The sequence below is a fragment of the Streptomyces sp. NPDC026515 genome (assembly GCF_055567595.1).
On sequence record NZ_JBVHQD010000038.1, the window covers coordinates 1 to 50378 of the forward strand.

The 50378-nt window shown below is 68.9% G+C and carries 41 protein-coding genes and 12 pseudogenes; 16 read left to right on the forward strand and 37 right to left on the reverse strand.

Annotation, left to right across the window (positions count from 1 at the left end):
* Positions 1-187: 187 nt before the first annotated feature.
* From ACZ4O3_RS42250 to ACZ4O3_RS42345, 20 genes and pseudogenes are all read right to left on the reverse strand, one after another.
* Positions 188-358: pseudogene (locus tag ACZ4O3_RS42250) on the reverse strand (ATP-binding protein); the annotation flags it as partial.
* A gap of 284 nt (positions 359-642) precedes the next feature.
* On the reverse strand, positions 643-1236 hold the full coding sequence (locus ACZ4O3_RS42255) for a GNAT family N-acetyltransferase (protein WP_362730978.1): 594 nt from the start codon (positions 1234-1236) through the stop codon (positions 643-645).
* A 252-nt stretch (positions 1237-1488) separates the two neighbouring features.
* Positions 1489-1994 (reverse strand): annotated as a pseudogene (locus ACZ4O3_RS42260) (IS110 family transposase); the annotation flags it as partial.
* Positions 1995-2134: 140 nt separating this feature from the next.
* Positions 2135-3238 carry an MSMEG_0565 family glycosyltransferase gene (locus ACZ4O3_RS42265; RefSeq protein ID WP_467727689.1) on the reverse strand — a complete coding sequence of 368 codons (1104 nt, stop codon included), beginning with the start codon at positions 3236-3238 and terminating at the stop codon, positions 2135-2137.
* Positions 3235-4071: a carbon-nitrogen hydrolase family protein gene (locus ACZ4O3_RS42270; RefSeq protein WP_362731802.1), complete on the reverse strand. Its 837-nt coding sequence runs from the start codon at positions 4069-4071 to the stop codon at positions 3235-3237. Before ACZ4O3_RS42270 ends, ACZ4O3_RS42265 begins: the two co-directional genes overlap by 4 nt.
* Positions 4068-4919 (reverse strand): carbon-nitrogen hydrolase family protein, encoded by an 852-nt coding sequence (locus ACZ4O3_RS42275; protein WP_362731804.1) that lies wholly within the window; start codon positions 4917-4919, stop codon positions 4068-4070. The genes ACZ4O3_RS42270 and ACZ4O3_RS42275 overlap by 4 nt, the downstream gene beginning before the upstream one ends.
* Positions 4916-6355: an MSMEG_0567/sll0787 family protein gene (locus ACZ4O3_RS42280; RefSeq protein ID WP_467727691.1), complete on the reverse strand. Its 1440-nt coding sequence runs from the start codon at positions 6353-6355 to the stop codon at positions 4916-4918. The genes ACZ4O3_RS42275 and ACZ4O3_RS42280 overlap by 4 nt, the downstream gene beginning before the upstream one ends.
* On the reverse strand, positions 6352-7443 hold the full coding sequence (locus ACZ4O3_RS42285) for an MSMEG_0568 family radical SAM protein (RefSeq protein ID WP_467727692.1): 1092 nt from the start codon (positions 7441-7443) through the stop codon (positions 6352-6354). The genes ACZ4O3_RS42280 and ACZ4O3_RS42285 overlap by 4 nt, the downstream gene beginning before the upstream one ends.
* Positions 7444-7453: 10 nt before the next feature.
* The gene (locus ACZ4O3_RS42290) at positions 7454-7984 is read right to left on the reverse strand and encodes an MSMEG_0572/Sll0783 family nitrogen starvation response protein (RefSeq protein WP_282703651.1); all 531 of its coding nucleotides are present in this window, start codon (positions 7982-7984) and stop codon (positions 7454-7456) included.
* Between the two features lie 40 nt (positions 7985-8024).
* Positions 8025-8840, reverse strand: coding sequence for an amidohydrolase family protein (locus ACZ4O3_RS42295; RefSeq protein ID WP_362723790.1), 816 nt, complete (start codon positions 8838-8840; stop codon positions 8025-8027).
* A gap of 11 nt (positions 8841-8851) precedes the next feature.
* The gene (locus ACZ4O3_RS42300) at positions 8852-10207 is read right to left on the reverse strand and encodes an MSMEG_0569 family flavin-dependent oxidoreductase (protein WP_467727694.1); all 1356 of its coding nucleotides are present in this window, start codon (positions 10205-10207) and stop codon (positions 8852-8854) included.
* Positions 10204-10509 (reverse strand): MSMEG_0570 family nitrogen starvation response protein, encoded by a 306-nt coding sequence (locus ACZ4O3_RS42305; protein WP_362723784.1) that lies wholly within the window; start codon positions 10507-10509, stop codon positions 10204-10206. The genes ACZ4O3_RS42300 and ACZ4O3_RS42305 overlap by 4 nt, the downstream gene beginning before the upstream one ends.
* Positions 10510-10628: 119 nt before the next feature.
* Positions 10629-11156 (reverse strand): hypothetical protein, encoded by a 528-nt coding sequence (locus ACZ4O3_RS42310; RefSeq protein ID WP_467727696.1) that lies wholly within the window; start codon positions 11154-11156, stop codon positions 10629-10631.
* 448 nt (positions 11157-11604) lie between these two features.
* A pseudogene (locus tag ACZ4O3_RS42315) lies at positions 11605-11743 on the reverse strand (LexA family protein); the annotation flags it as partial.
* 179 nt (positions 11744-11922) lie between these two features.
* A complete protein-coding gene (locus tag ACZ4O3_RS42320) occupies positions 11923-12258 on the reverse strand; it encodes a TraR/DksA family transcriptional regulator (protein ID WP_467727730.1) in 336 nt (111 codons plus the stop codon).
* 109 nt (positions 12259-12367) lie between these two features.
* Positions 12368-12871 carry an oxidoreductase gene (locus ACZ4O3_RS42325; protein WP_467727697.1) on the reverse strand — a complete coding sequence of 168 codons (504 nt, stop codon included), beginning with the start codon at positions 12869-12871 and terminating at the stop codon, positions 12368-12370.
* A complete protein-coding gene (locus tag ACZ4O3_RS42330; protein ID WP_467727699.1) occupies positions 12787-13824 on the reverse strand; it encodes an ABC transporter in 1038 nt (345 codons plus the stop codon). Before ACZ4O3_RS42330 ends, ACZ4O3_RS42325 begins: the two co-directional genes overlap by 85 nt.
* Positions 13821-14753 carry an ABC transporter ATP-binding protein gene (locus ACZ4O3_RS42335; protein WP_467727700.1) on the reverse strand — a complete coding sequence of 311 codons (933 nt, stop codon included), beginning with the start codon at positions 14751-14753 and terminating at the stop codon, positions 13821-13823. The genes ACZ4O3_RS42330 and ACZ4O3_RS42335 overlap by 4 nt, the downstream gene beginning before the upstream one ends.
* A gap of 850 nt (positions 14754-15603) precedes the next feature.
* Positions 15604-16248, reverse strand: a complete 645-nt coding sequence (locus ACZ4O3_RS42340) for a response regulator (RefSeq protein ID WP_384998947.1) — start codon at positions 16246-16248, stop codon at positions 15604-15606.
* Positions 16248-17399 carry a sensor histidine kinase gene (locus tag ACZ4O3_RS42345; protein WP_467727702.1) on the reverse strand — a complete coding sequence of 384 codons (1152 nt, stop codon included), beginning with the start codon at positions 17397-17399 and terminating at the stop codon, positions 16248-16250. Before ACZ4O3_RS42345 ends, ACZ4O3_RS42340 begins: the two co-directional genes overlap by 1 nt.
* A 1014-nt stretch (positions 17400-18413) precedes the next feature.
* On the opposite strand from ACZ4O3_RS42345, the pseudogene ACZ4O3_RS42350 reads away from it, so the two are divergent.
* A pseudogene (locus ACZ4O3_RS42350) lies at positions 18414-18731 on the forward strand (relaxase domain-containing protein); the annotation flags it as partial.
* Positions 18732-18933: 202 nt separating this feature from the next.
* On the opposite strand, the gene ACZ4O3_RS42355 reads toward ACZ4O3_RS42350, so the two are convergent.
* Positions 18934-19101, reverse strand: a complete 168-nt coding sequence (locus ACZ4O3_RS42355; RefSeq protein WP_467727703.1) for a hypothetical protein — start codon at positions 19099-19101, stop codon at positions 18934-18936.
* A 346-nt stretch (positions 19102-19447) separates the two neighbouring features.
* Here ACZ4O3_RS42355 and ACZ4O3_RS42360 point away from each other — a divergent pair, with 346 nt between their 5' ends.
* Positions 19448-20791: an FAD-binding oxidoreductase gene (locus ACZ4O3_RS42360; RefSeq protein WP_467727705.1), complete on the forward strand. Its 1344-nt coding sequence runs from the start codon at positions 19448-19450 to the stop codon at positions 20789-20791.
* Between the two features lie 377 nt (positions 20792-21168).
* Here ACZ4O3_RS42360 and ACZ4O3_RS42365 read toward each other — a convergent pair whose 3' ends face one another.
* From ACZ4O3_RS42365 to ACZ4O3_RS42385, 5 genes and pseudogenes are all read right to left on the reverse strand, one after another.
* Positions 21169-21528: a hypothetical protein gene (locus ACZ4O3_RS42365; protein WP_467727733.1), complete on the reverse strand. Its 360-nt coding sequence runs from the start codon at positions 21526-21528 to the stop codon at positions 21169-21171.
* A 35-nt stretch (positions 21529-21563) separates the two neighbouring features.
* Positions 21564-22171: pseudogene (locus ACZ4O3_RS42370) on the reverse strand (ABC transporter ATP-binding protein); the annotation flags it as partial.
* Positions 22172-22193: 22 nt separating this feature from the next.
* Positions 22194-22625 (reverse strand): annotated as a pseudogene (locus tag ACZ4O3_RS42375) (PadR family transcriptional regulator); the annotation flags it as partial.
* Positions 22626-22863: 238 nt separating this feature from the next.
* Complete coding sequence (locus ACZ4O3_RS42380; protein ID WP_467727707.1) at positions 22864-24525, reverse strand: ATP-binding SpoIIE family protein phosphatase; 1662 nt, start codon at positions 24523-24525, stop codon at positions 22864-22866.
* On the reverse strand, positions 24522-25451 hold the full coding sequence (locus ACZ4O3_RS42385; RefSeq protein WP_467727708.1) for a PP2C family protein-serine/threonine phosphatase: 930 nt from the start codon (positions 25449-25451) through the stop codon (positions 24522-24524). Before ACZ4O3_RS42385 ends, ACZ4O3_RS42380 begins: the two co-directional genes overlap by 4 nt.
* A 1797-nt stretch (positions 25452-27248) precedes the next feature.
* On the opposite strand from ACZ4O3_RS42385, the gene ACZ4O3_RS42390 reads away from it, so the two are divergent.
* Positions 27249-27830 carry a TetR/AcrR family transcriptional regulator gene (locus ACZ4O3_RS42390; protein WP_362716806.1) on the forward strand — a complete coding sequence of 194 codons (582 nt, stop codon included), beginning with the start codon at positions 27249-27251 and terminating at the stop codon, positions 27828-27830.
* 32 nt (positions 27831-27862) lie between these two features.
* Positions 27863-28405, forward strand: coding sequence for an IS1096 element passenger TnpR family protein (locus tag ACZ4O3_RS42395; protein WP_467727710.1), 543 nt, complete (start codon positions 27863-27865; stop codon positions 28403-28405).
* Positions 28406-29023: 618 nt separating this feature from the next.
* Here the strand turns inward: ACZ4O3_RS42395 and ACZ4O3_RS42400 are convergent.
* From ACZ4O3_RS42400 to ACZ4O3_RS42415, 4 genes and pseudogenes are all read right to left on the reverse strand, one after another.
* Positions 29024-29818 carry an SDR family NAD(P)-dependent oxidoreductase gene (locus ACZ4O3_RS42400; protein ID WP_467727711.1) on the reverse strand — a complete coding sequence of 265 codons (795 nt, stop codon included), beginning with the start codon at positions 29816-29818 and terminating at the stop codon, positions 29024-29026.
* Positions 29819-29920: 102 nt separating this feature from the next.
* A complete protein-coding gene (locus ACZ4O3_RS42405) occupies positions 29921-30121 on the reverse strand; it encodes a hypothetical protein (protein WP_467727713.1) in 201 nt (66 codons plus the stop codon).
* A 9-nt stretch (positions 30122-30130) separates the two neighbouring features.
* A complete protein-coding gene (locus ACZ4O3_RS42410) occupies positions 30131-30370 on the reverse strand; it encodes a hypothetical protein (protein ID WP_467727732.1) in 240 nt (79 codons plus the stop codon).
* 133 nt (positions 30371-30503) lie between these two features.
* Positions 30504-30548 (reverse strand): annotated as a pseudogene (locus tag ACZ4O3_RS42415) (hypothetical protein); the annotation flags it as partial.
* A gap of 198 nt (positions 30549-30746) precedes the next feature.
* Between ACZ4O3_RS42415 and ACZ4O3_RS42420 the strand changes: the two are divergent.
* The 3 genes from ACZ4O3_RS42420 to ACZ4O3_RS42430 all read left to right on the forward strand — a co-directional run bounded on the left by ACZ4O3_RS42420 (position 30747) and on the right by ACZ4O3_RS42430 (position 33502).
* Positions 30747-31442 carry an alpha/beta hydrolase gene (locus tag ACZ4O3_RS42420; protein ID WP_467727714.1) on the forward strand — a complete coding sequence of 232 codons (696 nt, stop codon included), beginning with the start codon at positions 30747-30749 and terminating at the stop codon, positions 31440-31442.
* Positions 31443-31586: 144 nt separating this feature from the next.
* Positions 31587-32429: a GNAT family N-acetyltransferase gene (locus ACZ4O3_RS42425; protein WP_467727715.1), complete on the forward strand. Its 843-nt coding sequence runs from the start codon at positions 31587-31589 to the stop codon at positions 32427-32429.
* A gap of 329 nt (positions 32430-32758) precedes the next feature.
* Complete coding sequence (locus ACZ4O3_RS42430; protein ID WP_362716820.1) at positions 32759-33502, forward strand: GNAT family N-acetyltransferase; 744 nt, start codon at positions 32759-32761, stop codon at positions 33500-33502.
* A 174-nt stretch (positions 33503-33676) separates the two neighbouring features.
* Here ACZ4O3_RS42430 and ACZ4O3_RS42435 read toward each other — a convergent pair.
* From ACZ4O3_RS42435 to ACZ4O3_RS42445, 3 genes and pseudogenes are all read right to left on the reverse strand, one after another.
* Positions 33677-34898: pseudogene (locus tag ACZ4O3_RS42435) on the reverse strand (IS701 family transposase).
* 514 nt (positions 34899-35412) lie between these two features.
* Positions 35413-36309, reverse strand: a complete 897-nt coding sequence (locus ACZ4O3_RS42440) for an alpha/beta fold hydrolase (protein WP_467727716.1) — start codon at positions 36307-36309, stop codon at positions 35413-35415.
* An 82-nt stretch (positions 36310-36391) separates the two neighbouring features.
* The gene (locus tag ACZ4O3_RS42445) at positions 36392-37312 is read right to left on the reverse strand and encodes an RNA polymerase sigma factor (RefSeq protein WP_467727718.1); all 921 of its coding nucleotides are present in this window, start codon (positions 37310-37312) and stop codon (positions 36392-36394) included.
* A gap of 447 nt (positions 37313-37759) precedes the next feature.
* Here ACZ4O3_RS42445 and ACZ4O3_RS42450 point away from each other — a divergent pair, with 447 nt between their 5' ends.
* A complete protein-coding gene (locus tag ACZ4O3_RS42450; protein ID WP_467727720.1) occupies positions 37760-39328 on the forward strand; it encodes a DUF7405 family protein in 1569 nt (522 codons plus the stop codon).
* A gap of 76 nt (positions 39329-39404) precedes the next feature.
* The gene (locus ACZ4O3_RS42455) at positions 39405-39620 is read left to right on the forward strand and encodes a hypothetical protein (RefSeq protein WP_467727722.1); all 216 of its coding nucleotides are present in this window, start codon (positions 39405-39407) and stop codon (positions 39618-39620) included.
* Positions 39621-40080: 460 nt separating this feature from the next.
* Here ACZ4O3_RS42455 and ACZ4O3_RS42460 read toward each other — a convergent pair whose 3' ends face one another.
* Both ACZ4O3_RS42460 and ACZ4O3_RS42465 read right to left on the reverse strand, forming a co-directional pair.
* Positions 40081-40356: a hypothetical protein gene (locus ACZ4O3_RS42460; protein WP_467727723.1), complete on the reverse strand. Its 276-nt coding sequence runs from the start codon at positions 40354-40356 to the stop codon at positions 40081-40083.
* 213 nt (positions 40357-40569) lie between these two features.
* Positions 40570-41217 (reverse strand): hemerythrin domain-containing protein, encoded by a 648-nt coding sequence (locus ACZ4O3_RS42465; RefSeq protein ID WP_467727724.1) that lies wholly within the window; start codon positions 41215-41217, stop codon positions 40570-40572.
* A 71-nt stretch (positions 41218-41288) separates the two neighbouring features.
* Here ACZ4O3_RS42465 and ACZ4O3_RS42470 point away from each other — a divergent pair, with 71 nt between their 5' ends.
* Positions 41289-41909 (forward strand): TetR/AcrR family transcriptional regulator, encoded by a 621-nt coding sequence (locus tag ACZ4O3_RS42470; protein WP_362720946.1) that lies wholly within the window; start codon positions 41289-41291, stop codon positions 41907-41909.
* A 315-nt stretch (positions 41910-42224) separates the two neighbouring features.
* Here ACZ4O3_RS42470 and ACZ4O3_RS42475 read toward each other — a convergent pair whose 3' ends face one another.
* Positions 42225-42632, reverse strand: coding sequence for a hypothetical protein (locus tag ACZ4O3_RS42475; RefSeq protein ID WP_467727734.1), 408 nt, complete (start codon positions 42630-42632; stop codon positions 42225-42227).
* 8 nt (positions 42633-42640) lie between these two features.
* Between ACZ4O3_RS42475 and ACZ4O3_RS42480 the strand changes: the two are divergent.
* Positions 42641-42851, forward strand: a pseudogene (locus ACZ4O3_RS42480) (transposase); the annotation flags it as partial.
* Between the two features lie 121 nt (positions 42852-42972).
* Here the strand turns inward: ACZ4O3_RS42480 and ACZ4O3_RS42485 are convergent.
* A complete protein-coding gene (locus tag ACZ4O3_RS42485; protein ID WP_362720949.1) occupies positions 42973-43449 on the reverse strand; it encodes a MarR family winged helix-turn-helix transcriptional regulator in 477 nt (158 codons plus the stop codon).
* A 184-nt stretch (positions 43450-43633) separates the two neighbouring features.
* Between ACZ4O3_RS42485 and ACZ4O3_RS42490 the strand changes: the two genes are divergently transcribed.
* The 5 genes and pseudogenes from ACZ4O3_RS42490 to ACZ4O3_RS42510 all read left to right on the forward strand — a co-directional run.
* Positions 43634-44446, forward strand: coding sequence for an alpha/beta hydrolase (locus ACZ4O3_RS42490; RefSeq protein WP_467727727.1), 813 nt, complete (start codon positions 43634-43636; stop codon positions 44444-44446).
* 174 nt (positions 44447-44620) lie between these two features.
* Positions 44621-45556, forward strand: a pseudogene (locus ACZ4O3_RS42495) (transposase); the annotation flags it as partial.
* An 843-nt stretch (positions 45557-46399) separates the two neighbouring features.
* Positions 46400-46668: pseudogene (locus ACZ4O3_RS42500) on the forward strand (selenide, water dikinase SelD); the annotation flags it as partial.
* 690 nt (positions 46669-47358) lie between these two features.
* The gene (locus ACZ4O3_RS42505) at positions 47359-48714 is read left to right on the forward strand and encodes a PP2C family protein-serine/threonine phosphatase (RefSeq protein ID WP_467727729.1); all 1356 of its coding nucleotides are present in this window, start codon (positions 47359-47361) and stop codon (positions 48712-48714) included.
* A 1167-nt stretch (positions 48715-49881) separates the two neighbouring features.
* Positions 49882-50322, forward strand: a pseudogene (locus ACZ4O3_RS42510) (integrase core domain-containing protein); the annotation flags it as partial.
* Positions 50323-50378 lie beyond the last annotated feature (56 nt).

The following is a 50378-nucleotide window of genomic DNA, read 5'->3' on the forward strand; positions in this document are numbered from 1 at the left end:
CCGGGAAAGAGATCACAGGCCGGTCATCAGCCCTCTACACTCACCCAGACCGCCCCTGAACAGGGAAAACGTCAAAGTGCTGCTGGAGTACTAGGAGGGTGACGTCGACCGCGGAGAGGTATCCGGGGAGGACAGTGGTGTCAGGGGTACGGTGAGCGGGATTGTCACGCGGTCCTTGCGCGGGAGGTCAGGCCATTTCGGCGTCGCCGTCGTTCACGGCGAGCCGGTTCTTCAGCCGGCAGCTCGGGCCGTTGACCGAGATGACGTCGCAGTGGTGGAGGAGCCGGTCGAGAGCCGCGGAGGCCGGGACCTCCTCGTCGCTGACCACCTGTCCCCGCTCGCTGCAGGTCTCGTTCGAGGGCCAGTGCGTCCTCGGGCGGTCGAGTTCGGCTCGGTGTTGCGGGCGGGGCCGGCCCCGGTGGCGGGTGGCTCGGTTCTATGGGCAGCCGTCGGGATCGTCTTCCCGGTGGGAGGGCGTTGTGTTCCGGTGCGTCGGTCGGAGCGCACCAGTGGTGCGGACCCAGGCTGCGAAGTCCTCGGCCGCCTCGGTGACGGCGCTGAAGCGCAGCGAGGGGAAGAAATCGAAGTTGTGCTGAGTGTCCTGACAACTCGGCCCATGGCGCTGAGAAGGCGGCGTCAGCTCTAGCCACGACAGTGCGAAGTTGCTTCCTGTCGATGCTGGTACCAGCATGCGTCGATCTCACGTCCGTCGCCCAGGGTGAACCGTGGCGGTCCTGGCGCAGGAGTAAAGCCGGCTGCCGCTAGTGCCCCTCGAGAGGCATTGTTCGTCGGCTCCGCGCCCGCTCGTACGACCTTGAGGCCGAGATGCCGGTGACCGAGCTGGACGGCCGCTCGGAACAGTTCGACGCCAAGCCCTTGCCGACGGTAGCCCGGGGCCAGCCAGCCACCGATCTCGCCGGTTTCCAGACCCACGCTCGTCGTGCCCGCGTATCTGCCGTCGGCCACATGCACTGCGGTCAGCCGCACGACGACGCCATCGATGGGAATCTCGAGCTTCCTCATCATCTTGAGGCGGTCGCGAGCCTCGAATCCTGACAGGTCGTCATCCGCGCGCATGGACAAGAACAACTCTCGCGTGTCCTCGTGCTGAACGATCTCATCAGACCTGGAACCCAGCCAGCGCTGCGCCTCAGCATCGGATCCGGCAGCGGCGGAAGCCATTACATCCAGGGCGATGAGCGGCGTATAGAGCAACAACCGCTCGCTGCGCAGCACGTGCCGACCCGCACCGCACCTACCGCGCACAGGTGGATGAAGCGGTTCCGCGGACCGGCGGAACAGCGCTTGCCACATCATGCCCCGCCCCAGGAAGAGTACTGTTCAGGTGCCGCTCCAGCACCATGCGACGGCCGACTATAACTTGCCACGCAGACACCCGTGAGTCTGGGTGCGTACACCGGCTCGACACTTCACGCAGTGGCGTCCCCTGCAGCCTCAGACCCAGTATTCGGCCGGTGTGGCCCGGCCCACGACGGTCTGTTCGTCCAGTGCGGTGAAGATGTCCTCGACGAACCGGCCGGCTATCCGCGGCGCCTTCGGGCCTAGCAACGGGACCGGGGAGCCGAATCGATCGAGGAGCTGGAGCACGGCCGGGTGCTGGACGCGCGGCCCAAGGACCCGTTCCAGCGACGGGTGGATCCGGGTGAGCAGGCCCCGCAGGCGGTTGCTGATGCGGGTTGCTTCCCCGGCCAGGTCGTCGGCGAGGCCGACGATCATCTCCGGCTCGGCGATGGTCTCCTGGAGCTTGACCGTACGGAACGCGTAAGGCATGAAGCGGGCCGCGTCCGCGATGACGAACGCGTCGCGGGCATCTGTTTTGGCCTCGCCGGGATAGAGGCCGGCGACCCGCCGCATTGCCAGGCCGGGCAGATAGGCGGCCGGGCAGCCCATGTCCCGGGCCACGCCAGCGGCAGGGCTCCGATGGAGGCCGGCTGGTCGACCACGACACGCACGGTCCCATGCCTGGCCTGCCGTCTGCCGAAGCCATGATCCACATTGCCATGGCCGACCTCATGTCCCACCGCCACCAGCGAGAACCCCTTCTCCTGGCGCGATCCGGCACCCCGGAATCAAAGCCGCATGTTCGGATGAAACAACGGGAGAAAACGACCTCTCAGGCACGTGAGATGTCTTTCAGCCGAGAGCCGTAGAACGCCAGGTGGCGTTCCGCAGCGGTGGCCCAGGTGTGGCGGGCGGCGAGTCGGCGGCCCCTGACCCGGCGCGCTGGGGTGTCGTACGTGAGCGCGGCACCGAGCTCAGCGGCCAGGTCCCGGTGCGTGGTCGCGAAACGGGCGGCGCCGTCGAACACCTCGCGCAGTACGGGCAGATCGCGTACGACCAGCGGAACTCCCGCCGCGAGTGCCTCCATCGCGGCGAGGCCGAAGCCCTCCTTGACGGAAGGGAAGGCGAAAGCGGAGGCGGCGGCCACCAGTGGCGGCAGCTCGTCCTCGGCGACCTGCCCCAACACGACCGGTTCGAGGCGGAGTTCGGCTGCCCGTGTCTCCCAGCGAGCTCGGTAGTCGCGGTAGTCGAAGAGGGTCTCGCCGCCCGCGATCACCAGCTGTACGTCTGGGTGTGCGGAGCGCAGTCGGGCGTACGCCTCCAGCAGGTCCAGCGAACCCTTGCGGGGTTCGATACCACCGACGGTAAGGACGTAACGGCCCAGACGGGCACGCCAGTTCGCGCGGGCGGCCGGCTCGGTGGTGGCGAAACGGTCGTAGGCCACTCCGTTGGGAATGACCGCCGCGTTGATGCCCCAGCCGTCGGCCAGTTCCGTGGCGACGGCCGTCGACACGCAGATGTGCGCGTACGGTTCGACGATGGCCCGCTCGTGGCAGGCGGCCAGTTCGGGGGTGGTGAAGCGGTCGATGTGGTGGACCGTGCGGATGCAGCGGCCAACGACCGCGTTGGCGCTGATGCAGTCCTGGGCGTGGACGACGTCGTACGCCATCGCATAGGGCTCGAAAGCCTTGCCCAGGACGGCGATGGAGCGCAGAATCCGTTCGCCGACGGACTCCTCGGGCGGGCCGTCCGGGAACGGCACGATCCGCAGCCGTACGGCTGGGTCGACCGGCCGGAAGAAGCCCGCGTCACCGCCGCGGCCCAGCGTCCACACCGTGATGTCCTGCCCGGCCGCGGCGAGCGCCTCGGCGAGGGCGAGGGTGTGGACGACGCCGCCGCGCGGCTTGGTGGAGTAGCTGAGCAGAGCGATCTTCACGTGCGGTCCTCCCGGTAGGCGCCGGGCCGGCGTTCGTCGAGGTGGCGCAGGATGCGGCGGGCGCGGTCGATCTCCTCGGCGACGTCGGTCTCGGCGACCGCCAGGCCGGCCTTGGACCAGGTGCGGGCGAGGATGTCACCGCCCGGGCCGACCACCTTGGACTGGCCGAGGAACCGCATGCCGCCCATGGCGCCGGTCTGGTTGGAGGAGGCGAGGACGACCTGGTTCTCGGCGGCGCGGGCCTGGTCGTACAGGTCGAAGAGCTTGGCCTGGCGGTCCTGGGCCATGCGCGGGGCGCGGTTGGTGAGGGACGTGGGCCAGGCGGAGAGGCAGGCGAGGATCTCGGCGCCGTCCAACGCCAGAGAACGGGCCGACTCAGGGAACGTCTTGTCGTAGTCGATGAGCATGCCGATGCGGCCGACGGGTGTGTCGAAGGCGTCGAAGCGGTCACCGGCCGCGTAGGCGGCGACCTCGCCGGCCGGCAGATGGACCTTGCGGTGGCGGCCGAGGACACCGTCGCCACTGACGCAGACCGCGGCGTTGTAGCGCTCGTCGCCACCGTCCTCGCAGTAGCCGAGGCAGACCACCATCTCGGCGGCCAGGCGGGCGACCTGGAGGATCAGCGGGTCGTCCGGCTTCAGAGCCGGCGGCAGGGCCCCGGGGTCGGGGTGGCGCAGGTCGGCGAGGTAGCCGCCGAGCGCGGCGTCGGGCAGGACCAGCAGACCGGCGCCAAAGGCGCGCGCGTCGTCGATGAGCTTCGCGATGCGGGCCAGGTCGAACTCCAGGTCGCGGCCGAAGTGGGCGGCCGCGGCCGCGATCCGGATCGTGCTCATGCGCTGACTGCTCCCGTGGGTATGTCGTAGGTCTCGGGCCGCCGGTCGCGCAGGTGCCCCATCGACCGCCGGGCGGTCTCCAGTGCCTGTGCGACGTTCAGTTCGGCGACGGCGACGCCGGCGGCGACACCCGTGTCGGCGAGGATCTCGCCGCCGGGGTCGACGACCTTGGCGCTGGCGACGAAGCGTAGCGACCCGAACGTGCCCGCCTGGTTGGCCGACAGCCACACGATCTGATTCTCCAGCGCGCGGGCCTGGTCGAAGAGGTCGAAGCGGCGTTTCCAGCGGTCCTCTTCGAGGCGGGCGGCCGCGTTCGTCCGGGATCCCGGCCACGCGGAGACACAGACCCCGATCGCGGCGCCGTCGAGCGCGAGCGCGCGGGCGGACTCCGGGAACGCCTTGTCGTAGCAGATCATCATGCCGATCCGGCCGACCGGGGTGTCGAAGGCGTGGAAGCGGTCCCCGGAGGCGTAGCTGGCGTCCTCGCCGAGTGGCTGGTGGACCTTGCGGTGGTTGCCGAGAACGCCGTCGCCGGTGACGCAGACGACGCTGTTGTAGCGGGCTTCGCCGGCCGCTTCGCAGTATCCCGCGACGACCGTCATCTCCCCCGCCAGGGAGGCCAGTCGGCGGATCTCGGGGCCGTCGAGGGCGAGCGCGGGCGGGCCCTCGTCGAGTTCGGCGCGGTCGTCGAGGCTGAGCAGATACCCGCCGAGACACGCCTCGGGCAGCGCCAGCAGCCCTACGCCCTCCCTCCGGGCTTCCTTGATCAGCCGTTCGGCGATCTGGAAGTCCTCCTCCAGGTCGCGGCCGAATTCGGCGGCGACGGCGGCCATACGCAGGGTGGTCATGCGGTCCCCATCCCGGTCACGGTGGACATGACCGCTTCGGTGATCTCTCCGTCGGGCCAGCGCAGCCCGACGCCTTCTCCTTCGGTGAGCTCCCCGCACACCGCACCCGTGGCGGGCCCGGCGGGCAGGGGCGGTGCACCCGGCTCGTCGGCCGTGAGCATCGCGAAGCCCGGGAAACAGGTGAACCAGTCGCCCACGGTCGCACCCCCCGGTCGGGGCACGGCGGCCACGTCTAGCACCGCGCGGCAGCCGCTCGCCTCGGCGAGCATGCCGAGGGTGCCGGCGATTCCCGCCATCGACACGTCCTTGGCGGCGGCGGGCCGGGCGGCGGCCACCGCGCCGGTCATGGTGCGCAGTTCGTCGCTACGGCGGTGGCTGGTCGAGTCCCACTGGCGGCCCCGGTAGCCAGGGCGCCAGCGGCCGCCCAGGTCGGTGGTGAGCCGTACGGCGTGACCGGGGCGGCCGCCGCCACCGGGCACCGGCCGGCCTGTGCGGCCGAGCGCGGTCACCGACAGGGCGGCCGGGACGCCGAGCTGGGTGTGCCCGCCGAGGACCGGGATGTCGTACGCCTGTGCCGCCCGGGCCAGTCCGGCCAGGATTCGGGCGGCGTGCGCGGCGTCGCGAGCGCCCACCGCGTCCAGCAGCCCGAGCGGCGCGGCGCCCATCGCCGCCAGGTCGTTGACGTTCACGAGGACCGCGCACCAGCCCGCCCACTCGGGGTCCCGTTCGACCATGGACGGCACGATCGCGTCGCACGCCGCGATCACGTCGGTGCCGGGGACGGGGGCGCCGTCGTCACCGACGAAGCCCGGGGGAGGTGCCAGCGCGCTGAGGAGCGGTCCAAGGGGGGACTTCGTGGCCGCCGCGAGGGCGGCGATACGGCCGATCGGCCAGCGCATCAGGACGTGCGGCACGCCCGCGACCGTCGTGTCCCGCACCCGCTGCCAGCCGAGCCGCCGGAACAGCACCTCGTTGCGCGCCTGGACGGTCGCGTCGAACCGCAGCACGCCCTCCGCCTCGGCGCGGGCACAGGCGGCCCGGACGAGCGCCGCGCCGATGCCGTGCGGGCCGCGGGCCCGGGGTGCGACGACCAGGCGCCCGCCCTGCCACCAGCCGAGGTCGGAGCCGTCGTCGACCGGACACAGGCGCACCCCGCCGACCACGGTGCCCTCCGGGTCCTTCGTGACCAGGACGACGGTCCGGGGGTCGGTGTCGCGGTCGTCCAGGTCGTGACGGACGAAGAGCCCCTGCTCTTGGACGAAGGCGGCACGGCGCAGCTCCCGGTAGGCGGCCACGTCCGCCGTGCCGTCCGCCTCCTCTATGCGGAAGGCGGCCCGGCGGGCGAGCGTGCTGCGGTCGCCCAGCAGGGCCAGGATGTCCTGCGGACTGTCCACGGCCGGCACGACCACGGAACCGTCGAGGTACACGGCGGTCACCCGCCCGCTGCCTGGAGCACACTGCAGGCGCCGCACGCCGCGCAGCCGGCCTTCTGGTCGGCGCCGCTCATTCCGGCGGCGCGCAGCCTCGCGGCGACGCCCTCGGTGACGTACGTCAGGTGTTCCGCGCGGGGTGCCCCGGCGCCATCGCGGGCGGCGAGGGTGCCGCTCATCGGGCGGAACGGGACGACGAACGGGTACACCCCCCGGTCGATCAGCCTGCCCGCGCCGGCGACGAGTTCGTCGGGGTCCTCGCCCAGTCCGACGAGGAGGTAGGTGGAGACGCGGTTCGGTCCGAAGACGCGCACCGCCTCGTCCCACGCGGCCTCGTACTCGGCCAGCGGGACCGTCGACTTGCCGGGCATCCAGCGTCGTCGCACCTCGTCGTCGAGGGACTCGACGTGGATGCCGATGGCGGTGGCGCCGGCGTCGTGCAGGGCGCGGATCCAGGCGAGGTCGCCGGGAGGTTCGCACTGCACCTGGATCGGCAGACCGGGCACGGCCCCCAGCACCGCCCGGACCGACCGCACGAGGTTGCGGGCGCCGCGGTCCGGTCCGGTGGTGGTGCCTGTGGTCATCACCATCTGCTTCACGCCGTCGAGCCGTACCGCGGCCTCGGCGACCTCAGCAAGCTGCGCCGGGGTCTTGGCGGCCACGGTGGCGCCCGAGCGCAGGGACTCCTCGATGGTGCAGAAGCGGCAGCGGTCGGACTCGGCGTAGCGGATGCAGGTCTGCACGACGGTGGTGGCCAGGACGTCGGAGCCGTGCAGGCGGGCGATCTGCTCGTAGCGGAGACCGTCGGCCGTGGTCAGGTCGTAGAACTTCGGTCGCTGCACGGATGTGAAGGAGATTCCGGTGTCCTCGTCACCGAGCCACACCTTGCCGTTCCGCACGGAGTAGGGACTGTGGGGGTTGCGGGGGAGCGCGGCGTTGGCACCGTCGACGAGGACGTGTCCGTCGTCGCTGGGCCCCGCGCCGTCCGGCCGCCGCACGGGCGCGTCCGACGCGACGCCGCGCAGGGCGAGTTCGGCGCGGGTCATGATCCGCACGTCCACCGCCGTACCGCTGTCACCGGTGCCAACGCTCACGTCGTTCTCCCTACAGCTGGTAGGTGGAGTTGATGATGGCGCCCTTGCGCGCGTAGTGGATCAGCGCGTCCTGGACGTCCAGGGGGTGGGTGGGGATGACCCCCTCGATGAGGTCCTCCTCGCGGGCGCCGTGCAGGGAGAGGCCGAAGCGGCAGCAGTAGACCTTGCCGCCCTCTGCGATGAACGTCTTGAGCTGGTTGTTGATGTTGTGCTCGCCGGGGAAGGCGGAGTTGCCGACGGTCGGGAAGCCGCGGGTGGCGAGGCAGTTGAGCGAGCCGGGGCCGTAGAAGTAGATCGCGGTCTCGAAGCCCTTGCGCAGGGCGCGGGTGGCCTGGAGGACGGCGACGAAGGAGACCGAGGACTCGTGGGCGATGCCGTGGACGAGGGTGAAGTAGGTCTCGCCGTTCTCGGCCCGGTAGTCGGGGAAGACCTTGGTGGAGCCGTAGATGCTGGTGCCCTCGGGGAGCGAGGGGTGCGGGATCTCGTCGAGGGACTTCTGCTCGACGTCGGAGAGCTCGGCGGTGACGACGGATTCGGACATGACTGTCTCCTTGTGCGTACGGGAAGGGAGTCGGGGGCGGTCAGTCGTAGAGCGCGGCGAACGTGTCCCGGAAGACCAGGTCGCCGAGTTCGCCGCCACCGGTGGCTTCGGCGAGGCGGGCGTACTCGCCGGTGAAGTCGCCCCACGGCTGGTCGCTGGCGAAGAGCACCCGGTCGTGGCCGATGCCGCGGCGCTCGATCTCCTGCGCCAGCCAGCGGGGAGTGAAGCCGATGGCCCAGGAGAGATCGGTGTAGACGCGCTTGCCGGCGCTGATCCAGTCGAAGAACCGGGAGCCGACGAGCTTGATGTGACCGCTCATCCCGCCGCCGAAGTGCACGAGATGGACGGGCACTTGACCGGCGTACCAGTCGACGAGATGGCCGACCTCGTCGATGTCGGAGGCGGCGCCGGGAGAGGTGTGCACATGGACGACAAGGCCGTGCCGGGCGGCCTCGGCGAAGATCCGGTCCAGCTGAGGGCGGCAGGCAGGGTCCGTGGGGCGGCCGCCCAGCAGGAAGCTCAGCTTGAGGGCCTTGACCCCGGGCTCGCCGGCCAACCGGAGGGCCTCTTCCGTGCGTTGGGCGTCCTCCGGGCGCGGGGACACCCACAACCCGGCACGGATCCGGTCGTCGCTCTGCGCGGCCTCCAGCGCCAGCTTGTTGAAGGAGAAGGCAATCGCGGGATCCGGTACGCCGTAGTTGGGGATGACCAAAGCCCGTTCGGTTCCCTCCGCGTCCAGGTCGGCGATGAGCTGCTTGACGGTGGCGCGCGCGGTGGTGTCCGGGTTGACGGGTGGGCCGCCGTAGAAGGGATAGGCCGGCAGGAGGCCGATGTGGCGGTGTGCGTCGTAGACCATGGTGTGGTTCCTCAGCCGATCGGGAGGGCGGAGGCGAGTTCGCTGGGGGCTCCGGTGAGCGTGCCGCACACGTCGGCCAGGCGGCGCGAGGCGTCGATGTGGTCCGCGAGGAACTCGGCGTCCCGGCCCACCGCCTCGAAGCGGCCCGAACCCCACGAGTACTGCCAGGGCAGACCGAGGAAGTGCAGGCCGGGCGTGCCGGTCGCGCCGCGCCAGTGCATCGGGTAGCCGCGGCCGTCGAAGACGGGGGCCTCGATCCACCGGTGATCGCGCCTGAAGCCGGTCGACCAGACCACCGAGGTGATACCGGCGGCCTCCAGGTCCAGTTCGCGCGGCTGCTCGTTCGGCTCCCACACCGGGACGTACCGGGGCTCGGTCGGGACGGCGATGCCGTGCGCGGCGATGTACGCGTCGATGGCGTCCTTGATGCCCTCGGCGACGGCGTCGGAGTGGTCCAGGTTCACCTTTAGGTCGTCGGCGAACTCCAGGCCCGTACCGGTGACTCCGGTGAGCCGCCCGTACAGCCGCATTCCGTCGCGGGCAAAGGCGCGCAGGTCGATGTCGCGGCCGCCGTCGCGGCCGGTGACGTAGTGGTTGACCCGCATGCGCACGGCGTCTGCGTCGTCGAACTCGTCGATGGACTTGTCGTAGTGGCCCATCTCGTCGAGCCAGGCCACGCAGTCGCGGCCGCGGTAGAAGCGGGCCACACGAGGGGCGCTGCCGACGGCCAGGTGCACCTGGCGCCCGGTGAGGTGGAGGTCCTCGGCGATCTGGCAGCCGGACTGGCCGGTGCCGACCACGAGAACGGGGCCCTCGGGGAGCTGGTCGGGGCTGCGGTAGCGGGAGGAGTGGACCTGGGTGATGCCGTCGGGCAGTCGTTGGGCCATCGGCGGGACGGACGGCGTGTGGTAGGGGCCGGTGGCGACCACCACCTGCCCGGCGGTGAAGTCCCCGGCGGTCGTGGAGAGTTCGAACACTCCTCTCGGCGAGCGCCGCAGCCGGGTGACCGTCACGCCCTCAACCAGTGGCGGCCGGAAGAAGGAGACATAGTCCTCCAGGTACCGGACGATCTCGTCACGGACCATGAACCCGTCCGGATCATCGCCCTGATACGGATAACCGGGCAGCCTGCACTGCCAGTTGGGGGTCACCAGGCAGAAGGAGTCCCAGCGCCGCTCACGCCACTCGTACCCGACCCGGTTCGCCTCGATGACGACGTGCTCGACACCACGCCGACCGAGGCAGTAGCTCATCGAGAGCCCCGCCTGACCGCCACCGACCACGACCACCGGGATCGGGGCACCTCCCCTGCCCGACAGGCTGTGAGGGAGGGCGCCGACCGGCCGTGTCGCCGGAGCCGAGCTCACCGCGCGCTCCCGTCGGCGCCGGTCAGAGATTCGACCGTGACCTTGGCACCGCTGACGGTGGCGTACGCGGCGGCGGTCCGCTCGATCTGCGCGAGCTGGTCAAAAGCACCGGTACAGAAGAAGCCGAACTTCTCCTTCACGCGCTCCCCGGCGATACCGAGTGCCGTACGGCTGCGCTCGACGAAATCCGCAAGTGCGTACTGACCGCCGGGAACGAAATAGTCCTCGACTACCGTGGAGGGGGAATAGCAGCGCTGCGACACGCCGTCGGGCCAGCGCACATGAAAATACATCTCGGGCATGACATCCTCCATGCCGGGCGCCGAGGTCTTGCCACCTCGCCGCTGTCCGTGGAGACCAACTCCAGCCCTCGGGGATTTCCGAACGAAGTCATCCGGAATAAAGGGGAGTTACCAGAACCTCACGCGGGTTCGGGATGCAATGACGCATTATTGTTCCCGCGGAAATGAAACCGAAATACCGAGCCCATAGCTACGCGCTCCGCACGGTCCGGATCTCCCATCCGGGATCGGGATTCCGTCATGTCAGTCGAATCAGTCGCACCGGTCGAGATCTGCCGACTGCGGACGGCCGCACCTGTCCGGTCGAACGCGGGGAGGGTATGGCCGGTGCCGCCGATGACCCGGCGGCATCGGTCGACGGTCACGCCGTACTCGTCCGACAGGATGCCCTTGGGCCAGACGTCGGCGTCGTGTCCGAAGAGCGCGAACTCGCCGAGCGTCTTGCCGACGAGGTCCTGCGGCTTCTCGATTCCCGCCTCGGTGTTCCCGAAGATGGTGGCACGCCGGAAGTTGCGGTTCGGGAGGATCGGCAGCGCCATGAACGGCGTGTCGTCATCGCCGCCGCACTGCGCCGTGGACAAGCGGCGGGCGCTGTCCAAAACGTGGAGCCGGAGAGCGGCGCACGCGTATTGAGCGGTCTGCTGCACGGATTCCTGCTCCAGCGTGTGGCCTTCGGCTTGACCGACACGGCAGGATCCAACGACGCCGTCCGGGGGTTGCTCGACAGAGCCGAGGTGATTCGCCTGTTCATGAGGGTGGTGGCGCAGGTGGTCAGCGATTCCGAGTGCTCGATGAGCCGTTCGTGGTCGCGCGCGTGCCGACGGGTGTTCATGACCCAGGTGTGTGAGCGTTCGACCCACCGTGCGGTAAGGCGGACGTCTGAAGTCCTCGCTGCCCGATTTCCGGTACACCACGGACTGGAACCAGGTCGGCAGGTCGCTTGCGGTGATCGACGCGGCGGCGCGGCAGGCGGAGGCCGAGGCGGAGTGACCGCGGGGGGACTGGCGGGGTCCGGACAGTGCAGGACCTCGGAACCGGCACAGAGGTTCCGGGGCCCGGTCGGAGGGCGGGCGGGATGAGCGCCCGCAGCAGGCGTCACACGCGCCGCAGTATGGCGACGACCTTACCCGATGGTCGCGTCGTCGCCGGGGGTGGGCTCGCAGGCGGCGTTGTGGGGGAGGAGTCGGACGTGGCCGTCCTCGCGCTGGAAGCGCTTGACGGTGGCCTCGGGGTCGGCCTTGCGTTCGTAGCGGCGGTGCGGTCGGCGGCATCCGGTGAGCCAGGCCGTTGCTTCTCCTGATCAAGCGGGGTGAAGGTCGGACGTTGAACGGCCGCCGACGGGGGAACTCGCCGTCCGCGCGCACGACGGGTGGGGACGGACGGCATGTCGTCGCGCCCTCAACTGTCCACCCTTCAACGAGCTATGGGCGCGCAGCGTACGCAGGTTTTCGCCGCCGGGCGAACTTCGAGGCGCTCGATCGGGATCGGCTCACCGCATTGCTCGCAGCGCCCGCAGTCCCCTCTCTCCCACCGTTCCAGGGCGTGATCGAGATCGTTCAGATGCTCGCGCGCCTGGGACAGCAGGGAGGCGACGTGTGCGCGCTCGAAGGCCGTGCTCGCACCCTCCGGGTCGTGCTCGTCGTCAATCGCCACCAGTGCGTTCGCCTCGACGATCCCTTCGAACTCACGGCTAAGGGCGGATATCTGCTGCAGTGTGCTGACGCGGTCGGCCGAGAGCAGCGTCCGCATCCACTCGCCCTGGGGTGCGGGAAAAGCGGCATTGACGCATTGATCGCTCATATTGGTGGAAACGGCATTGTCTTGTCTTGAATTCCCAGGTGCTCGGGAGGCGACGGCCTCAGCGATGACGTGGGCGGCCACGCTGGTACTGCTTCGGCCACGGGGCGTCGTCACCGAGCACGTGGGCAGCGCGGAGCGGCCACGTCGGATTGCGCAGCAGTTCGCGCGCGAGCATGATCGCGTCGGCCGAGCGGTCCACGAGGATCTGGTCGGCTTGCTCCGGTGCGGTGATCAGGCCGACCGCGGAGACGGGCAGGGCCGCGCCCTCGCGGATGGTTCGGGCGAAGGGCACCTGGTAGCCGGGCTCCACTTCGATACGGGCGTTGTGGACGAGCCCGCCGCTGGTGATGTCCACCAGATCGACACCGTGGGCCACCAGGTGCCGCGACAGCTCTACCGTCTCCTCCGGGGTCCAGCCGCCGTCGGCCCAGTCCCTGGAGTCCTGGACCGGCAGGGGCGCCGACGAGGGTGCGTATGTCAGACGATGCGCTTGCGGCCCCAGAGGAAGATGAAGGCCGTCACAACGCTGGCAAGAGCGAAGAGGAACAGGGTGTCGAGCCACTGGGTGCTGCTGAGCTGCGAGAGGGGCAGGTAGTCCACCGACTTGCCGACGACATCCTTCTTCTGGAGACAGATGTCGACGGCTTTCGCCGACGGCTCGTGCAGACAGGTGTGCATGGGGAGGGCCTTCCCGGAACTCGTGATGTACGACCCGCTGTCCACCGTCAGGCCGCCCGGGGGAACGGGCGGAGGGGAGCCGTTGACTCCCGAATGATTGGCGATCCTCACGGGGTTCGCCAAGTTCAGGCGGTTCATGGACCAGAACAACTCGACGGCGACGGTGAAGAAGAAGGTGGCGACCATGGACAACAGGGTCCGACGCAGCACCATGCCGATGGCGACGCCGCCGACGACGCTGAAGACGGTGAGTGCGACTGGCACGGGTCCGGTGTTGCTGAACACGGTCACGTCCCAGCCCATGCTCCCGTCCTGTTCCATCAGCGGCGTCCACCACCAGCCGCAGGCGAGGGAGAGGACCGTCGTGCACACGACGACCACCAGGACGGTGAGCCCGAGTTTGGCGGTCAGCCAGCGGCTGGGGCGCGGGGACTGAGACATGACGAGCTTGGCGGTGCCGCTCTCCAGATCGCCGGCGAGCAGGGGGGCGCCCAGGAATACGCCGAGGATGACGGGCAGGGGAAGAAGGGCCAAGCCGACCTTGAGAGTCCGCTGCACGTACGGCTCTATGCCCACCGTCCACTTGTCGGGCGAAGAGTCGGGCCAGCCGAGGGCGGTCAGGTGGTCCATCAGGCCGGCGCGCTGGTGGGCGATCCACGCCGTGATCAGGGCCGTGACGGCGAGGTAGGTCCAGTAGGCGGCGCGGTGCTGGCGCCAGGTGAGCCAGGTCATGCCGCTGAGCCGGGAAGCTCGGATGCGGCGGGAGGCGGCGGAGGGCGCGGGGGAGAGGGCGGACCTGCCGGGTCCGGCGGCCGGGGGCGTGGTCAGGTAGTTCATGCTGCGGCTCCCCCTGGGCTGTGCGGCCGGGCCGGGACCTGAGCTGCGGGAGTGATCAGTGGCGGCGCTTTGAGGGAGCGCAGGTAGGGAAGCAGGAGTTCCTCCAGATCCGGGGTGCGGGACTGCCACTGGTCGCTGACCGGGCCGCCCGGGCGGACGAGGGCGCTGGTTCGGCCTGCGCTGGTATGGCACTCGACAACGGTGTGGCGGGCGAGTTCGCTGGAAACGCCCGGCCCGTCGGCGCCGCCGACGTCCTGCAGGAGAAGATGGGCGCTGCGGAGTTCGTCCACGTCACCGGCCATGCGCAGACCTCCCGTGGAGACGACGAGGAGGAAGTCGCAGACGCTCTCCAGTTCGCTGAGCATGTGGGAGGACAGCAGCACTGTGGTGCCGTGTTCGCCGGCCTCGGCCAGCAACAGGCTCATGAGTTCGCGGCGCACCAGCGGGTCGAGGTCCGAGAAGGGCTCGTCGAGCAGCAGCAGGTCGGGTCGTTTACCGAAGGCGAGGGCGAAGGCGACGCGGGTGCGCTGCCCGCCGGAGAGGGTGCCGACCTTGGCGTTCATGGGCACATTGCCCGAGCGGACGATGTGCTCGGCGACGAGCTGGTCCCAGCCGTGGTTCAGTTCGCGGCCCAGACGCAGTGTCTCGGCCACTGTGAAGCGGCGAAACAGCGGCTTCTCCTGGGCGAGGAAGGCCGTGCGGCGTCCCGCCTCCACGGACTGGGGGAGCGCGCCGAAGACCCTGAGGGTGCCCTCCGTCGGTTCCAGCAGGTTGGCGGCGATCGACATCAGAGTCGTCTTGCCCGCTCCATTGGGACCCACCAGTCCGCAGATCCGGCCGGCCGGGAGTCGGAACGAGCAGTCCCTCAGGGCCCAGCCCCGGCGGTACTTCCGCCCCACCGCGTGGGCCTCCACCGCCGACTCAGCCACGGGGCCGGCTGTGTTGATCGGGCTTCTTGCATACGCGGCGCCCTGACTGGTGTCACTCACTGACACTCCTTGATGCACGGGTTTTGGGTCACTTCAGCGGCCCTCATGGTGACGGCGCGCCTCTTCTCCAGGACGCCGCGACCAGCGTGGCCACGTCCTTCCTGGCGGGCGCGGCTGACGGTTCCTCGCATTCAGGAAGTGATCCGTTCCAGCCGCGCTCGTGACCAGTAAGTTACGGAGACGACCCGTCGCCGCGCTTCGAGCAGAAGTTGGATCTGTGGCACCCCTCTACGACTTTCGGCCGAGCGCTCTGATCCGCCTCCTCCGATGCCGATGCCCAGATCGGCGCGCGTTGTTCTGTACGCGGTGAGTCGCCGGCGCAGGACCACGTCACCCGGTGGATGGTCCGCAGGGCCCTGGAGGGCCGGTGTCCGGAGACACGCAGGCAACGGCGACGCCCGGAGTCACGACTGGCTGGTGGACGAGCACGGCGTCGGCGTCATCCGCCATCCCATGGCCGGCCCCGCAAGCACCGACCGGCTGAACCAGGCATCGCATGAGAGGGGCCTGCGAACAGGCGACGCCACCCCGGGTCTGACCAGACCGGGCAGGGGGTGGTCACCTGCGGCGACAGCAGGGCCGCCCGTTCGGGGACGCGCAGGCAGGCGGCAGAAATCGCGCCAGCGACGAAGGAAGCGGCGTTGAGGCCGGTACCCAGCCGGCCCGAGGCCATGCGTCGGGCCCGGGATGCCAGGGACGTACCGAAGACCCGGGGGCAAGGCCGTCCGCCCGTCAGGCACAGGACCAGGGCACACGGACGGCAACGCCGCCTTGGCCCGCACGGCCCTGCCTAATCGCTCACAAGGCCCGAACGCCACGCCCAGAGTGCGATCTCGACGCGGTTGCGTACGGCGAGTTTGGACTGGATGTTGCCCAGATGCGTCTTGACCGTGCCGAGGGACACGAAGAGGGCTGCCGCGATCTCGGCGTTGGTCTTGCCGTCGGCCACCAGGCGGACGACGTCGGTCTCGCGTGAGGACAGGACCGACACGACCGTGGGGGAGGTCTTCGACGGATGAATGCCTCTCAGCAGCCGGACCGTGATCGCCGGACTCACCAGGGCCTCGCCGGAGTGAGCCGCGCGCACCGCTTCGGTCAGCAGTCTCGGCCCGGAGTCCTTGAGGAGGAAGCCGCAGGCACCGTTGTTCAGTGCCTCGTAGACGTAGGCGTCGTCGTCGAAGGTCGTGACCATCACGACCTTGGGGGAGCCATGGCCGAGGCGGTTGAGCTCGCGCAGGGCTTGCAGCCCGTCCATTCGCGGCATCCGGATGTCCATGAGGACGACGTCCGGTTCGAGGCGGCGACTCATCTCCACCGCCTGGACGCCGTCCTTCGCTTCCCCCACCACCTCGATGTCTTCCTCGACGCCCAGGATCAGCGAGAAGCCGGTCCGGACCATGGCCTGATCGTCCGCCAGCAGCACGCGGATAGTCATCATGCTCCTCCTGCCGGTATGCGGGCCTGCACACGCCAGCCCCCCTCGCTCCTCGGACCGGCGACGAATGAGCCACCGAGCGCCTCAGCCCGTTCCCGCAGACCAGCCAGTCCATAACCGCCTTCTGACGAGTGGCCGCCGCGGCTGCGGCCGTCGTTGGCCACCTCCACCGTCACCATGTCGAAACGCATATCGCGGCCGACCAGGATCTCGAGTTCCCGTACGCCCTCTGCGTGCTTGCGGACGTTCGTCAGGGCCTCGGTCACCACTCGGTGCACGGCCGACTGGACATCGATCGGCACGTCGTCGAAATCACCCTCGACGCTCAGCCCTACCCGCATGTCGTCGGCGGAGGTGAAGTGATCGGTGAGAGAGGCGATGTCGCTGATCGTGCCCAGTGGTGAGAGACGGGCCTCGGCCCCAGCCTCGCGCAGCAGGGTCACCATGCGGCGGATGGCCGTCATCGCTTCGTCCCCAGCCTGCTCGATGCGCTGCAGCGCGGGGAGCACCGCCTGAGGCTGCTGGGCCGCGACACTTTGGGCGGCCTGAGCAAGCACCACGATGCCGGTGACGTGGTGGGCGACGTAATCGTGCAGATCGGAGGCGATGCTCGTGCGCTGCGCCAACTGCCTGGCCATCTCTCCACGACGACGACTGATCTGAATCGTCCGCACCCAGAGCCCGGTGCCGGCGGTGACGACGCCGGCCAGCGCAAGGACGAGTGCGAATACCACCAGTGACATCTTGTCCGAGGACATGCGCAAAGGCTGCAGCACCAGCCCCGCCAGCAGGAGCGGTAGCGCGAACGCGGTGGGCTTGGGCGCCGCCCGCCACGCAGTCAGCCCGATGACCAGAAGGGTGACTGCCACGACGGTGAGCCCGAACGGCAGGGCCTGACGAACACCGCTCGCAGCGCCCGCTTGAAGGCCTGTTGTCGCGGCAAGCATGGCCGCTCCCAGGACCAGCGCGCCCACGCCCAGCGCGGTACCCGACAGCCGCGAAGCAACCAGGGCTACGGTGACAGCGAGCAGGATGACGAGCGGGTGAGCCAGTCCCAAGCCCAGGTCCACTATCCCCAGTGCTCCGGTGCCTGCCAGCACGGCCAGGCCGCGCACCAGCCACTCCGTGAAGCGGTTCGTGCTGTTGTTCACGTTCTTGTCTTCCCCACTACGGCCGGACGGGCAGGCGGCCCTCCGCTGTTCTTCCAGTGTCATCGATGCGCTGCCGCCGCCCCCGGGCCGGCAGCAGCGCGGGGAACGGGACCACGCCGCGTCCAGAGGGGTGTCCCGGCAGCAGCCTCGCGTCCAGGATCCGGCGGATGAGGCGAAGCCGGATCCGGGGGCGTGAACTCTTCCCCCGCGCCGAGAACGGCTACTTCAAAGGCGGTCATCGTGTAGACGCGGACTGACTGGATCAGGCGGTGCATCAGGTCGGGCACGGGGAAACCTCCTGGGGCGGATGGGTGCTGGTCGGTCCGGGGAGCCATGGCGCGAGCGGATGGTCGTGCGTGGATCCGTCCGATGGCCGTGGCGTCAGGACAGGCGCGGCGGCCGGCTCCGGGTGCCGCGCGCGAAGTCGTCCCACATGGCCCGGGGGCCTCAGACTCAGACGGGCGAACCGCAGGGCGAGGACGCCGGGTGTGCGCGGCGGGTGCCGCAGGATCCAGCGCCGGCTGGGGACCGGTTCCCTGGCCGGACGGCGAAGGCGGTTCGTCGACACGGACACCGGAGTGGATCTGTCGTACACGATGCATCTGGCGCCTTTCGTGGAGTCTCATGACCAAGTCGGTGCCCAGGTGGTCACGAGGCGTCACCGTCTGTAGTCCTGAATGCGAGCCTGCTCTGCCGTGCGAGGCCGGCGCACTGCAGCAACCCGAACGAGAGTGACCGCGAGACCATCCCACGAGGTGGGGCACATGACATGAACGCTATGGGATCGCTGTGGCTCGCCGCTTGGGGCAAAAGTCTGACCTGTCCGCGGCCGCTACGACTTTCGGCCGACCATCGAGCCGCTGGAGGGCGCGAAGGCCTGGGACGATGATGACTTCCGCCCACCTGGCAGCGTCCAGGCCCTGTGGGCGCTTGCCTCGGAGCAGGTCCGTCGGCTCATCGAGGATCTCCACGCCAGGATCAGCGCCGAGACCCTGACCGCAGCCGAGACGGAGCATCTGTGGATTCGCCTCGGCGGCGACGGCACGTGCAACGCGCCCGCCCCGGGGGGTGGTCGCGGCTCGCTTCCGCCCCTACGAAGACCGTGACGGCGGACCGCTGCCCGACGACCACGTGGTGCTGTCGGTCAAAGTTCGGCGCGTGGACGGCCGGCGGGGGACCTTGCACACCCGTCCGTTCCTCGAGTATGCGGTCGCCCTCTCCGAGTTCTGCAACCAGCGCCTGGTGGAAGACCTCTGCCAGGCCCTCAGCCCGGCGACGGCGCCCCGCTGTCCGACCGCCGGGCAACGGCCGGTGACGGAACTCGCTGGAATCCCGGACCAGCTTGGCTGGACGGGCACCCCGCCGAGGAAAGCGAACAAGATCGGCGAACCCGAGGTCTACGAAGCCCGCCGACGAGTCCGCCACCGACACTTGTCCCGACGCTTCGCCGTCGGACGCACTCGTCGAAACACGGCCTCGACGGGTTCCGTACCGGACCTGCGCCGGGGCTTCCGGCACGCGTCATGCACGGGCTTCAGCGCCGCTTGCGTGAGCGACGTCCCACTGCGCCGAAGCCGGGCGAAACACGATCACCCTGAGCAGTGCCCGCCAGGGGCGCAGTGGCGCCGCTCTGGCGGATCGGGTTCTCGACGTCGCCGAGCAGCGTTCCGATGCGTTCGAGCTCGTGGGTCTGGCGGACCACCCGCTCCCCTTCTTCGACAGGGCGCCGCCGGTGCCGGGGGGCGACGATGTCGTGCCTGGCGTCACCCTGACGATGACCGTCAGGGCGCGAGCGGCTGCTGGGCAACGGCGAGGACCTCGGACGCTCTGCATCGATGCGTTAGATTATCGATATAATGTAAGTATTCGTTCGCCGGTCGTCGTACGGCTCCTTTCTCGCCCCTGTGCGGCTTCGGTTCGCACACGTGGGACGACCCAGCGGGCGGCTGCCCGCTCACCTTGCGGCACTACTTCACGAGGAACTCATGGCCTTTGATGATCTGCTCCCACGCGTTTCGCCTACCGAGGCGGCCGAACTCGCATCGTTGGTGAGCGGTCTGGTTCTGCTGCCCGGCGACGAGGGTTACGACGCCGAGTGCCGGACCTACAACCTGAACGTCCCCCTGGAGCCGGCGCTCGTGGTCGGTGCCGCCGACGCGGCCGACGTACGGGCGGCGATCCGCTTCGCGGCCCGCCAGGGCCGGCCTGTGACGGTGAAGACCACGGGGCACCAACAGGTCCACCCTGCCCGGGGCGGGGTTCTGATCAGCACCCGGCGTATGAAGGGCATCGTCGTCGACGCCGGCCGGCGATGCGCGCGGGTCGAGGCCGGAGTGGTCTGGCAGGAGGTGATCGACCGAGCCGCCGGCGTCGGTCTGGCCCCGGTGAGCGGCTCGGCTCCGCTGGTGGGCGTGGCTGGCTATACCCTCGGCGGTGGACTCAGTCCGGTCTTCGGCCGGAGCCGGGGATACGCGGTGGACCACGTCCGCTCGCTGGATGTGGTGACCGCTGACGGCGAGTTGCGGCATGTCACGGCCGGCAGTGATCGCGAACTCTTCTGGTCGCTGCTGGGAGGGAAGGGCAATTTCGGCGTTGTCACCGCGCTGGAGTTCGATCTGTTCCCGTTGACCCGTTTCTACGGTGGCGGTATCTACTTTCCCGGCGAACACCTCGCCGATGTGCTGCACACCTGGCGCACCTGCCAGTCGGACATGCCGGAGGAGATGTCCTCTTCGCTCGCCGTGCAACGGCTCCCTCCGCTGCCCGAGTTGCCGGAGCCCATCCGGGGGGCGTTCGTGGTACACGTTCGGATCGCCCACCTCGGTCCGGTGGCCGAGGGCGAGCGGTTGATCGCACCCCTGCGCGCGGCCGCCCCTGCGCTCATCGACACGGTGGGTGAGATGCCCTACACCGCCATGGGCGCCATCCACATGGACCCTCCGGCGCCGATGCCCTATTACGACCGCACGACGATGTTGCGCGCGTTCCCCGCCGAGGCGGCCGACAAGCTGATCGAACTGCTCGGCCCCGGATCGGACTCGCCGCTGGTCAGCGTCGAGATCCGGATGCTCGGCGGTGCACTCGACCGTGAGCCCGCGGTACCCAACGCCGTCTCCAGCCGGGGGCTGCCTTTCGTCCTCTTCGGTTTCGGCGTGGGCGCGCCGGACCAGGCCGGGTTCCTGCGCGGCGAACTCGACGCGTTGATGGACGCCATGGAGCCCTGGGCGGACAGGCGCAGGATGGTCAACTTCCTCTCCACCGAAGAGGCCACCGACCCCGAGCGGTTGAGCGAGGTCTACGGCGTCGAACGCTACCGTCGTCTGACCGCCGCGAAGAAGGCCTACGACCCCACCAACATGTTCCGGGTGAACCACAACATCCTGCCCGGCTGACAAGGTTCGGCCTCCGAGACAAGAACCAGTGCCGAGGCCAGGGGGCCGAACGGCCGCCACCACGACCGCGGCGGGGCTGTCCACGCTGATGCGGCTGGTGGCCGGCAGGCTCGGGGTGACGCCGCTGCCGCGGACGGCGGTCCCGGCGGAGACCGGACGCAGCGCGGACCTCGCCACGGGCCCTTTCCCGCCTGAAGGAGGGGACGCGGGTGGCGTTGACGGTGCTCGCGTCCCCGCTTCGGGGGACGAGTTTGCCGCTGCCCGCGCAGTAGGCCAGCTCGGCCGGTCCGGCCAGGCCCCGGTCGCCGAGGTGCCGGTGATCCGGTAGTCAGGGCGTTCGCGGAGCAGCGTGCTGCCGGGCTTGTCGAGCAGCTTCTTCAGCGCGGGGGAGACCGCCGTCTCGCCGGGGGCCGGCATGGTTTTGACGCCCGGCGGCAGCACCGGCCGGTCGCCGTCGGCATCGAGCAGCAGACCCCGGATGTCGTCGTCGCGGAAACCGGGCCGGCCGGCTCGCGCAGCACCATGCTGGCGAACTGCTTGGGCCGGTCGTTGAACCAGGAGTAGTCCCGCTCGAAGCCGCGCTCGCTGCGGGCGCTCAGCATGGCCGGCACGGCGGCCGCGACCGGCAGCAGCGCGCCGCCGACCGCGGTGAGCAGGGTGCGGGTCCAACCCCCGCGGCCGCCGGGCACCGCGAAGCGGGCGTCGAGGCCGAGGTCGCGGACCCAGGTCCGGAACATTGCGCCGACCGTGCCCTCCCCGATGGTGCTCGCGCGACGCGCTTCATGTCGCCGGACTTGCCGTCGCGGACGACGACCTCGCGGTTGGAATGGGCGGCCACCCCGCGCCTCGTGCGTGACGAGGACGACGGCGGTGTTGGTGTCACGGGCGGCGTCGGTCAGCAAGCGCATCCCGCGCTAGCCGTTGAGGGAGTCCAGGGTGCCGGTCGGCTCGTCGGCGAAGACCACCCGCGGGCCGGTGACCAGGGCCCCCGCCACGGCGACCCGCTGGCACTGACCGCCGGAGATCTCATCGGGGCACCTGCCCACAAGGTCGTCGACCTCCAGCCGGGCCAGCCACTCGCCGGCGCGCGCCTCGGCCTCCTTGGGCCCGGTGCCGTTGAGCCGCGGCGGCAGCGCCACGTTCGCCACGCAGGTCAGCTCCGGGACGAGCCGGCCGAGCTGGAAGACGTAGCCGAACTCGCCGCGGCGCTGCGCTCGGCGTCACTCATCGCGTTCAGGTCCCCTTCCCGGTACGGCATGCGGCCCCAGTCGGCCCGGACGATGCCGGCCAGGCAGTGCAGCAGCGTCGACTTGCCGGAGCCGGACGGCCCCGTGGCGGCGACCACCCCCCGGCGCGTGTCTCGAACTCCACGCCGTCCAGCGCCGGGGTCGGGCCGTACGCGGATGACCTGGTCCGCGAGGTCGCCGTGCCGTTCGCGTTCGGTCAGTTCCCGCATCTGCCCCAGGTGCTCGGACCGCTGGGTGTCGAGCTGGCCAGCGGGGCTGCGCCCGGTGAGCAGCAGCGCGAGGACAACCTTGGTGTGGAGGGTGTTCGGCAGGTAGGACTCAGGCTTCTGCGGCTGCCCGAGCCACTTGTCGACGTCGATGATCCCGGCTTCGGTGATCGCGTACCGCTTGCGTCCCGGGCCGCCGCCGGGCTCGATGCCGTCGGCCTCGACCAGCCCGCGCTCCAGACAGCCGCGGCACCGTCGAGTAGACCCGGACGTAGTGCAGGGGCGGCCATGACCGAACTTCTCGTCGAACGCCCGCTTCAGGTCGTATCCGTGGCGCGGGCCGGACTCAAGGAGCCCGAGCAGGGTGTGCCCGGTGCTCACGACTGACTCTACATGTCGTGTATACATGCAGTGTATAGTGGCCAAGGCGTTGCACAACCGCATCTGGACCGGCGAATTCCTTGAGGTGTCGCCAAGGCCTTCTGCACTTGGCGGCCGCGACGAGGAGCCGAGCAGCCTGGCCGCCGAGCGGACCGATTTTGAACGAGGAGCCGTGCGCTCTCCGGGTGCCTGAAGTGGGTGCGGGTTCGGTGCCGCCGCCTGGTGGGTGGCGGGTCCATCACGCGAGCCCGACCCCCGGGGCTTGTCCTTCCTCCTCCATGGGTTCGTCGGCCTGAAAGGAGTGCTCGGCCCAGATGGTCTTGCCTTGCGGGTGATGGCGGGTTCCCCAGCGCTGGGTGAGCTGGGCGACGATGAACAGTCCCCGGCCGCTTTCGTCGAAGGTGCGGGCGCGTCGAAGGTGCGGGGATGTGGTGCTGCCGTCGGTGACCTCGCAGGTCAGGCCTGTGGCGCAGCGGATCAGGCGGAGACGTACCGGTGGCTGGGCGTGGCGGATGGCGTTGGTGACCAGCTCGCTGGCGATGAGGACGGTGGTGGGGGTGGCCCCCTCCAAGCCCCATGTGTTCATTTTGGCCGTGACATGTTTGCGTGCGGCGGAGACGGCCGCCGGGTCGGCCGGGAGGTTCCAGGTTGCCACGTCGGTGCTGTCGAGTGTGCGGGTGCGGGCGGCGAGCACGCACAGCTGGCGCGGTGCTCCCGCTGTCACAAGGGACTCCAAAGCAGCACGGCAGGTGTCTGTGAGCGAGGACTCTGGCTCGACAACGCGTTCGGGCACCTTGAGCCCATCGGTCTTCGTGTCGGAGTCGGGTGGCCTGGCGGCGTGCGTGTGCAGCAGGAGCACGCTGCCTTTCCGAAGCCGGATGTCGGCGGTCTCGACCTTCGCCCGCGCGTGACCGAGCGGTACTCCGGCAGGAAGGTCGACGGCGGTCATCGCGCCATCGGGGGCGATGACGGTGGGCGCAGGATGCCCAGCGCAGGCAAGGCTGCAGTTTGCGGTGACGGGATCGTAGACGGCGTACAAGCAGCTTGCCGCAACGTCGTGGGCACTTGTGTCCGTCCGCGACCGGCGTATGACATCGTGGAGATGGGTGAGCAGCTCCTCCGGTTGCATGTCGATGTCTGCCAGCGTTCGCACCGCGGCGCGGAGTTCGGGTACCCGGGCGGGGGCTGGGTCTCCGCCCTCGGTCACGCTGCCGGCGACCAGCGCCACCCGGGCTCCCGACAGTGGGATCGCGTCCAGCCAATGGGCCTGCGGCCTTCTGTCGTCAGCCCGACAGTATGCGAGTTCCACGGCGGCGGGTTGCGCCAAGCGCCCTGCCGGCGGTCCGACCGCCGGCAGGGAAGCGCATGGATCGCCGGTGACCTGACGTGGTGCAGACAGGACGCGGCCCGCTTCTTCACTGCTTCTGGGGCGTGCAGCGAAGACGCACCCGGCTTTCTGGCCGATCCGGACTCGGCAGATGAGCAGGCTCATGCCGACAGACAGGAGGGCTGCGGCGATGACAACCGTCCGGCCTCCCTCCGACACGCCTGGAATCACGAAACCGTAGGCGGCCACACTGGTTGCCAGCGTGGAAGCACCGACGATCAAGGTGTGCCTGATGGGTAGCAGAGCTGCCGCCATCAGCGGTGTCAGGACCGAGTAGTCCGACCAGCGGACCAAGCCCGCTGCAGAGGCATCCAGTTGCAGTGCGCAGGTCGCAGCGAGATAGACGGCGAGCAGTGCGCTCGCGTGTCGGAGCAGGAGGAGTCTGGGTGTGGCCATCCTCGTCACCGTCCCTTCTGAAGTGGTGCGCAGTGCCTGCGAGACGGTGCGCATGTTGGTGGCGGTGGGGTCGGGGTCTTTGCGAGGCGTGCGGGTTTTCGGGCTGTGGATGTTCACTGTGGCGCTCGTCCGGCATGCACGGGGTGCGTTGGACGATGGACAGCGACAAGGGCCAGGTCGTCCTGGAGGTTCTTGCCCGCGTGTCGGTTCACGTCGACGCTGACGTGCTGTACTAGGCGCCTGGGGCAGTCCCAGGACCATGTATCGGCTCGGTCGAGGACGGGGAAGAACTCGCCGGCGGAGTCGCGGGCCTCGGCCAGGCCGTCGGTGTAGAGAAGCAGGGTGTCTCCGGGGCCGAAGGCGACAGTGTCGAGGCAGAAGGCGTTGGGCGTGTCTGCTGCAAGTCCCAGCGGCGGCGCAGCCTGGGTGACGGGCAGCAGGGTGACCTGGTTGCCCTGGCGCAGCAGAGGTGCCGGGTGCCCGCAGCTGACCACTCTGGCGATGTCTTCGTCGTCGGGGAGTTCGATCAGCAGGGCAGTGATGAACCGCTCGTTGCTGTCGGGGGCGATGGGAGTCAGCTCGCCCAGGTGCCTGCGGACGCTGCGTTCCAAGGAGGCCGCAAGTTCTGGGAGTGTGCGGTGCTGCTGGGCTGCCTCACGGAAAGCACCCAGGACGGCGGAGGCGTCGTCGATGGCCGGGAGGCCTTTTCCGCGGACGTCTCCGATGAGGACGCGTGTGGCCTGAGCGGTGCGGGCGGCTGCGTACAGATCACCGCCCACCAGCGCGTGTGCCGCTGCGGCGCGGTACATCGAGGCGACGTGGAAGGGGCCCAGCTTCGAGGGGATTGGCCGTAGCAGCACTCGTTGGGCTGCTTCGGAGACTGCCCGGACTTGGGCCAGTTCCCGCAAGTCGCGGTCGTGCAGGGCCCGGGAGGCGAGGACGAACGCGGAGACGATGAGCACCGATCCGATGTGAATGGGCAGCAGTGGTGAGTGGAGCAGGCCGTCGTGACGGTCCACGAGGAGCACTGCCGCGGCTGCCATGAGCGCGACGACGGCCGTGAAGCGTGTTCGTGCGAACGTTCCCGTGTACGTGGGGGCCGCCACGAGCAGTGGGGACAGGTGAACCGCAATGGGGGCGAACGACGCACCCGAGGTGATGGCCGCGATCAGCAGGAGCGGAGGCACAGTGTGGCCGCGCATGCCCAAGGGCCCGGTGCCGCGGCCATGTGCTTTCGGCCGCTGGGGGACTTCGGGGCTGAATGCTGGGAGTAGGCGGGCCCCATCGTTGGCCGCGCGCTTGGAGACGGGAATGCGCGGGAACAGGTGCATCACGAGTCGGGGGCGTGACCTGGTTTGCCTGGAAGGGCTGCGTCGTATCAACATGGCGCGGCTTTCGTGCCATCGCGGCGTGGAGGGGTGAGGTGAGGCCCGATGAGTCCGCCGGCGGTGCGCGCCCCCCGGCGAACGGTCCTTTGGGTGGGGCAGCGGTTAAGCCGGTGATCGTCCGGCCAGAAGTACAGTCCGGTCAGCGGCTCCCCGGCGCATCGGCCGCTCACTACGGCTCGCAGCGCGCAAGGGGTCGGGCTGGTGTGTGTCCCGGACAGGCAGGCAGACCGTGTGGGGGTCGACGCCGGTGCTGTGACGTCTTCGGTATATGTGCGGCTCTGTTGGGATCACAGCTTTGCCGCCCTTCGTGTTCCGTATAGTGGAAGGAGTTTACCGGAATGTGATTCAACTGTGCGACGCGCGATTCGGTACGTCAAGCGAGCTGCTTCTCTGCCGTCCGGCTCGGCACAGCAGGCGCGACGTGGCAATCAGTCACGCTTCACTGCGGGATTTCGAAAGGCAATTGGACGAGGACAGGGTTTGCTGAGGATTGCGTGACGGGTTGGTTCGCCCCGGCTTGACGACCGGTGTGGGCATGGCGGCTTCGCTTGCGACTGGGGTCGGCCGGCCGCTGACGACGGCGGTCAGCCTCAACGGCAGCACCTGCGGGCAGCGGCCTTCGGTGTCGTGCGGGCCGAACGCATGGCGCGGCAGAAGGTCCCCGGCGGCTACGGGGAGAACGTCGTTTCCGTGCCTTCCGTGACGAAGTAGTCTTCGCCATGGGGCGCGATAGCCAAACGACCCGTGGGATGCTTCCAGGGCTCTGTGGTTGCCCCCTATGGCACCCGGGAGTCTGGCGAATGCGTCGGTGAATCCGGTCCGCCGGTTCGGGGCGGGGTGGGGGAGACGTGCAGAGGGTTTCCGTGCCCTCCTCCTCCGGGCGCTCTTGTCTGCACGCCGACCTATACGTTCCGCATGTCGTCGTAGTTGCCTCCTGCGCGTCCCTCTCGGGGCGTCTTGCGGGTCTCGCCTGTCCGGCCCGGCGGCTTGGGTCACTCCCTGTCCGGAGGGTGACTCGATTTGGGTTCGTGCTGCGGGGCTGCCCTGACGGACAGTACGGCTCACACGGGGACGGGCTTCGGTTCTTCCCGCTCTTCGGTTGCCATGACGCAGGGGTACTTGAGCGGGTGGGTGCCCGCCCAGGTCGCCCAGGGCGGCAACGCGACTGTTAGATGATTGTCGTTATCTTACATGCGGGGCGACGTCGGTGCCCTCTGGAGCGAGGGTGCCTTGCTCGCTCGCCGGTGCGGCGAGCGGCGGGTACCGGTCGATCGACCACCGCCCGCGGGACCTGGTCGGGTGTGCTCGTCGGGATCGCGGCCGACGGGCGGCTGCGGCTGTGGCAGGTGATAGACGACAGGCGTAATCTTAGGGGTGGGGGTGTCGGCCCGCTGGTCGTTGTAACAGCCGCAAACAGCACAGGTGGCCAGTCGGTATTACGGAGGGTGATGAATGAGTCGCGTCTCGCAAGCAGAAGCGAAGGCCAACCGGGAGCGAACGGTGGCTGCGGCTTCTCGGCTGTTCCGCGAGGACGGTGTCGCCAACGTCGGCATTGCGGATGTGATGAAGACGATCGGACTTACCCAGGGCGGCTTCTACAAGCAGTTCGCCTCCAAAGCCGCGCTCGTCGACGAGGCTACCGCCAAGGCGTTCGCCGACAACTTGCAAGACCTTGTGGCTCTGGACCACGAGGCTGGAGGGCACCAGGCGGCGTGGCAGTCGCTGCTTGAGTCCTACTTCTCCGTCGAGCATCGCGACAACCCTGGTACTGGTTGTCCCGCAGCCGGTTTCGCGGGCGACGTCGCGCGTGAGCCCGAGTACAGGGAGACCTACGCCAGGGGCGTCGAGGAACTCGCGGGGTGGATCGCGCCTGGCGATGCCGGCCTGGCTGCCTATGCCACGCTAGTCGGCGGCATACTTCTTGCCCGTGCCACCGCAGGCACGCCTTTGTCGGAGCAGATCCTGCAAGCGTCGCAGGCGGCGGTGGCGAGGGCTGCCGAAGTCGGCAGTCACAGTCAGCAGCCGCGGTGCTGACTCGCGGATCGGGCGCATGAGGGGGGAATGACGTGGCTCGTACCTGGCTGTCGATCCGGGTGGAGTTGGTCTCCGGTCATGGTGCGGACCTGTGGCCGCGTCCCGGTCGGGTGTTCGCCGCTGCTCAATCGCACTCCTTCGCGCAATTCGCCTCGGCCATCGATCTCGCCTTCGCGCGCTGGGACTTGGCTCACCTGCACCTGTTCACGTTGTCCGAGGCCACCCATGTCAGCCCGCTGGACCGGTGGGACGGCGAGCCCCCGGAGGGTACCGTGGACGGCCATGTGACCAAGCTGAGCAGGCTGCAGGCCGGCGAACAGTTCGCCTATGTCTTCGACATGGGCGATGACTGGGCGCACCTGTGCACGGTGGCGGGGAAGCGTATTGATCCCCTCGAGGCACTTGGCGAGGTGCCCGACCGCCCGGTTCCCTACTGGGGCTGGGGCAACATCCCGGACCAGTACGCGCGCCGTTGGGACGGGGACGACGGGGAGTCGCCGATGCCAAAGCGGCCGGCCGGTGGGCTCAGCGACCTGCCTCCGATCCTGCCGTGGTGGGGCGACCGCCGTGGGTGACCTCACGCTGCGTACATAAAGTGGCCGCCGGCGGGGACTGAAGTGGCCGTGGTGGGGAGCCGAAGTGGCCACGAGTGGGGAAAACCAACCGTCCGCCGGCACCGGACCCCGCGGTGCGGCGTCCTGAGGTCGTGGCCTGTGACGCCGCCTCTGACCCGGCGGGCTCGGGCTTGGCTGTCATAGCGGCCGGCGGCGAGTGAATGCCCCCTTCCCCGGCTGCTTCTGGGTGCGACGCGGTTCCGCCGTAAGCCTGGCAGCTCCGCGCCGGCGGTGCGTGCAGCCTGGCGGAGGTGACCTTGGAAGGGCCGCCATGGGACCAAGCGCCTTGGTGCCCGGCGGGGCCGGCTCCGGGCCCCGCCCTGGCGTCACTCACGGCCGGCAGGCGCTACCCGGGCTTCGCCTGCAACTCCATTCCTGGCGGCCCTCGACTGCGAGACCGGGCCCTACGGGGCGTGACGGCAGTGCGTTGACCGGGTCCCACGGCGCCCCGCCGAGGTACTGCACGGCAAACGGCCGGCCGTCACGTTGGCTCCGACCCCAAGTCGCAGGGCGCGAAGGGGGCACGGACCGGGGGCGGTTGGCCCCTGGCCCCGACGAAGAGCGAGCTTGCCCCAGATGTCAGCCGGTGTAGCGTTCGGCTGGGCGCGTGAGGGACAGGCCTGGGATGAGTTCCTGGCGGGCGGTCTCGTACTCCTCCCACTTGGTGTACTCCGGCAGCGAGGGGATCGTGACCAGCTCCCCGGCGTCGAGACCGGCGAGCGCGGCCCGTGCGGCGTCGTGGGGAGCCATGACGGCCTCCTTGGGCAGCTGGTCGAGTTCGATTCCCGAGCCGGCCCAGATCGCCGTCTCCAGCGCCCCTGGTACCACCACCTGCACGCGGACACCGGAACCGGCGAACTCCTGTGCCAGAGCCTGGGTGAACGCGATCACGTATGCCTTGGTCCCGCTGTACACGGCGCCTACGGGCAGGATGTTGAGCGCGAGGGCGGAGGAGATGTTGACGATCGTGCCCGAGCCCCTGGCGGAGAAGGCCTTCGCGGCGGCGGCCGCCAGCCTGGTGGTGGAGGTCAGGTTGAACGTAATCAGCCACTCCAGCCCATCCGGGTCTGCCGCGGACAGGGGGCCGAACAGGGCACTGCCCGCGTTGTTCACCAGCATGTCGACCGAGGGGTCGGCCGCCAGGCGGTCCTCGACACTCCGCATGCCCATCGGCGTGGCCAGATCGGCGCTCAGCACCGCAACCCGGACGCCGAAACGCTCCGTGAGGTTCGCTGCGGAAGATTCCAGCCGCGCCTGGTCGCGGGCGACGAGCAGCAGGTTGCGCCCGCGCGCCGCCAGCTCCTCGGCGTAGGCGGCACCCAGACCTGCCGTCGCGCCGGTGACGAGTGCTGTACCGGCCTTCTGTGTGGACATGGTCGTCCTCTTTCCTGAGTAGATGTCGCACGTTAGATGGTCACTGTAATCCAAATTTCTGAGCCGGCGCGTGCGACACGGGGTGTGGCCGGCGAAGCAAGGTCAGAGCTTGGGTTCTTCGGAGCGCTCGGTGTCCCAGCGGGTAGGGAAGATGTCGGTGCGGTGGTAGGTGTGGGCGCCGCGAAGCAGTCGCGCTGTGCCTGGGTGAGGGCGGACCGGCAGGCGCGGGGTGTGCACGGTGTCGTACTGGGCGAGCGCGGGCGCGAAGGGGGCAGGGACGCCGTCGCGGGTGGCGTGGGCCATGACCAGGCGTCAGGGCAGTTGGGCGTCGCCAACTCCTTGGGCAAAGCCGGGGTCGGTGAGCAGAACGGGCGGGGCGGGGTCGGTCGCGTAGGCGTCGCGGACGCCGTCGAGGAAGGCGGCACGGATGATGCGGCCGGCGCGCCACAGGGCGGCGACGGCAGCCAGGTCGATGTTCCACTTGTAGGTGTCGTCGGCGGCCTGGATCTGGTGGAGGCCCTGGGTGTAGGGGATGACCTCGGATGCGGACAGGGCGTGTTCGCCTGGTCGGTGAGGCGGGCCGCGTCGCGTTCGCCGAGGAGGGTGTGTGTGAGGGGGCGGGCAGTGCGGCGCCGGTGGCGTGCAGGGCGGTGCGTCCGGACAGGGAGCGGGTGAAGACGGCTTCGGTGATGCCGGATATCGGGATGCCGAGGTCGAGGGCGGTCTGCACGGTCCAGCGGGTCGTGGTCGGCGCCGCCGGGTCCGCCTGCGCTGCAAGCGGGTCGGTGGGGCTGTCCCCGGAGGGTCGGGTACGGATCCCGCCTTATAGATAGTCAGTGACATCTATCACGTGGACGCTGCGCGGTGAGGCCCTACATGATGGGCCCGCACATCATGCCCAACGCATCATCTGCCCTATGAGGTTCGAATGCCCCTGCCGTCGCTGTTGCTGGTGCCCGGAGCGTGGCACAAGCCCGAGCATCTGCAACTCCTCATCGACGACCTCCCCGGCATCGATGTCCACACCGTGGCCCTCACCTCGTGCGGCGACGACCCCAAGGCGCTGGGCGACATGTACTCCGACGCGGCCGCCATCAGGGGCGCGGTCGAGGCGATCGGCGGGCCCGTGGTCGTCGTCGCGCACTCTTACGGCGGTGTCCCCACCACCGAGGCACTCGCCGATGCGCCCAACGTCAAGAGCATCGTCTACCTCGCTGCGTTCCAGCTCGACGCCGGGGACTCCCTGCTGTCGAGCGCGGGCGGCGACCCGGCACCTTGGTGGGAGTTTCACCAGCAGGAGAGCGTCGGCGACTTCCTGACCGTCGCGAGCCCGGTCGACGTCTTCTACGGCGACGTGGACAGGAGCATTGCCGAGAAGGCGGCGGCAGCCCTGGGTTACCAGTCCTACGCCGCTATCACCCAGAAGCTGACCGCGGTCGCCTGGCAGACGATTCCGAGCACCTACATCATCTGCGAAGCAGACGGTGCCATCCCGCCCTTCGTCCAGGAACTCTTCGCGAAGCGCGCAGACAGGACGCTGCGGCTGAACAGTTCGCACTCGCCCTTCCTGTCGCAGCCCTCCGCACTTGCCGAGCTCATCAGGGACGAACTCAGCCTGCCCTGAGCCGGCTGCACGGACTCCAGCAGGAGCGTGAGCCTGGCTGCCCCTACCGCGCGCCAGTCGCGTCCGCCGCGGCCGACGGGCCCCCAACCGCTTCCCACCGGCACTGAGGGTTGCCGCTCGTGGGTAAGCAGGAGATGTGATCTCGTGACCTGGTTCATTACGGATAAGCCCGAAGTGTTTCGCTCTGAGGCGGGGCCGTTGCTTGCCGCACGTCCCGACCTGCACACCATGCTGCTGTCCGGACTCGACACAATTGAGCAGCTGCGGGCCGGGGATAAAACCCCGCCCACGGTGCTGGGCTGGTGGCGGGAGCCGGACGAAACCGCGACGACGGCCGCGTTCGTGTGGATGCCACCGCACCTGCTGACCGCGAGCCGCCTCTCCCAGGCCGCGGCAACGCACCTGGCTGGATTCCTGGCCACCCAAGCTCACCCGTTCACACAGCTCCTGGCCGACGACTCGTCGGTCCATGCCTTCTCCGAAGCGTGGCAGACGACCACCGGCTCCGCGCCGAAGAGCGGACCGCACCTGCGCCTCCATCGTCTTGGCCCGCTTGTGAGCCCTGGTGTCACACCGCCGGGGGCATCGCGGACGGCGACCGACGGTGACCGGGCTCTTCTTCACGACTGGTGCACCCGTTTCGTCGCGGAAGCCGGCTCGCTCGGAGCGGATCTCGACACATTTGTCGACGAGCGGATGAGCCGGGGCGGCTGGCGGTTGTGGACGGTCGGGGACGAGCCGGTGGCCATGGCCGCCATGACGTCGGTGGTGGCCGGCACGGCTCGCCTCACCCCCGTCTACACGCTGCCCGAGCATCGCGGCCGGGGCTACGGCTCCGCCGTCACCGCAGCCGTTTCCCAGGCGGCCCGCGACGCCGGCGCGGAACACGTACTTCTCTTCACCGACCTCGCCAACCCGACGAGCAACAGCCTCTACCAGCGCATCGGATACCGGCCCGTCTCGGACTACCGAATCGTGGTGCCCTGACATGCAAGATCAATGAGAGGCTGGTTGCGGACGGCATTGCCAGAGTTCGTGAGGTGTTGGCAGTCAGGAATCACTCGACGCAACCGCCGACACCGCCGATGGCTACCGGCAACGCCGGGCGCGGAGACGACGACCCTACGGCTGGGTTGCACGGTCGGCAAGGTATCCATGCAGCCGGACAAGCCACGAGATACCCTCGGGCCGCTCAGGTCCGAGGCTTTCGGACAGAGGTAACACCCATGACGGACATATCAAGCAGAGCTGATGAACCGCTCGCGGCGGGCGCATCCTGGGACAGCGTCCCGCGAGACCTGTGGCACCCTCAGAGCATGGGCTGCGTGACCGCCAACTTCCGTCAATATCTGACCGGATGGGGCATGGCGGACCGCGCTGACGGTGATCTCGACTACTTCCGCAGTGGGCTGGCTCAGCCACAGTTCAACGGAGTGGTCCGTATCCGGTCCCTGGATGCGGTGGAGCAGTCCACTGCCATCGCGCGAGACCGGCTCGCGGGAGTGCCCTGGTGGTGGTGGGTCGGCCCGGACAGCCCCGCAGGCACGTCGTCCGCCCTCGCCGAGCGTGGGGCGAAGGAGTTCACCACGATCCCCGTGATGGTCAGACCGCTCGGCCAGGCGGTCGAACCGATGGAGCCACCGGCCGGCCTGCGGATCGTGGAGGTGACCGATCAGGGCCTGCTGCCGGAACTGGTACGCACCTACAGCGCTTCCATGGGTGTCGCACCGAGCCTCGAATCCGACATCGTGCGGATCGAGTCGCAGCGTCGGGACAACGCGGACATCGTCCGCCTGGCAGCGGTTGTCGAGGACCGTGTCGTCGGGACGACCGTGGTGATCGCAGCCCACGATGTGGCCGGGATCTTCATCGTCCACGTCGCAGATACGCATCGCCGACGCGGCATCGGCACAGCTTTGACGGCGGCGGCGCTCCGCGTGGGCCAGGATCGCGGTATGGGGCTGGCCGCACTCGCCGCGAGCCCGGCCGGCGAGCCGCTGTACCGGCGATTCGATTTCGCCGAGGTCTCGCAGTACCGCCTCTTCACCTTCCCCGCCTAGTACTCCAGCAGAGCTTTGGCGTTTTCCCTGTTCAGGGGCGGTTTGCGTGAGTGTAGTGGGCTGATTGACGGTCCGTGTTCTCTCTCCCCGGCCGCCCCTCGATCGTGTGCTGCCGCCGCCGATAGTGGCAGCGGCGGGCGACGGCTTGGCGTCGTCTGCGCCGGTGTGACCATCTCAGTGCGCGTGCACGGACGAGGTGGCGGTGAACGACGAGGGGTGAGTGGACAGTTGCCAGGATCCGCCGAACTTCTGCCGCGGTGAGGGGCGCGAGGCAGGAACCGCTTCTGCTGCCCCCTTTGCCGCGGCGTCCGCAGCCATGACGGCCATGAAGGCATGCGCCAGTATGGCCAGGTGCTGTGCCGCATCCAGCCGGTGTAGCGGCGGACTTCGTACTGGTCCAGGCCATTCGTCCTTCGCGGCCTGGAAGGCATCTTCGATGGCCCAGCGCATCCCGGCGACACGGACCAGATTCTCGACCGTGGTGCCGAGCGGTGCGTAAGAGGTAGTAGGCGATCTCCTCGGGCGTGCTGATGCTGCGGCGGGCCGGTGCCCACCGCTGGTGGGTGGGCATGTCGCCGTCGAAGTCCTCGGTGGATCTGATCCGCGGGGCGGCCCAGTGGCGGAGACGTGGGCCCTTCGCGCCGTTCCCGCACGAACGTCGCTCCCACGCTTCGTCGGGAGCCTGGGAGAAGAGATCGTCGATGCGTCCGAAGTGCGGCACCTGCTGGGACGTGGGGACGGCGAGGACATGGCCCAGTCCGGTCTCCTCCAGCATGCGGCGCAGCCGCCACACCTCGCCGTAGGCCGAGTCTGCGGTCACCCAGGCGAGCGGCAGCGGCGAGGCGACGGCCCGCAGCACCATGGTCTTGGCGAGGTCGGGCTCGGTGGCGAAGGCCCGCTCGTTGGGGACGTGGACGGCGCGGCAGCGATCGGGGTCGTCGGTCCAGGACTTGGGCAGATACAACTCCCGTCCCACCAGGGCCCGTCCGCCTTGGGCGGCGTAGGTGGCGAACAAGCCGATCTGGCGGTTCTCGGTACGGCCGGCGGTGCTGGAGTGCTGGCGCCGCACGCCGGCCGAGGTGGTGCCCTTCCTGAGGAATCCGGTGTCGCCGAGGATGAGGATCCCGTCGGGCCCGCCGAGCCGTTCGGCTACGTAGTGCTGGAGGTCGTCGCGGAGTTCGTCGGCGTCCCATCGGGTGCCGCTGAGGATTCGCTGGAGGCGGTCGGGTGTGCGGTGTCCGGCGTGCTCGGCCGGCTTCCAGCCGTTTTTGCGGCCGACCGGGCCCAGCAGCCCCCGGACGTAGTCACGCATTCTGCGTCGCGGCTTGACGCGCCTGAAGCGGTGGCCGGAGGCGGACCTGCCCGTGCGCCGGAGCCGGGTGAGGGCGCCGCGCACTCGGCCCCGCAGTCGGCGTCATGGCGCCTTGCACCAGGAGCTCGTGCTGGAGCCCGTGTCTCGGGATGCCGGCACCGCGCGACTGTCGCGCAGACTGGTAAGCGGGCGGATTGCGCGGGCCGGTGGTCGCCACCCCGATGCAGGCCGCCCCGGCAGTAGCCCCAGCCCACGCGACGTCTGCCCGGGCACCAGCCTGGTCCGGCTGTCATCAGGGCAGGAAAATCTTTCCCCTGGCCAGCGTCCTGCGCCAGTAATCCGTTGGTAGATCCGTCTCGTCCGGGCGTTTGGGTTCCGGTCGGCAACCAGGCGTGTTGACCGCCTGCGGCCCAGTACGAACTATCCAGGAACTTCCGGCGCAGGACACTAGCGACGCACCCGGTGTCGCTTGATGCTCGCTGCGTAACCCGCCTTGTGGGAGAAATCGTTTGTCAGACACCTGCCCATCGTCGCCGGATACGACAGCGACGAGATCACGGGCACCAGGGTCGGAAGGACGGCCAGGGGGAGGACAGCTCTACCCGGACGTCGATGCAGCAAAGGCGCGCACGGCGCCCGCGAACGCCTCGGACTCTTCAACGTGGCCCAAGTGCCCGCTGTTCTCCAGCACGACCAACCGGGACCGGGGGATCAGGGAGTGGAGTTCCTCTGCCCACCGCGGTCCGCAGATCACGTCATGCCGACCGACTACGACCAGGGTGGGTACCGTGAGCTTCGGGAGAGCCGCCCGGTCATCGATGATGTCGGATTCCCCGTTCTCGTCGAGAGACGAGATGTAGGTGCAGCTGACCGCCTCGCGAAACCCGCGGAACTCGTCCTCGCGATCCCAGTATCGCGCGAAGTAGACGGGCAGCAGACCGCGCAGTGCAGCGGTGATCTCCTCGTCGTCGGTGACGGCCCCGACACTCTGGAGCGCAGCGAGCGCCGCGTGGAGTTCCGGTCGGCCCTCGTTGCGGTGGACGAATTCCTCGACCCGGACGGCGGCCTCGGCCATGTGCTCCGTGCCCGTCACCGGAGCACTTTCGTAGAGCACCAACCCGCGAAGCCGGTCAGGATGGTGCAGCGCGACGTACTGGGCCACGAAACCACCGTGAGAGTGCCCCAGCAAGAAGACTCGGGGCAACCTCAGCCGGTCGAGCAGGCCCACGAGGCTGCGCCGGTAGCGCTCGCGGGTATAGCCGTTGGGATGCGACGGAAGGCGCTGCGATCCTCCCGTGCCCAGCGGCTCGACGTACACCATGGTCAGGAACTCCTCCAGGTTGGGCGCGCGCAGGGATTCCCAGATCACGCCAGGCCCCCCGGGTATGGCCAGGCAGACGGGGCCCGAGCCGTAGACGTGATATCGCTGGTTCAGACCGTCCACCACAACCTCGTGGGCTCCGGGCGACAGGAGGTCTGCCGTTTCGTTCCGCATCAGTTCTCCGTGTGGGTAGTGCTGTGAACACCCACAAGACGCAGCGCATGTCGGAAAGTTCGATCGCGAAAAGTGATACGCGTCATACTCGCGTGGGCGGTGTTCTGCCGTCCTGGACACCGGGGGCGTGGAAGAGCCGAAGTTGGTGCATTCTGCCGTCCTTCATGGTCATCAACCAGGCGACGGCCGACGGGCAGTGGTCCGGCGCGTCCGGTGGATTGACCATGTCCATTTCCCAGATAGTGGTGTCCCTGCTGGTGACGGCGCTCACGAACCGCTGACGCACCCCCGCTTCGAGATCACCAGCCATGCCACGGATCAGGAAATCCCGGCCGCCCACTCGTTGCCTCCCCTCGTAGTAGGCGGCATCAGGCGTCCATCGCTCAGCCGTGAGCTGCGCGAAACGCCCCTGCTCCGCCGCGGCCAGTGTCTCCACTGCGTCTCGGGCGCTGGCCCGAGACGCAGCCAGGACATCGGCGTGCACGGAGTCCGCGGTCGCGGCCATCGCCTCGACGAGCTTCTTCCGCGCCTCGCCGAGCCTGCTGCGCACCGTGCCGACGGGTATTCCGCACAGCGCGGCCATCTGGTCGTAGGAGGGGGTGCGCGGGCTGAAGTGCCGCAGCATCACGGTCATGCGCAGTGTGGGAGACAGTTCGTCGATCGCCTGCCAGATCCAGTCGCGCATGGCATGCCGGTCGATGATCTGCTCGGGATCGGTCTCCGCCACGAGCAGGGACAGGTCCGCGACCGGCGTCGTGGGAGGCGTCGAGCGCAGCCGCGAGCGACAGGAGTTGCGCACGATCATCCGCAGCCACGCGCTCACGGATTCCGGCTCCCGCACGTCGCCGATACGCCGGAAGGCGATCAGTGAGGCGTCCTGCACGGCATCCTCAGCGTCCGGCCGGTTTCCCAGCACGCTCAGCGCCACGGCCCGCATGCCGGCCCAGTGCCGTTCCAGCAGCGCGCCGAAGGAGGCCGTGTCGCCATCCTGGGCGCTGCGCACCAGGTCCTTGTCGGACGGATATTCATACACCACAGTTCGCACGCGTCCCAGAGTACGTACAGCACGCGAAACCCCCGCTACACTCCCCACCGCAAGGCCGTTGACCAGGAGAAACACAGAAGTCCGAAGTCCGGCTGGAGTACCGCCCAGGTGAGAGGTTCCTCAGTCGTCGGCGCGCACCGATGGATCCCCGCCCCCCGGGCGGTGTTCGGTAGCGCAGCATGGGATGTCTTTCGGCTTCCGTTTAATGCGGCTGGTCTCGATGGCTCTATGGCGTGTTGGCTTCGGCGGCCGTGGATCCCGTGTGTTTATATCGGCGCGGTGAATTTACTGTTCCGCCCCCAGCCTCTTCGGTGGGCATTCGTGGCAGAGAGGTGAGTCACGGCCTTCGGGGGCGGAAATTCGATGCCCCATGATGGTGGCCATCTATTCCACAGCGAGGGAACCATGACGGACGGCAACGAAAAAGGGCGTGCGGGCGGACCTCGGCAGGCGCTGAACAGGCGCCGTCTTCTCCAGGGGACGGCGGGCACCTTCGGTGCCGCGCTGGCCTCCGCCGGCATCTACAAGATGATCGATACGATCGCGGAACGACCGGACCGTCCGACCGCCTCTGCCGGGCCGCCCGTCCAGGAACAGTACATCCTGCAGAACGAGCAGGTGGTCATGGTCGACGACTCGGCCGTCCAGAGCAGCAAGGGAACGATCGCGGTCCGGGTGCCGGCCCTGCACGATCACGTCATCACCGCGAAGCTGAATGTTCCGGCGAACGCCAAGGCCTTGCAGGAAGCGCAGCACCATCTCGAGTCCGCCATCGTGGCTCTGGAAAGCGAATTTCCACCCACTCCCACGGGGGTGGGCGTCACCGTAGCCTGGGGACTTCCCTATTTCCACCACTACATTCCAACCCTGGACAAGGGGTCGGACTTCTTCAAGGCGGGAACACGTTACCCGGCCTATCTGCCGGTCGACCTGATGACCTCGAAGGCGGAGGGCCGGACCGTCTACGCACTGCAGGACGCCAGGACCTTCCCCAGCGACCAGCCTCCGTCCGGTTTCGGGCCGGTCCGCCTGGAACAGAACGACGTGGCGGTGCTGCTGCGCAGCGACACACTCGCTCATATCAAGGAGGCCACCGACGCGATCTTCGGGTCCGGAAGCAATCAGGCGGGCAGCCTGTTCAAGGTGACGAGTATCCGCCAGGGCTTTTCCGGGGGTGGTTTCTACGGGGAGCAGGGCCTGCCGAGCAAGCTGGCGCTGGCGGCGAACATCCCGGGTGCCCAGTCGATTCCCCGGCAGTCGCAAGGCTTCCTCGGATTCGCCACCACCCTGGTGTCGAACATGGGACCCGACAACATCGCGAATCTCGAGACCCTGCCCGGTTTCACCGACCAGTGGCCCAACGGTTATTTCAAACAGGGCACCACCATGCATCTCTCGCACCTTTTCCAGGACCTGGAGACCTGGTACGAGAAGAACTTCCCCCAGTACGCGGACCGCGTCCAGGCGATGCTCCAGCCGGGCCTGACCCCCGCTCCCGCGCCGGGTACGTTTGCCCTCCAGCCGCCGGGGCCGACCGAGGCCGAAGTGGCGGAAGGGGTCAAGCGCTACCACTCCTTCGGTCACACCGGGAGCATGTCGGAGGTGGACAGCACCACGAAGCAGGAAACCAGCAACTACGGAAAGTCATATCCCTCGGGGACGACCATCCCCGTGCGCGGAGACTTCGATACGCTGGACAACCCGTTCCACTACACGTCCGATCCGGCGGGGGACCACTACAGCTCGAAGCCGGCGGCCGGGTTGCACTTCATCCAGTTCCAGCCGACGATCGGGATCTTCAACATCGTCCGGCTCGCCATGGACGGCCACTATCCCAACATGAATCTCCCCGTCGAACCGCGCAGCCCCCACGCCGGCATCAACTCGGTCCTGAACACGACCCACCGGCAGAACTACCTGGTTCCACCACGTCGCCACCGTTCCTTCCCGCTCGCCGAGTTCCTCGCCGTCTAATACTCCAGTTGTAGATCATGATCTTCATCGTTGATGGGCGGCCTGCCGTTCGTAGTGGCAGGCGGGACCGGACTTGATGGCGTTGTCGCCAGACGGGCCAGCCGAAGTGATAGGCGGCTGGGCGGGCGGTGGTGGTCAGTACGGCGAACAGGTGCCGGATCTCATTGCAGGTCAACGGAATCAGCTCGGCTGGGGTCGGGTGGTGGTCGCGTTCGTGTGCGGTGGCTGCGGCCAGGAAGGCATGGGCGAGCATCGCGAGGGCGACCAGCGGTGCCAGGACGTCCAGGTCTGACCTGGTGGTCGTCCGGCCCGGCCGGGCCCTTGGCGGCCTGGAATGTCTCCTCGACGGTGCACCTGCGCCCGGCCACCCGCACTAGCGTGGCCAGCGGCACCGGGGCAGTCGAGGAGCAGCGGTAGAGGGCGGGTTCGCCGCTGTTGCGATGCGGTTAACGAGTAGACGACGGTGACCGCGCTGGTCGTCGGAAATGTGGGCCGGGGCCCAGTCGTAGTGGCGGTGCCCCTTGGCTGCGGCGTCTGCGGAGAGCTTCTGCCAGGTCCGTTCGGGCAGCTTGTTGGCCAGTGCATCGGCCCGCATCTTGCCCGCCCGGGTGGCGATCCGGTGATCGCAGGCGACCTCGAGGACGTAGCCGACCAGACGGATTTCCAGCGCGCTCGCAGCTGCGGATTGCCTCCGTAGACCTCGTCTGCGGCCACCCAGGATGGGCGGATCCCGGCTCCCAGGGTCCGGTCGATCAAACGGAGGGCCAGCGCGGGATTCGTGGCCAAGCCGGCAGGCGACGGGTAGCTGCGATATCCCCTTGGTACGCGGCCAGTTGGGAGCTGACCGCATTTACTGAGGTCGTCACTGCCGCGAAGGCCGCATCCCGGCCGGGCGGCGGCACCTCTTCGTCGGATTCCCCGACCTGGATCGCCGTGCGCTGGAGCCGGTTGGTCAGCACACCGACCGCCAGGCCCGGGTCGCCGACCTGCGCGGGCCGACCGAACAGCGTGGCCAGCACATCCTCCATCTCCTCCGCCTCCGTCAACCGTGTCGCAGCCGTAAATCTCCACTTCCGTGGTGGCCAGCAGGCTGCCGAGTAGGTGAAGCCCGGTCACCCAGGCGACGGGTGAGACGCTCGTGACCACGGAGCCGCCGGCCGGTGTGACGTACGCGGCGGCAACGGTGAGGTCGCCCCTGATGGCGGCATCCGCCGCGTCCGATCATCTGAGCGGGGCGAGTGTCATGACCCCTCCCGAAGGACGCGAAGGTCCTCGACCGCCTGGCTGCGCATGGCGGGAAGCAACGGGTGCACCGGTTCAGGCAGACCCTTGAGGACCAGCTGGACCTCTGCCGAGGTGCCGACCTCGTCAAGGAATCCGATCATCAGGTGGCCGGCCACAGGGGGTGTGGTGGCGATGACTTGCTGGGCGAAGTCCGTCCAGGCCGCAGGGCTGATGTGGGCGCGCAGGGCTGGGAAGAGGATCGGCTCTTCGTGATCCAGGTGCCTGTGCACCACGTCCCGCACGGCGCTGGCCGCGGCGTGCAACTCGGACCGGATCATCTCGTCCGACCCGGGACCGTCGGTGACGGCGACGGCGGCGAGGCGGTCAAGCGCCTCGTCCAGTTCATGGTGTTCGTCGGTGAGCGCGTCGAGCCCCTGGGCGGTCTCCGGAGCCGCGGAGAGAATCTGGGGCCACAGGTCGTGGTCTTCGGTCTCGTGGTGGTGGCGCAAGTTTACGACCAGGAAGTCGCGTAGCTGTGCGAGCGCTGGGAGCGGGACCCCGGGACGGCCGGCGGCATCGACCAGCAGGGTCGTGGCCACCCGGTGCACGTTGTGGGCCAGGCGGGTCTCGAGAACGGCTGCTGAGTCATTCAGTTCTGTCGTCATGCACGCACTATATTCATTATAGGGGCGTACATTCAAAATATTGACGTATCGTAAGGGCGTAGACTGTCTCCGTGACCGTTCGGAAATACACCTCACCCCGGCGTGCCGACGCTGCGGCCGCCACCCGGGAAGCCATCCTGACCAGCGCTCACTCCCTTTTCCTGAGCCGCGGGTACGCTGGCGTCACCATTGGCGAGATCGCTGAGGCGGCGAAGGTCGCCGTGCCGACCGTGTACTCCAGCGCGGGGAACAAGCCGACCATCCTTGCCGCCCTGCTGGAGCCGGCTCTCACCGATCCGGCAGTCGCCGACACCCTGGCTGCGGTCGCGGCGTGCGACGACCCCCGCACCGTGATCGCACTGACAGCCGAGGGCACGCGGATCACCCATGAACGGCACTGGGACCTCGTGTACGGACTCTTCTACCGAAACCCGCCCGGCGAACCCGCCGTCAAGGCGGTCCTGGACAGAGGCGCCGACGGCTACGTCCAAACCCTGACCCAGGTAGTCGATCGTCTGGTCGACCTCGACGCCCTCTGCGCCGAGGTCAGCCCCTCCGACGCCGTCGACCTGCTGTTCTTTCACCTCGGCCCGCACGCATGGATGACGCTGGTCGGTGAACGCAAGTGGACTTTCGACCACACCCAGACCTGGATCGCCCACGCCGCCTGCCGTGCCTTGCTGAGGAACTGACGGGCCGGCGTCCGACCCGCCGGTGCCCACGGCAGCCGGGGAGGGCTGGCGCCATCCGGTGGCGAGGATGACGCTGCTTCGTAGTGGGTGGGTGGACACGCATCGACGTCCGTCGTCCACGGCGCAGACGTTCGGATGGTGGCGCGCCCACACCGGCTTGGGGCATGCGCGGAGATGTGGCCAGGCACTCACGACGAGAGTTCTCTGTGCAGACGTGAGTACCTCCGACTCCCGAGGGGCCGGAAGGGCAACCCCCTCCGGCCACCGGCGCCGGCCATTGGTCGGCGCATCGAGGCCGCGTCGGGCGCTCCACCCTCAGAAGATTGCCGGAAGTTCCTGGAGCGCCCTGCACACAGTGCCGGCAAACGCGGCGCTCTCCCGGCACTGTTCGGTCGCCCACCACACGTGCCCGTCCGGGCGAAGCGCGGCGGCAGTGCCCCCGGACCACTGTGTTCCCCCGGTCAGGGGCAGCCTGCCGATCTCAGGGGCGGTCATGGCTTCGGCCAGGAGGGCTTCGGCGCGGGCGTTGCAGCCGTTCTTGTCAGCGTCGGTCCAGTGCTTGAACTTTCCCCGGGTGTAGCAGGCGCGGCTCTCATCTGCGACGGGCAGTGTCGCGAGCGCGTCGCAGACCGCAGGGTGATGGGCTCGCCCGGTGCGGCGGCCCCGGCGGTGCCGGGGGAGGGTGCCGGGGCTGCCGGCGGTGCCGGAGTACTGCCGCTGCATCCCGGCCGACCGTCTACCAGCTGCCGCCGTACGCTCCCGAGTTCAACCCCGTCGAGGGGAGCGTGGTCACACCTGAAGAGGTCGTTGGCCAACCTCACCAAACACGGCCTTGACCAACTCGCCACGTTGGTGAAGACGCGACTGAAACGGATGCAGTACCGGCCCCGCCTCCTCGAGGGACTCATCGCCAAGAGCGGACTCGACATCCAACTGCCGTAACCCGGAGGTCACAGGCCTCCTGCTGGGGTGCGTATCGAGTTGTGACCAATCTGAGGGATTCGCCTCACAACAAAGGCTGATCACATGGCCGGCGCGCGATCGCACTGGATGCACACGCCAGTCAGCCTGTGGGCAGGCCGATCTGGTGGTGTTCGAGCGTGGAGCGGAGCTCCGAGAGGACCTGTACGGCGGCCAGTCCTGAGGGGCCACCGAGGGTGCCTGCGGTCAGCTCGGCCAGCGTTTCCGTGAAAGTCGCCTCCGCCGCCTCGACGAGCTGCAGGCCGTCATCGGTGAGGTCCAGCAGTGACGAGCGACGATCCGAAGGATTGGTTCGCCGTATGACCCGTGCCTGCTTCTCCAGACGGTCGATGCCCTTGCTGGTCGCACCGATCCCGATGGCGAACTCAGCGGCAAGGTCCGCCACCCGGGACCCAGGGTGGTCGCGCAGGAAGCGCAGGAATTCGAACTGCGAGGTGACGATCCCGTGCCGCTCGCGAAGACGGTCGTTCAGCGCGTTGTAGAGGCGCGTCTCGCAGCGAACGAGGTCGGCGAAGAAGCCCGGGAGGTCGGCCCGGCCACCGCTTGACTTAGATGCCATGGCATATATCTTAGCGCCCATACAGATGCCTGGGCATATAGTTCCTTGGCATGCACTTGTGGTGGAGGCGACATTGAGCAGGCAACAGCGCGCGGAGATCGACGCGATGGTCCGGCGGCCCCGTCCTGAGGGTCCTCGGGCGGTGGAGGAGCTCCGCGCCGGGTTCAGGGCGATGATGGCCGAGATGATCGTCCCGGCCGGGATCCGCACCCAGACTGCGGCGCTCGGCGACCGGCCCGCGGTGCTCGTCGAGCCGGCCGGCACTCCGACGGCCGGGACAATCCTCTACTTCCACGGCGGCTCCTACGTGGTCGGTTCACCCGAGACGGCGATGTCGCTGACGGGGAACCTGGTGACCAAAACAGGATTCAGGGCGTTCTCGTTGGATTACCGGCTTGCCCCTGAGCACCCGTTCCCGGCCGCGATCGAGGACGGGGTGAGCGCCTACCGCGCACTTCTCGACAGCGGCGAAGATCCTTCGGCGATCGCGTTCGCCGGGGACTCCGCCGGTGGCGGCCTCGCTGTCGCCACCTGCCTCGCCGCTCGCGGCGCGGGTCTGCCCATGCCCGCCGCGATCGTGGCGTTCTCCCCTGGACTCGACATGACCCGGACAGGCGGGAGCATGGACAGCAAGGCTGACATCGATCCGTTCTTCACGCGTGAGGGCCTGGAACGCACCGGAGCCATGTACCTTGCGGGACAGGACCCCCACCAGCCCATGCTCAGCCCCGCTATCCGCGCCGACCTGACCGGTTTCCCCCCGATACTTCTGCAGGCGGGCACCAACGAAATGCTCCTGGACGACTCCACGCGCATGGCCACCCGCGCGAGGGAAGCCGGAGTGGACGTCATCCTGGACGTCACCGCGGACGTTCCACATGTCTTCCAGGCGTTTGCCGGCGTCCTGGACGAAGCCGACGAGGCACTGGAGCGCGCCGCTCTCTTCCTCCGTCAGCGCATCCGCAGCAAGGGCACGGCACACACGCCAGCAAGCTGAAGGCGGCATACGCCCTCATAGGGACGACGGCCCACCCGGGCCGTACTCGCCGATCGGCACGTACCGCCCGATGAACTCCCATTCCTCGTCAGTCAGTTGCATTCGCGTGACGCAAGATGATCTGGCATCCCCGGGTGAGACACTGCTTACGGCGGACGGGCTTCGAGGGCTTGAATGGCCGCGGAGCGGGGCGGGGCCCTGGCTGCCAGGGGGAACGGCGAGCCAGGGCCCGGGGTGTATCCCGAGCGGCTGCGGGCAGCAGTTCGAGGGCGTGATCTGGCGGTTCAAGACCGGCGGGCAGCGGCGGGAGATACCGAAGGAGTTCGGCGCCTGGTCCACTGTGCACGACCGCTTCCGGCAGTGGCGTGACGAGGGCGTTTTCGAGGCCTGCTGGAGGACCTGATCGCGGTCGCAGCGAGGCGAGGGCGACCTGTCCCTGGCCAGTATCGACTCCACCACCGCGCGCTCACCACGGCGCCGCCGGAATGCACCTGGGCCAAGACATCCTCACTGCTCTGGAGAAGGCCGCGGCCGAGGAGGAGAAGGCCAGGTCAAAGGGGGCGACTCCGAAGAACGAAACGGGCAGGAAGCCGAAGCAGCCCCCGAGCGGGAAGAGCGACGACGCACCCGGCGCCGACGCGGACTCCGCCTGAAGGACGTTTCCTGGGACGCTCCAGGGGCGGGCAGACCAGCAAGGTCCACCTCGCCGCCGACCGCGAGTGCCGCCCGCTGGCGTTCGTACTGACCGCAGGCCAGGCCGCGGACAGCCCGCAGTTCGTCCGCGTGCTGGGAAAGACACGGTTCCGCGGTCCCGTCGGCCGCCCCCGCACCCGGCCGGACGCGGTCGCCGCCTATAAGGCCTACTCCTCCCGCGGCAACCGCACGCACCTGCGCAAACGCCGCATCAAGGCGGTCATCCCGGAGAAGAAGGACCAGGCCGCCAACCGGAAGAAGAAGAATGGCTCCGGCGGCGGTCGGCCCGTCAGGCACGGCGCGAGCCTCTACAAGGAGAGGAACACCGTCGAGAGCCTGATCAACAAACTCAAAGCCCGGCGAGCCATCGCCACCCGTCCACAACCTCCCGGGACAGAACACCTAGCGGGAGGCCACCAGGGCGCGGTCCACCGTGATGGCGTCGCGATCCAGTGCGGGCAGCCCCATGTGGTCACAGATCAGCTGAGTCAGCTGCTCCTCGTAGGTCTCGCTCTGACGGTCCAGGCCGGCCGTCTCGCCCTTCGTCCACCCACGCCATGACGCCGTGGTCGATCCAACTTGTCATGCCCAGCAACGTATCCGGCGCCACTGACACAACAGCCCCCAGAGTCGCCAATCAATGCCCAGACCGTCGGAGTCCGGGAGGGGCAGTCGGGATCGGTGTCGGTCACACCATCCGCGTCGATCCTGCACCGGAATGCGGCGCGTCCTTCCCCGACGGAGCCGGTCGAGCAGAGGAACCACAAGCTGCGCAGACTGTCCACCCAACACCTGGGCTGTGCGTGATCCTGGAGGCTGTGCCCGGCGAGCGGTGGTCCACTCCACAAGCGTCCGGCCCGCCATACGGGCCGTCGAGCCAGAGCCTACGTCGAACCGGCGGCAGCGGCCCCTCCGACGCCATGTGCCACTTGGCGCCCAGAGACTCTCGCACCTGCTCCCGCAGGAACTGCAACTCCTCGTCCGGCACTGCCGGGAAGGGTTCAAGCCGCTCCGCACCGGATGTTTCGGTGTGCTCAGTGAGCTGTTCGCTGTGACAGTGTGCTGCGAGCAGCCATGCTGCGCGGGACTGTTCGGGCGGCCCGGCGAACGCCATGGCCGCGCGTAGATCCGCCATGAACATGCTGTCGTGCGTCGGCAGGGCATATCAGTACGCCGCAGACGCGTTGGTCGAGCTCGGCGCGCGATGCTGCTGCCAGGGGGTGGCGCCTCGAAGATTGTCCCCATCTGCTCGACGGCTGTTCGGTGGCCGCCGGGGCGAGCTGCGCCACCGACGTCACGGGGTTCCGTCTGCCGGGTCACCTGCACAAGCTGGCCCGTGGCTCTGGGGTGACCGCCGTGCTGGACACCGCCGCGGTGCCCTGCTTGGAGGGCACCCGGGAGGCGGTCCGGGACGGGTACGCCAGTGGCGGCACCAGGCGCAACCTGGAACGGGTGCCGACTTCGGGGACACGGACACCCGGCTGCCGCTGGCCGACGCCAAGACCTCCGGCGGCGTCGCGGAGCACGGTCACCGGATCACCGCGGCGATCACCTGCTCCCTGGCCCGCGTCGGCGGGAGCGTCGAGCAGCTGAACCGATTGCTGCTCGATCCCGGCCATGAGGGCGGTCTCCACACCCGGCACCTCGCCATGCGACCCGGGCAGGCGCGTGCGCTGGCTTACATCAACCGAGTGTGGGCCGGCGCCGCACAGACCGTCAGCACCAGCACGGTTCTCGGCTCCCGAGACCACGCGAGGTGCTGGCCGCGCCGCGGGGACCGCATCGGGACCACACCGTGGCGCGGAGAGCGGGCTAGGATCGCGCTCCGGGTCCTGCGACCACACCTGCCCTTCGCAGGGACCGCGGGCGGTCTGCTGCACCACGCCATCGAGCCTCAGACGGCCGAAGAGGCCGGAATCTCGCGGACAACCCGGTGGGTACGGGGAGCGGGTGCGACGCGGAACTGACGGGAACGCCTGTGCTACAAATGAGCCTGTGGCCCTTTGCGGCCGCTCGGTCGGTTGTTGGGGAAACAGCAGCCTCACCAGGTAGTTCCTCACATCGTCAAGCACCGACCGCAGTACAGCGTCCGGCACCGCGGGGGCCGGACGTTCGCCGTCACCCGCCCGGGACGTTCTCCGCTCTCATCGGGTGAGCGCGCTGTCGGGCGTCGACCGCTCCGTTCTGCGCCGCGTTGCACGGCTCGACAAGGAGCGGTCATGAGCGATACCACCACCGACCCCGGGGTGCGGCCCGTCCCGCCCCCGGTCGCCGCCCGGGCCCTTTCGGAGCTGGAACGGCTGGCCCTGCTCGCCGACATCACCGCCCAGCTCATCTCCAACAACGACGTGGACGAGGCGCTGCACCGCGTGGTCGCTTTGGTACTGCCGCGCCTCGCGGACTGGGCCGTCATCGACCTGATCACGGAGAGCGATGACGTGTCACGGTATCTGGTGGTCCATGCCGGTGCCGACGGCCTCACGGTGCGCGAAGAGCTCCAGGGACCGATGCCGCCGGTCTCCGACGCCTCTCTCATGCCCCTGTCCAGGGCCCTGCGAGGGGTGGCGTCCAACCTCGCCGGCCCGCAGACCTACGAAGGCGAACCGGACAGCGGTATCGCCGTCGAGCAGCGCAAGCTGTTCCGGGTGACGGGGATCAAGACGGCGGTGATCGCCCCTATCCGGGGGCCGTGGGAGGTCATGGGCGCGCTCACGCTCGGCCGCTCCGACGACGGAGAGGCTTTCACCAGGCACGACCTGGCCCTGCTGGAGGACATCGCCCGGCGCATCGGTCTGGCGCTGGAGAACGCCCGTCACTACCAGCGCCAGCGCCAGGTCGCCGAGACCATGCAGCGCTATCTGCTGCCCCAGCTGCCGTACCTGCCGGGGGTCGGCATGACCGCCCGCTACCTCTCCGCTCCGGACGCCTCCTACGTCGGCGGCGACTGGTACGACGCGTTCCACCTCCCCGGCGGTGACACCGCACTGGTCATCGGCGACGTCGTCGGTCACGACCTCGAAGCCGCGGCCGGCATGGCGCAGCTGCGCAACATGATCCGCGCGTTCACCTGGTCGCAGGACCGGCCGACGCACGGCATTGTCGAGCATCTCAACGAAGCCATGACGCAGATCACCGACGTCCGCATGGCGACCATGATCCTGGCCCGGCTGGCGGTCGACGCGGCCGGCGCCTGGCAGCTGCGGTGGAGCAGCGCCGGTCACCCGCCGCCGCTGCTCGTCGGTCGTGACGGCCTGACGCGCTACCTCACCGGGGCCAACGGGCTCCTCCTCGGCATGCCTTCGTCCCAGCCACGTTCCGAGGCCCGCGTCACCCTCCCCCCGGCCTCGACACTCGTCTTCTACACGGACGGCCTGATCGAATCCCGCAGACAGTCATTGGACGCGGGGATGGAGAACCTTCGCCGGCACGCCGCCTCCCTGGCCCACCGCGACCTGGACGCCTTCGCCGACCACCTGCTGCAACGCTCCCGGCCCCACGACAACGACGACGACGTCGCCCTGCTGGCCGTCCGCCTCCCGGACGCCACCGGCGCTGCCCCTGGGGGGTGCGTGTAGGGGCGGTAGAACCCAACAAGCCCGGACTGGAAGGCATTCACCTTTCGCGTCTTCTTGGGTGTCCGAGTCGGGTGTGATGACGTCGCCGTTTTCCTCCGGCGCCGTTTCGGCTCCTCTTCGTGGCACGGGTCGTTCTCGGTTTCCTCGAACTCCTTCAGGATCTCATCGGCAGCGGTCTTGGCGGGAGGGGGCCGGTCATGGTCGCGGATCATGGTCTCTCCTCAAGCGGGACTGTCGGCGCACGATGGCACTGCACCGCGCTGTCTGCTCAGGCCGGAGTGCTTGGCGGGGGTCAGCGCTGGTGTAGTTCTCCAGTCGTGTGGTGGCGTTGGTTGGAGGCGCGTGCCGCACGGTCGTTGAGCGCGCTGCCCACGGAGCGCAGGTGTTCCCCGAGCGTGCGTGGGGCCGCTGGTTCGATCTCGATGCCAGGACGCAGTTCCGGCTCGCCTTCCGCGGGAGGGTGTCGTGATGATGGTGTCCCGAGCGGATACCCCCTTGCGAACGGGCTCGTTGTGTCGAGCTCCCGTAGGGGCTGTGCGGTCAGGAGGCGGCTGGGGGAGTGGGGTGTTGGCGTAGCCAGTGCTGGAGTTCGCGGTGGCGGTACTGGTAGGCGGGTCCGCTGTACCGCAGAGTCCTACGATGACGGCCCAGTCCAGGAACGGGGCGAGCCGGAACGGCAGACGGCGGCACGAGCAGAGCAGGAACACCGCATGCCGTCGCGAAGCTGGCGCAGCGCCCGGGAGTGCGACCCCGAGCCCGGCCGTGAGCCCGGCCGTGAGCCCGGTCCCGAGGCCGGCCGTCAGCCCGAACCCGAGCGCGGCGACGAGCCCGACCAAGGCGTCGTTCTTGATGGCGGCCCGGGCTCCGAAACTTGCGCCCGGCTCCAGTCCGAGCCCGGTCAAGAGCCCGCCCGTGAGTCCGAGCCCGCCCGTGAGCCCGGCGGGGAGCCCGAGTGTGAACCAGAGCGCGAGCCCGGCCGCGAGCCCGAACAACGGCCCGGCCGCGAGTTCCCTGCGTCTTTGAAGGGTTCTAAACGGGTTGCCCAGACCGTTGGGACTGCTGGGGGTCAGGGCGGTGGCCACTCCGGACCCGACGGCAAGTACGGCGACCGCGATTGCCAGCAGGCCTGGCAGCGACTGGAGTAGTGCCCTGGCGAGAGCTGGCGCCGGCTACAGCTACCTCCACACCGCCGTCGACGACCACTCCCGCCTCGCCTACAGCGAGATCCACACCGACGAGAAGAAGGAGACCGCCACCGGCTTCTGGAAACGGGCCCACACCTTCTTCACCCAGGCCGGGATCACCGTCGAACGCGTCCTGACCGACAACGGCGCCTGCTACAAGTCGTTCCTCTGGCGCGATGCCCTGACCGCGGCCGGGATCACCCACAAGCGAACCCGGCCCTACCGGCCCCAGACCAACGGCAAGGTCGAACGCTTCAACCGAACCCTCCTCGACGAATGGGCCTACGCCCGCCCCTACCGCACAGAACAGGAACGACGTGAAGCGTTTCCGCAGTGGCTGCACACCTACAATCACCACCGCGGACACACCGCGCTGAAAGGTCAACCACCCGCCAGCCGCGTCCCCAACCTAATCCGGTATTAGCGGTGCTCGGTGGCCGGGCAACGTCGGGTGAAGACACCTATCCCCAACACGGTCCT

Bases quoted from the DNA above. Each gene is read 5' to 3' on its own strand.
- ACZ4O3_RS42465 (WP_467727724.1), bottom strand. From the start codon at position 41,217: ATGACGACAGAACTGAATGACTCAGCAGCCGTTCTCGAGACCCGCCTG.
- ACZ4O3_RS42305 (WP_362723784.1), bottom strand. From the start codon at position 10,509: ATGCCCGAGATGTATTTTCATGTGCGCTGGCCCGACGGCGTGTCGCAG.
- ACZ4O3_RS42490 (WP_467727727.1), top strand. From the start codon at position 43,634: ATGATCGTCCCGGCCGGGATCCGCACCCAGACTGCGGCGCTCGGCGAC.
- ACZ4O3_RS42460 (WP_467727723.1), bottom strand. From the start codon at position 40,356: ATGGAGGATGTGCTGGCCACGCTGTTCGGTCGGCCCGCGCAGGTCGGC.
- ACZ4O3_RS42485 (WP_362720949.1), bottom strand. From the start codon at position 43,449: ATGGCATCTAAGTCAAGCGGTGGCCGGGCCGACCTCCCGGGCTTCTTC.
- ACZ4O3_RS42320 (WP_467727730.1), bottom strand. From the start codon at position 12,258: ATGCGGACGCTGCTCTCGGCCGACCGCGTCAGCACACTGCAGCAGATA.
- ACZ4O3_RS42330 (WP_467727699.1), bottom strand. From the start codon at position 13,824: ATGAACTACCTGACCACGCCCCCGGCCGCCGGACCCGGCAGGTCCGCC.
- ACZ4O3_RS42420 (WP_467727714.1), top strand. From the start codon at position 30,747: ATGCCCCTGCCGTCGCTGTTGCTGGTGCCCGGAGCGTGGCACAAGCCC.
- ACZ4O3_RS42475 (WP_467727734.1), bottom strand. From the start codon at position 42,632: ATGCAGCGGCAGTACTCCGGCACCGCCGGCAGCCCCGGCACCCTCCCC.
- ACZ4O3_RS42295 (WP_362723790.1), bottom strand. From the start codon at position 8,840: ATGGTCTACGACGCACACCGCCACATCGGCCTCCTGCCGGCCTATCCC.
- ACZ4O3_RS42505 (WP_467727729.1), top strand. From the start codon at position 47,359: ATGAGCGATACCACCACCGACCCCGGGGTGCGGCCCGTCCCGCCCCCG.
- ACZ4O3_RS42275 (WP_362731804.1), bottom strand. From the start codon at position 4,919: ATGACCACCCTGCGTATGGCCGCCGTCGCCGCCGAATTCGGCCGCGAC.
- ACZ4O3_RS42450 (WP_467727720.1), top strand. From the start codon at position 37,760: ATGACGGACGGCAACGAAAAAGGGCGTGCGGGCGGACCTCGGCAGGCG.
- ACZ4O3_RS42365 (WP_467727733.1), bottom strand. From the start codon at position 21,528: ATGTTCCGGACCTGGGTCCGCGACCTCGGCCTCGACGCCCGCTTCGCG.
- ACZ4O3_RS42390 (WP_362716806.1), top strand. From the start codon at position 27,249: ATGAGTCGCGTCTCGCAAGCAGAAGCGAAGGCCAACCGGGAGCGAACG.
- ACZ4O3_RS42455 (WP_467727722.1), top strand. From the start codon at position 39,405: ATGGCGTTGTCGCCAGACGGGCCAGCCGAAGTGATAGGCGGCTGGGCG.
- ACZ4O3_RS42440 (WP_467727716.1), bottom strand. From the start codon at position 36,309: ATGCGGAACGAAACGGCAGACCTCCTGTCGCCCGGAGCCCACGAGGTT.
- ACZ4O3_RS42405 (WP_467727713.1), bottom strand. From the start codon at position 30,121: ATGGCCCACGCCACCCGCGACGGCGTCCCTGCCCCCTTCGCGCCCGCG.
- ACZ4O3_RS42270 (WP_362731802.1), bottom strand. From the start codon at position 4,071: ATGAGCACGATCCGGATCGCGGCCGCGGCCGCCCACTTCGGCCGCGAC.
- ACZ4O3_RS42400 (WP_467727711.1), bottom strand. From the start codon at position 29,818: ATGTCCACACAGAAGGCCGGTACAGCACTCGTCACCGGCGCGACGGCA.
- ACZ4O3_RS42290 (WP_282703651.1), bottom strand. From the start codon at position 7,984: ATGTCCGAATCCGTCGTCACCGCCGAGCTCTCCGACGTCGAGCAGAAG.
- ACZ4O3_RS42430 (WP_362716820.1), top strand. From the start codon at position 32,759: ATGGGCTGCGTGACCGCCAACTTCCGTCAATATCTGACCGGATGGGGC.
- ACZ4O3_RS42385 (WP_467727708.1), bottom strand. From the start codon at position 25,451: ATGGCAGCCGCGGCAGTGCTCCTCGTGGACCGTCACGACGGCCTGCTC.
- ACZ4O3_RS42340 (WP_384998947.1), bottom strand. From the start codon at position 16,248: ATGACTATCCGCGTGCTGCTGGCGGACGATCAGGCCATGGTCCGGACC.